Here is a 57,671-nt window from a genome sequence, read left to right as displayed (position 1 = left end):
TGATGAGCACGGTGAGCGGAACGCCGATGCCTTCTGCACTGTCTCTGGCCGGAGAAACCATATAAATAACAACGCGCAACGGCACGTGCACCTGGGGCGCGGCCAGCCCTGTGCCGTTTGCGTCATGCATGGTTTCAATCATATCGGCCACGAACGCCGCAATTTTGGGGTCCGCCGGGTCTTCGACCTCTTGGGCGACGGTTTGCAAAATCGGGTGGCCCATGCGGGCAATCTTCAAAATCGTCATGCTTTTTTGGTCCTCAAACGCCGCTCAAGCGCCTCTGCCTTGCACACAAGATCATTTTAACACGCTCACCTTCAGCTTCACATACCGCCCAACGTGTGCTAGAACACGCCCGTTCCGCCCACTGTGGTGCGGAAACAGATGGCAAGCAAGGCATCATGCCCCAATTTTCGTCTGAACCCAAACTTGAAAGGAAGTGATTAACGTGCAAGTTGTCGTTCGTGATAACAACGTTGATCAGGCGCTGAAAGTTTTGAAGAAGAAGATGCAGCGGGAAGGTATTTTCCGCGAGTTGAAACTTCGCAAAAACTTTGAAAAGCCCTCTGAAAAACGCGCACGCGAAAAGGCCGAGGCCGTTTCCCGTGCTCGTAAAATGGAGCGCAAGCGCCTGGAACGTGAAGGCTTCTAACCCGTAAGGGCTTAGGTCCCATGTTCCAAACGGAAGACCCGCCAGATGGCGGGTTTTTTGTTGCCTGAATGCACCACCCTTGCATCTTCAGCCTCAATGGGGGAGAAAGGCACACGCTTTTAAAATTTATCGGAGACAAACCCCATGACCGCGCTGCCCAAATGCCCGAAATGTGGCGAAGAATACACCTATGAAGACGGTGCGATGCTGGTTTGCCCCATGTGTGCACACGAATGGCCCAAGGATGGCCCGGCTGCGGACACCGGCGAGATGGTCATCAAGGACTCTGTGGGCAACCAGCTCAACGACGGCGACACCGTGGTGGTCATCAAGGACTTGAAGGTCAAAGGCTCGTCATCGGTGGTGAAGGTCGGCACCAAGGTGAAAAACATCCGCTTGGTGGGCGGCGACCATGACATAGATTGCAAAATCCCCGGCATCGGCCAGATGGGGCTCAAGTCCGAGTTCGTCAAGAAGGCTTAGCTTTAGACCGAGGTCTTCCCCTCAGCCACATCCAAAATCCGCTCAACATCGTCCAAGCTGACTTCGTTGAACACAGCGCCGCCGTGGATTTTGGCGTTGGGGCCGTGGCTGCACTCGCCCATACAGGTGAGACGCTCAACCACAACGTCCCCGCCCCGTTCCCGCGCCCGCGTGTGCAGGGCGCGAAAGATTGCGCGCGACTGCGGCCCGATGCACGCCGGCCCGCCTTTTTTGTTGATGCACACGTAAATGGTTTTTGGCTGCGTCATAAGGGCCTCTCATGTGGTGCTCACGGACTTTTAAAAGCCCTGAAACACCATATCCACAGCGTTGATGATTTCCATATCGCGGACCGCCAGCGACGCCATAGGCTGGGCCAGCAGCATGCTTGGCACGGCGGCCAGGAACTGCGTGACCATGACCACCTGTTGCCCTTCTACCTCAAACACGGGGTTTAACCTTGCCGCTGGCAAAGGCGCATCACGGGGCACCATCAACGGCACCACCACGCGGGTGTTCAGCTGAGCCAATACATCGGCCTGCACATCAAGCAAGTAACCCGCACCTTCGGGGTGGCGATAAACGTCAAATCGCGCCATCAAAATTGCCGATATTTGGACAACGGCAGACCGCGTTGGTCCACGTAAGCGTTTGAGCTTTCCAAGGCGGCTTTGTTGTCCAGGGCCCACTGCTCGGCTTGTTTTTTCTTCACCGCCTGAGCAATACCGGATTCAGCCGCGCGTGAGAGGTTAACTTTAAGCGCCTTGGCCGTCGTCAGCAAATCGCTGCTCACCGTGATATTGGTCGCCCGCCTTTGGGCGACATGATCATGCTGGATCGCCATAGCTTCACACCTCCAAAAACATGCATTACTTTATGCGCATAATTATGCGCACGTCAACATACTGGCAAAACAGCCCCCCCATTTCCGCGTCCACATACGCAAGACGCAAAAAACCGGTCGCGACTACGCCACAAGCTTTAAGTGAATACGCGCATTGTGTGGACCATATGCCGTCAGGCGGTGCGCCAGCTGGGCAAGGATACGGTGAAAATGCTGCCTTCTCCGAGTGTGCTGTCCACGGTCAACTGACCTTCGTGACGGAGTACAATATCCTTGCAAATTGCCAGCCCAAGACCTGTGCCTTCCTGCACCTCTTGGTCTTCGTCGAGAACGCGATAAAACGGCTTAAAAATTTCCGCCACTCGCTCCGTGGAAATTCCGTAACCGGTGTCAATCATACGAATTTCGATCCCGTTGGCACCATTCAAGACACCTTCAACCCGAACGAGTCCACCTTTGCGATTGAATTTGATTGCATTGCCGATGAGGTTGGAAAACACCTGCCACATTCCCATTTCGTGACCGATCATGTTCAAGTCCTGAGGAACCTGAAGCTGCACGTCAACTCCGGCATGTTGCGCCAAGGCGGACGTCTCATTGATGATGGAGCGTAAGAATGGCTCAAGTGCAATGTTTTGCTCTGCAAGTGGTTCCGCCTTCGCTTCGCCACGTGCCGTTTCTAAAATACCGTTGACCAATTCCAACAGGCGCAGACCTGAGCTGTGAATGTGACTGAAATACGTGTGTAGAACGTCGAGTTTATCTGCTTTTAAAGTCTGACCGAGTTCGGCAAAACCCAAAATCGCCGTCAGGGGCGTGCGCAAATCATGAATGGTTTGCACCCGATTCAACATCATAGATAAGCTGTTGTACTCTTCATACTGATCGGTGATGTCCACATGCATGACCAAAACGTTGGGACCTTTTTGAGAAGCAATCCCTTTAAACCATCGTTGGCAGTCTGGTGCATGACAAGGTTAAACCTGTTCGAACTTGTTCGTGAGACCCGCTAAAACCTCTTTAAGCCCCACTGCGAAGCTTTTGGCTTGATCTTTTTCGACGCCTTCAACGTTCAGGCACAATTCAGCGTAATTGGTTCCCTTGAACATCCCCCCCTGATAGCCGTTTTCGATGGCAAATGCATGCCAAGCACTGTTCGTATATTCGATCAGACCTTGACGATCCAATATCGCTATTTGCATGGGCAAGTTGTCATATATCTCATAAGAATAAAGGGGATCTGACATATGGAAAACATCCTCTGCGACGTTATTGCTCACCTTATCATATGGTGATTGGCACGGTGAGTTTATCTATTTTTAGGACAATCCGCGCCAGAGTCTATATCACACAAAATCACAACAAAAACGGCGGCTCAGATGAGCCGCCGTTTTTTGTTTGTAAGGCTAGATGGGGGAGTTTAGTTCCCCAGTGCCTGGACGATTTCTTCGGTCATCTTCTTGGCGTCGCCGAACAACATCATGGTGTTGTCGGCGAAGAACAAGGAGTTGTCCACGCCCGCGTAGCCGGAGCTCATGGAGCGTTTGAGGAACAACACCGAGCCCGCTTTTTCCACGTCCAAAATCGGCATGCCGTAAATGGGGCTGGCCGGATCGGTCTTGGCGGCGGGGTTGGTGACGTCGTTGGCGCCGATGACAAAAGCCACGTCGGCTGATGCAAACTCGTTGTTGATTTCTTCAAGCTCGAACACTTCGTCATACGGCACGTTGGCTTCGGCCAGCAACACGTTCATGTGACCGGGCATACGACCCGCGACCGGGTGAATGGCGTATTTGACTTCCACGCCTTGGGCTTTCAAAAGATCGCCCATTTCGCGCAACGCATGCTGCGCCTGGGCCACCGCCATACCGTAACCCGGCACGATGATGACTTTGGACGCATTGCCCATGATGAACGCCGCATCGTCGGCCGAGCCTGACTTGACCGAGCCGCCATGCGCCGCAGCGGCAGATGCCACCCCGGTGTCGGAGCCGAAGCCGCCCAGCAACACGTTCCAGATGGAGCGGTTCATGCCTTTGCACATGATGTAGCTCAGAATGGCACCCGAAGAGCCGACCAGCGCGCCGGTGACGATCAACAGCGGGTTGCCCAGCGTGAAGCCGATACCAGCCGCCGCCCAGCCCGAGTACGAGTTGAGCATTGACACCACCACCGGCATATCCGCACCGCCGATGGGGATGATGATCAAAAAGCCCAGCACAAACGCCAAACCCGCCAACGCCCAGAACATGGTGTAGTATTCAGTGGTGGCAAACCCGTAAAACAGCGCGACCAAGGCGAGGCCCAAGAGCGCGTTCAAGGGGTGCTGCATTTTAAATGTGATCGGCGCGCCCGACATGATGCCTTGCAACTTGGCAAAAGCGATGATCGAACCGGAGAACGTGATCGCACCGATGGCGGTGCCCAAGCCCATTTCGACCAGGCTGGACGGGGCAATGGAGCCCGGTGCGCCCAAGCCGTATGCCAAGGGGTTGAACAGCGCCGCCGCCGCGACCAGCACGGCAGCCAGACCGACCAGCGAATGGAAGGCCGCGACCAATTGGGGCAACGCCGTCATTTGAATGCGCAACGCCACAACGGAACCGATAGAACCGCCAATCACCAACCCGGCCAAAATAATCGGGTAGCTGACCACGTCGGGATCGACCAAGGTCGTGATGATGGCGATCACCATACCGACCATGCCGAGAATGTTTCCGCGACGTGACGATTCGGGGTGAGACAATCCGCGCAGCGCCAAAATGAAGCACACGGAAGCGATGAGGTACGCAAAAGCGCTCATATTTTCAGACATATCCCAGCGCCCCTATTTCTTTTTCTTTTTGAACATCTGCAGCATTCGTTGGGTGACGATAAAGCCGCCGAAAATATTCACGGAGGCCAAAGTCACGGCCAAAAAGCCCATGATCTTCGAAAAATTCATATCCGCCGGACCTGCGGCGATCAGTGCGCCGACGATGATCACCGACGAAATGGCGTTGGTGACACCCATCAGGGGCGAGTGCAAAGCGGGTGTAACACTCCACACCACAAAATAACCGACGAAACACGCCAGCACAAAAACCGTGAACAGGGCGATGAAGGAAAAACCTTCGGCGTGCGCACCTGAGGCCGCGGCCGCTTGGGCCATTTGGGCTGCACTGCCCGCCAAGTCGCTGGCTTGTCCTGCCAGACCGGCGGCACCTTCAGCCAATTTGCGGGCTTGTTCTGCGATCGAAGCTGCGTCCATGACTTAGCTCCCCTCTTTCAGCATAGGATGAACCACCGCGCCGTCTTTGCACACCAAGGTGCCGGACACGGTTTCGTCATCGAAATCAAAGGTGATGGTTTTGCCTTCCTTGTCCACATGCGGGCTGAGGAAGTTAAACAGATTTTTAGCAAAAAGCTGGCTGGCGTCTTTGGGCAAACGTCCCGGCACGTTGGCGTGGCCAACAATGTGCACGCCGTTTTTCGACGTCACAACTTTGCCCAGCGTCGAGCCTTCGACGTTGCCGCCCGCTTCCACCGCCAAATCGACGATCACCGCACCCGCATGCATCGAAGCCACCATATCCTTGGTGACCAAAATCGGTGCGGTGCGCCCGGGGATCAGGGCCGTGGTGATGACGATGTCTTGCTTTTTGATGTGCTCAGAAACCACCTGTTTTTGCTTTTCAAAGTATTCAGGCGGCATCTGCTTGGCGTAGCCGCCAGCGGTCTCGGCGTCTTTTTCCATATCGGCATCAACCGTCAGGAACTTTCCGCCCAAGCTTTCGACCTGTTCGCGGGTGGCTGGGCGCACGTCGGTGGCGGTCACCACCGCCCCCATGCGCTTGGCCGTGGCGATGGCTTGCAGCCCCGCCACACCGACACCCATGATAAAGACCTTGGCCGGCGCAATGGTTCCCGCCGCCGTCATCATCATCGGCATGGCGCTGCCGTATTCTTGGCAGGCATCCAACACCGACTTATAACCGGCCAGGTTCGATTGCGACGACAAAATGTCCATGCTCTGGGCCCGCGAAATACGCGGCATCAGCTCCATGGCGAACGCGGTGATGCCCGCTTTAGCCATGGCGGCAACCTCGGCCTTTTCGCTCAACGCCGACATATGAGCGCACACAACGGCACCCTTTTTGATCAGCTTGAGCTCTTCAGCGCTGGGACGGAGAATTTTCAGAACCACGTCGGCGTCTTTCAACGTTGCCGCCGCCGTAGCCCCAATGGTGGCGCCCGCGTCTTTAAAAGCCGTATCTGTGATGGAAGCAGCCGCACCCGCGCCTTTTTCCACCGTCAGTTCAAAACCGAAGCCGACCAGCTTCTTCACCACCTCAGCCGACGCCGCAACGCGCGTTTCGCCTGGGTGGGTTTCTTTAGGAATTGCGATTTTCATGATGAACCGTTTTTGCTTGGGAGATCCCTGTTTAAATGCGTCAATTTTTATGCCCGCTTGTGCTCCGATACACAAGTGTTGCGTTGCAAAAAATCAAATTATTGTTGGATTAGTCACAACTTGACATCAACGCTCGCTGCACAGAGGTGGGCACCCTTCCCCACACATTCAAGCTCGGACCCACATTTTCAAGGACTTATACGGTTGTCGCTTGGCTGAAACCTCCGCCTTCAGTATGATCTGATCCATGAAACCCGCATTCACCCGATTCTTCATTCTTGCTCTCGCTTTTATCGTCAGTCTGCTGAGTTGGCCGCTGAGCATAGTAAGCACGGCCCATGCGGACGGCGACACGCGGCAAGAACTCTATTTGCGCTATGAGGCCAATTGGGGCGGCGTGCACGTGGCCGACTTTGCCTTGTCGTTTCTGTCGACCCCTAAAACCTTCGAAAACCGCTTTCACCTGGAAACCCGTGGGGTCACACGTTATTTCACCAACATGAGCGTCACCGCCATCAGCCGCGGGCGGATCGTTTCACAGCCATTTCAAAACAAGGACGAATTGGGCAAAACCTATTTGGCCGGCCACTACCACACGGAATACACCAACACGAAGCATTTCCGCTGGGTTGACATCACCTTCCCCGAAGCGCCGGCCCCCGCCCAGGCGACGACCGGAACATCCCCCATTGCGGGCCGTGAAGAAAACTGGAACCCCGCCGAAAAAGGCCCCGAAGTTCTCGATAAAGTCGAAGCGGAGCATCTTATAAACGTCAACGACCCCATCACGTTGATTCCGCAAATGATGGACATCGTGCGCAGCCACCTATCGGGCGGACCAAAATCTGGAATCGCCAGAGGTTTCGACGGACGGCGACGCTTCGACATGCGCATCACTTACTTTGGCCCGGCCACCCGAACCATCAACAAGATCCGCCAAGAGACCTATCGCGTGCGCATCGATCCACAACCCGTTGCCGGCTTCAAGGAACGCCACAAAATATTGTGGAACAACGCTGCGTATGATTTTTACTTAAGCCGCGACGGCAAGTTCATGCCGCTACAAATCGTCCCCGTGGACCACGGCCCAGTGTTGACTCTGGTCGGCGAATGCCCAACGGAGTGTGAGATTAAGGCTGAGGAAGACTAATCAACCGACAGCAACTTGTGCCCGGGCGCGCTCGGCAATGGATTCTTTATAGAGCTTGAAGGTGTCGCGAATGCCGTCCAAACGGTCCGCCGTGCCATCGCCGAACATGAAATCCAGCTTGATGCTTTCTTCGTCGTCCCACAAAGCGCGGAACAGGTCGGAAAACAGGGCCGTAAACAGCAGTTGGAAATGCTTGTCTTCAAACAAGAACCCAGAGCGACGCTCGGTCACATTGTTGAGGATGGAGATGAAATTGCGCTTGGCCCAATCAAAATCTTCGAATTTCAGCAAAATGCGAATGAGGATGTTATAGGCAAAGCGTTTGTGGCGATCATTTTTGCCGATCATTTTCCAAATTTCGCCATCATCGTCGGTCTGAAACTGGCTCAGCAATTCTTGCGATTCAACGTTCAATTCGCTGTACAGAACTTCGCCCAGCAATTTGTCCAGATAGTTGTCAAAGCCCATCACCACTTCACGCGGGAAAATCGGGTTATCCGAACCTGAAAACAGGTGCGAAAAACGTCCCGCGATGAGGCGCAGCAGGAATTTGGAGCGATTGCCCGATTCTTGTTTTTTCGGAATGGCGACCGGCTGGGACGGATTGGCGGCAGCCGCGATCAGCATATCGTTGCGGATTTTTTCCGCCACCTCATTGCCGTAATTGAGCAAATTGGTGCGGATCACCACTTCGATTTCGCGCACCAATTCCTTGATGTCTTCATCCAGCTTGGGGGTTTTTTTGTCGCGAGTCAGCAACTCGTTGTTCATCATCAGTTCCAAAGCGGAGCGAATGATGGTCTTTGTAGCCGCAGTTGAGCGTTGCGCCACCTGAATGGTGCCGCCGCTGGCGTAGGTCTTTTCTTCGGGTTCGATCATGCACGAAATCCGTCGGACTCAGTTATTCTCAACCAAAACACAGGCACTCATCATACAGCACGCAAGAATCGTTGCACAACCGTACGCATTATTCATAGCACATTTAACACTAACAGATCACTAAGGGCCTGCATGGGCATGCTTTTTGTGCAATAGAGTTAGCTTACAGCTTCCAGTTCATCAATAAAGCCCGATACCACACCGAGGCCGCGCTTCCAAAACTCCGGATCGCTGGCATCCAGACCGAACGGAGCCAGAAGCTCTTTATGACGCTTGGTGCCGCCTGCGGCCAGCATATCCAGATAGCGCTGCTGAAACCCTTTTTCAGCACCATTGGCGAACACATCGTAAAGTGAATTCACCAAACAATCGCCAAAGGCATAAGCGTAGACATAAAACGGCGTGTGCACAAAATGCGGAATGTAGGCCCAGTAATTGCGGTATGCATCGTCAAAGCGAATGGCCGGCCCTAAGCTTTCGCTCTGCACCTCGATCCAGATGTCGCCCAAACGCTCGACCGAAATTTCTCCGGATTTCCGCTCATCGTGAACACGGCGCTCAAATTCGTGAAAGGCGATTTGCCGCACCACGGTGTTGAGCATGTCTTCGACCTTGCCCGCCAGCAATATGCGCCGCTTAGCCGGGTCGGTTTCGTTGTCGACCATTTTGCGAAACGTCAGCATTTCGCCAAACACCGACGCGGTTTCCGCCGTGGTCAAGGGGGTGTCAGCCATCAACCCGCCCTGATCGGCGGCCAGGACTTGATGCACACCGTGGCCCAATTCATGCGCCAAGGTCATGACGTCGCGCGGCTTGCCGTGAAAGTTCAGCAAAATATAAGGGTGCGCGCTGGGCACGACGGGATGGGCAAAGGCACCGGAATCTTTGCCTTCGCGGGGCTGGGCATCAATCCAGTTTTCCGCGAAAAAGCGCTCGGCCACATCTGCCATACGCGGCTCAAAGCCATTGTAGGCGTCCAACACCAATGCTTTGGCATCGTCCCATTCAAACGCGGCGGAGGCATCGTCGGGCAGCGGCGCATTGCGGTCCCAATAGTCCAAAACCTCTTTGCCGAACCACTTGGCTTTCAAGGCGTAATAGCGATGCGACAGGTTCTTGAATTCACCCCGCACCGAGGAAACCAAGGCATCTACCACGTCGTCTTCGACTTGGTTGGACATATTGCGTTCCGACACCGGGCGGGCATACCCCCGCCAGCGGTCTTCGATGTCTTTGTCTTTGGCCAAGGTGTTGGTGATCAACGCCAGCAGACGCACATTGTCGCCCAGCACCTTGCCAAAGCTCATGGCTGCGGCCTTGCGCTTGGCGCCATCCTTGTCGCTGAGCAGGTTCATGACTTGCGACTGGGTCAAGCCCTCGCCCACGCCGTCCACGTCAAAGCGCATGTCGGCAAAGGTTTCTTCAAACAAGCGCACCCATGCGGCATGGCCGGTTACGGATTTTTCCAGCAACAATTTTTCCATGTCGTCGGACAATTGGTGGTCTCGGTACTGACGGATTTTGTCCAGCCACGGCTGATAGCGCAGAGCCTGCGGGCAAGACATTTTTGCGGCCAAAGCTTCATCATCCAGACGATTGATTTCCAGCGTGAAAAACAAGGTGTCTGCGGAAATGTCGGTTACACGTTCTTGCAGGGTTTGATAAAAACGTCCGATCTCCGCATCGCTGGTGGAAACCGAAAACAGCAGTTGGCCGTAGCTCATGGCTTTATACAGCCCGTCCAAGATGCTTTCGTATTCGCCAATGGTCTTGGCGAACGCCAAGCCGTCCATGTCGGCAAGCTTGCCCGCATAGGCGTTGGAAAACGCTTTGGCGCGGCTGGCGGCCGCGTCCAAGTCAGCGCCAAGCTGTTTATCTTCGGGACTGTCATAAAGATGAGACAAATCCCAATTAGGAAGCTGTGCGGTTTCGGCCATTTTTCGTCTCCATATCAGGTCATCTTGACCGGATACCAGATATAGGGTTGGAATGTAGCTTAACACAATACTCAATGTGGGGAGTTTTCCATCATGAGCGCACAAAACTGGCCCAATTTGGTCGAGATGTTTTTCGATCAGGCCGAAACATGCGGTGAGCGCCCCTTTTTGTGGGCCAAAGTTGATGGGAAGTACCAAGCCCTCAGCTGGCGTGAAGTGGCCGCCCAGGTCACCCAACTGGCGCGCGGTCTGCAAGCGCTGGGCGTCAAAGCGGGCGACCGCGTCGTGCTGGTGTCTGAAAACCGGCCCCAATGGTTGATTGCCGACATGGCCATCATGGCGGCCGGAGGCGTGACGGTTCCCGCTTACATCACCAACACGGTGAACGATCACCGCCACATCGTCGAGCATTCCCAAGCCGTGGGCATGATCATCTCCACCCCCAAACTGGCTGAACGCGCTTTGCAAGCCGCACACCTGTCCGAGCTCACCCACTTTGCCGTGATGATGGACGACTTGGATCTTCAGCAAAGCCTGAACGTCGATGTGATCAACTGGCAGGCTGCCTTGAACCGCGCCACCAAGTCAGAGGCCAACATTCGCCAAGACGCCAAGCGCTTCAAAAAAACCGACACCGCATGCATCATATACACATCCGGCACCGGCGGCACTCCCAAAGGGGTGATGCAAAGCCACGCGGCGGTCTTGCACAACCTGTTTGGCGCAACCCAGGTTTTGAAACAGCTGGGTCTCAGCGAAGAAGTGTTTTTGTCGTTTTTGCCGCTGTCACACAGCTATGAGCACACGGCGGGACAATTTTGGCCGATCTCCTTGGGCGCGCAGATTTATTATGCCGAGGGCGCCGATCAGTTGTTGGCCAATATGGCCGAAGTCAAACCGACCCTGATGATGGCGGTGCCACGTCTGTACGAAATGATGCTGTCGCGTATTTCACGGGGCGTGGTGAAACAAGGTGGCAACAAGCAAAAACTGTTCGACAAAACCGTGGCGCTGGGTTCCAAAGCTTACCATAGCCCCGCTGATATGACGCTGATGGACAAACTGCAAAACGTTGTTTTGGAACGTCTTGTGCGGAAAAAGGTGCGCGAACGCTTTGGCGGTCGGTTGAAAGCCTTTGTGTCCGGTGGCGCGCCGCTCAACCCCGACGTCGGGCTGTTTTTCACCGCACTCGGCGTGTGCATTTTACAAGGGTACGGACAGACGGAATCCGGTCCGGTGGTGTGCGTCAACGTGCCGGAAAACATTAAAATGAATGCGGTTGGACCAATTTTTCCGCACACCGAAGTGCGCATTGCCGACGATGGAGAAATTTTGGTCAAGGGCGACTTGGTGATGAACGGCTATTGGCGCGATGAAGACACCACCCACGCCACCATCATCGACGGCTGGCTGCACACCGGCGACATCGGCGTGTTCGACGCAGACGGCCACTTGCGCATCACGGATCGAAAAAAAGATATCATCGTCAATTCCGGTGGCGACAACATCGCCCCACAGCGCGTCGAAGGCATTTTGACGCTGGCCCCGGAAATTGCCCAGGCCATGGTCTATGGCGACAAGCGTTCTCATCTGGTGGGATTACTGGTGCCCGATGCCGACTGGCTGAAAGATTGGGCCAGGGCCAACGCCAAAGCACAAACCTTGGCAGAACTCAGCGACGACAACGATTTACACCGGGCTTTGGGCGACGCCGTGTCTCAGGTGAACAGTCACCTGTCCAATATCGAAAAAGTGCGCAAGTTCATCATCGCCAGCGAACCGTTCTCCATCGACAACGCGCAAATGACCCCCACCTTAAAAGTTCGCCGTCATGTCCTGAAGACCGTATACGGCGAGGCTTTGGAAGCCCTGTATGGCTAAGAAGAAGCGCCTTGTCGAACACTCGGCCCGCCCCCGGCCACCGCGATGCCGCAAAAGATCAGCACCAACGCGGCGATGACTTGGGGGGTAACGACCTCACCCAAAAACAACGCTCCCCACAACACTCCCAACAAGGGGATCAGATAATTGTTCAGGGACAAAAACGTCACCCCCCGCGAAGCGATCACCACAACCAACAACAACATCGCCAGGGCCGTCGGGAAAACGCCTAAGTAGATAACGGCGGCAACGGACTGGGACGTAAAGTCGATGGTCCACGGCTGCTCAAGCAGCAAGGATGCGGGGAGCAAGATCAACGCCGACGCCATCAACGCGCCGGTGCCATATTGAAGCGGTTTGGACCCCGGAAGCTTGCGGATCAAGATCGCCGAGATGGCGTACAGCACCGCCGCAAGGGCCACCGCCAGTTGGCGCAAAACTTCATCGCCCAACGTCAACAGCGCTTCGGGGCCGATCAACACGACAACCCCGGAAAACCCCACCAGCACCCCCAGCAAGCGGCGCGTGGAAAAAACTTCATCAGAGAAAAGCCGTCCCAACACCAACGCCGCCAGCGGCATCGTCGCCACCAAGATGGCGGCAAGGCCGGACGCAATGTGCTGTTCCCCCCAATTGATCAAAGAAAACGGCAAGGCACTGCCGGACAGCCCAATCAGAAAAAACATCCCCCACACCCAAGGTTCACGGGGCAAGCTTTGACCTTTGAGTTTCAACCACACATACAAAACAAGCGCGCCCAGCGCGACGCGCAGCATCGCCAAGGTCACAGGGGGAATGACCTCCAAGCCGATTTTAATGGCGGAAAACGACAAGCTCCAGGTCGTCGCCAAAATGAGCAACAAACCCAAGTCGCGCTTGAGAGACCCGTTCACAACACAAACCACATCAAAAACGGCAAGGTCGCAAACGACATGAGAGTCGACAGCACCACCGTTCCGGCAACCGCTTCGGGGTCGGTGTTGTAGCGTGCCGCAAACAGGTAATTGAACACGGCAACGGGCAGCGACGACTGCACAATCAAAACGCCTTTCATGGCACCTTCAAAGCCCAGCATATCGGCCAGCGCCAGACTGACGGCAAACCCCATCAACAGACGGATCATGGCCATGATGAGGCTCTTGCCCAGGGCGGAAATTTTCAACTGTTGCAACGAAATGCCCAAGGTGATCAGCATCAACGGAATGGTGAAACCACTGAGCAGCTCGATGGTGTTTCCCGCCCACAATGGCACTTCGGTCGCGGTCGCCTTAAACAGCAAGGCCAAAATCACCGCATAGATGGCGGGCACCCGCATCAAAGCCATCGGCGAAGTCACCCCCGACGACACCGCGACTCCAACGGTGAATTGTAAAATAATGCACACCGTAAAGTACGCCACGGCCAGCGCCATGCCTTCTTCGCCAAATGCCAACAGCGCCAGCGGCAAGCCCATATTGCCGGTATTGGGAAACACCAAGGCCGGTAAAAAAGCCCGCACCGACTGGCCCCAAAACCGGAGGATGGCATACCCGATAACACCCATGACAGAAATCGCCGCAAACGTCGCCCCCGCCATCCGCGCCAAGGCATCCAAATCAATGGCGGCATGGACCAAGGTGGTAAACACCAAGCACGGCACCCCGATGGCGGTCACCAAATGGGTCACCATTTCTGTGTTGTAGGGTCTGCCCATGTAGGCCCAACCATAACCGATTGCGGCACTGATCAACACCGGAGCAACAATTGAGAAGAGCGTTTCAAACACGGCAAAATTCCAGGGGAGTTCAAGGCAAGACACGCTAGCGGGTTCTGAGGAGAAAAGAAAGTCGCACATCAGGACTGTCTTTATCGTAGGGTCTAAAAGTGAGATAATGAACAGATCTCAAGTGCGACTCGCTTCCTCCCAATACGGACCGCTGTGGAGAGCCTTCATGGCCAAAAAACACGTCTCAACCCGCCCCTCGGCTGGCGTTCCCCCCCCCCTCTGGCACACGCAGAACGTCACCGATATCTACAAAGCACTCAACACCTCAAAGCAAGGACTGAGCGCTGCTGAGGCCGCCCACCGCCTGACCACTTACGGCCCCAACAAGCTGGCTGAAGGCAAGCCAACCGGCCCCGTCGTGCGATTCTTGAGACAATTTCACAACGTGCTGATTTACGTTTTGCTGGGTGCCGCTGCAATCACGGCGTTTTTGGAGCACTGGATCGATGCCTCGGTTATTCTTGGTGTGGTCGTCATCAACGCCCTCATCGGCTTTCTTCAAGAAGGTAAAGCCGAAGACGCCTTGCGGGCGATCCGCAACATGCTGTCCCCCCAAGCCATGGTGTTGCGCGGTGGACGCCGCGCCACAGTCGATGCGGCCAACCTTGTGCCGGGCGACGTGGTGATGTTGCAATCAGGCGACCGTGTCCCTGCCGATATACGTCTGTTCTGGGTCAAAGGTCTGCACATACAAGAAGCCGCGCTGACCGGTGAATCGGTGGCGGTGGACAAGATCATCGAGTCGCTCCCAGTCGAAACGGTTTTGGCGGACCGCCTGTGCATGGCCCATTCCGGGACGCTGGTGAGTTCAGGCCAGGGAACCGGGGTGGTGGTGGCCACAGGTGGCGCGACCGAACTTGGACACATCAGCACCTTGGTCGCAACGGTGGAACAGCTTACCACACCGCTGATGAGCAAGATGACACGGTTCGGACGATGGCTGACCGGCGCCATCTTGGTGATCGCAGGGATGACAGCCGTTTTTGGCGTATTGATCCGCGATTACTCAGTGCCCCAAATGTTTCTCGCTGCGGTGGGCCTTGCCGTCGCCGCCATCCCCGAGGGCCTGCCCGCTATCATCACCATTACCTTGGCCATCGGCGTGCAGCGCATGGCGATGCGTAACGCCATTGTGCGCCGCTTGCCCGCAGCCGAAGCCTTGGGCGAAGTGAACGTGATCTGTTCGGACAAGACCGGCACGCTCACGCGCAACGAAATGACCGTGCGCACCATCCTCACCGCAAATACCCAATATGAAGTTTCCGGCACCGGCTACGATCCGCACGGCGGTTTTCAAATCGACGGCAACGACGTTTTGCCCCAAGACCATCCGCTGCTGCGCGAAGTGGTGCGAGCGGCGGCGTTGTGCAACGACGCCCAGCTGGAACAACGCGAGGGTGAATGGCTTGTCAACGGCGACCCCATGGAAGGCGCCTTGCTGATTGCCAACATCAAGGCCGGACAGGAACCGGAAAGCCTAGCCCAGCAGTACCCGCGCACCGATCTGATCCCGTTTGAATCGGAACATAAGTTCATGGCAACCCTCCACCACAGCCATACCGGAGAAGCCTTTATCTTCCTCAAGGGCGCCCCCGAGCAGATATTGGAGATGTGCGCATCGGAGCGCACACCAACGGGTGACCGCCCCCTGGACGCGGCGTTATGGCACGCCCGCACCGAAAAACTGGCCGAACGCGGTCAACGCGTGCTGGCTGTCGCCTGCAAACCGGGCAAAGGCCATGAGATGGAGCTGGATTTCAAGGACGTCAAAAGCGACATGGTGCTGCTGGGGCTGTTCGGCTTGATCGATCCGCCGCGCGCGGAAGCTATTGCCGCAGTTGAGCGCTGTCAAAGCGCTGGTATCGCCGTCAAGATGATCACCGGCGACCACCGCACAACGGCGTGTGCCATTTCACGCCAACTGGGACTGGTCAACCCCAACATTGCGTTGACCGGTCAAGAACTGGAACACATGAGCGATGCCGAACTGCGTGATCTGGCGATGGATGTGAATGTCTTTGCCCGTGTCAGCCCTGAACATAAACTCCGCCTTGTGAGCCTGCTGCAAGGCTTCGGCTTGACCGTCGCCATGACCGGAGACGGGGTCAACGACGCCCCCGCCCTCAAGCGCGCGGACATCGGCATTTCCATGGGCAACAAAGGCACTGAGGCCGCCAAGGAAGCGTCCGAAATGGTGCTGGCCGACGACAATTTCGCCTCCATCGTGCACGCCATTGAAGAGGGCCGAACGGCCTATGACAACATCCGCAAATCGATTTTGTTCATTCTGCCCACCAATGGCGGCGAGGCGCTCACCATCATTGCCGCCGTGTTGATGGGGTTTTCAGAGCTCCCCTTAACCCCCTTGCAAATTCTCTGGGTCAACATGATTACGGCGGTCACGTTGGCGCTGTCATTGGCCTTTGAGCCGACAGAGAACAACGTCATGCACCGCCCGCCCCGACACCGCGACGAAGCCGTTCTAACGCCCGCACTGTTGTGGCGGACCGCGTTCGTCTCGGTGATCTTACTGGTCGGCACCTTTGGCCTGTTCATGTGGGAAATGGAACAAGGTGCCAGCATCGAGCGAGCACGAACCGTTGCCGTCAACACGCTGATCTTTTTTGAAATATTTTATCTTTTCAACTCCCGCTACATCACCGCATCGGTGCTCAATGCGCAGGGTCTGTTTGGCAACACATACGCCTTGATCGCGATTGGGGTGCTGATTGTGTTCCAGCTTGGGTTCACCTATTTGGACACGCTACAGGTTCTGTTCGGCACCACCGCTATCGGTCTGATGGACTGGGTTCTCATCATCTTGGTGGCGTCTAGCGTGCTGTTCATCGTGGAGCTTGAAAAAGCCGTGCTGCGTCGCCGCCCACGAGCACATCAATGATTTTATCGTATTCATGTACTTAAATTTTTCAGACAAACCTGAGCACAAAAAAGCGGCATCTCCAAACTTGGGGATGCCGCTCATTTTACGTCTGCCTGTATTGTTTGCCTGCGAACCTAATCGACCTTCGCAATGTGCAAGATATTGGTTCCACCCGGCAAGCCAAAGGGAATGCCCGCAACAATGATGATGGCGTCACCTTCAAGGGCAAAACCCTGGCGCTTGGCGATGCGCACCGACTTGCCCATCATTTCCCCAAAGTTTTTCACGTCGCGGGTGCGGATGGAATGCACCCCCCACGCCAACACCAAACGCCGAGCGATGTTAATGTTGGGGGTCAGCCCCAAGATCGGCACCGATGGACGTTCGCGGGCGACACGCATGGTCGTCGAACCGGTGGACGAAAACGACACGATCACTTGCGCAGATATGGTTTCCGCGGTCTGGCGAGCCGAAGCCGAAATGGCGTCCGCCGCCGTGGCTTCGGGGATAGAACGCGCCGCATCCGTCATCTTGCGATACAATCGATCGCGTTCAACACGGTTGATGATGCGATCCATAATGGCCACCGATTCAATCGGATAATCGCCAACCGCCGTTTCCGCGGAAAGCATCACCGCGTCGGCACCGTCATAAATGGCGGTGGCCACGTCGGAAGCTTCGGCGCGGGTCGGCGTCGGCGCATGGACCATGCTGTCGAGCATTTGCGTCGCAACCACCACCGGCTTACCAGCAATGCGGCACGCGTTGATGATGCGCTTTTGCTGCACGGGCACGTCTTCGGGCGGCAATTCGACGCCCAAATCGCCACGTGCGACCATAATCGCATCGGACAGTTCAACGATGCCATGCAGATGTTCGATGGCTGACGGCTTTTCCAATTTGGCCATCACACCGGCGCGACCGGCAACGATTTTTTTGATTTCTTCAACGTCCGACGGAAGCTGCACAAACGACAGCGCAATCCAGTCGACGCCCAATTCCAAGCCGTATTTAAGATCGGCATGATCTTTTGCCGTCAGCGCGGATAATTTTAAAATCGCACTGGGCACGTTCACGCCCTTGTGGTTCGACAGTTCACCACCAAACACGACTTCGGTTTCGGCGAAGTCTTTGCCCGCCTTGTCAACGCGCAAACGAATCTTACCATCGTCGAGCAGCAAGTCCATGCCGGGGCGCAACGCCGCAAAAATTTCAGGGTGCGGCAACGGGGCAATCGTTTCATTGCCCAAAGCATCGGTCAGTTCCAAGCGAAAGGGCTGGCCTTTGACCAATTGAATTCGGTCATTTTCAAATTTCCCCACCCGCAACTTCGGACCTTGCAGGTCCATCAAGATGCCTATGGGGCGTTGAAAGCGTTCTTCCAGGCCTCGAATGACGTTGTAGCGTCGTTTGTGGTCTTCGTGGGCACCGTGAGAGAAGTTCAATCGAAAGACGTCGGCACCAGCCTCAATCAATTTCGCAATGTCTTCTTCTGAGGATCGGCCAGGCCCGAGCGTGGCGATAATTTTAGCGTTTCTTGTCCGTTTCATCATGGCCTGCAACATAATGCGCTTCACATAAAAGCGCTATAGAATTCCGATGAAGCATTTGTGAAAACTGAGGACACCCAATTTCCCTAAACACCGCGAATAACCACCCTCCCGCATTTGGGAGAGCGCGTAGATTGAAGTGCAATTGGGGAGGAGCCGGAACCTGGGCACATCCTACTGTTGGCGCACGCGAAAGCAATCCCCAAATGCAATGTGAGTATGTCATTTGCTCAAACGCGCCAAATCGCGTTAGATTTAGGCCTTATTCATGAAAGGCTGAAGTCATGTCCAAAATAGGCAGAGCTTTTATGTCCTTAATTTTGGACAAAAAAGCTCGTGAAAGGCTCAACGCCCCTGCCCCCACCACTGGCCCCACCACTGGCCCCGCCCGGGGCCCCGGCGGAGCCAATTCCCCCTCCGGCAGAGCCAATTCCCCTACGCCTACCGCTTCTGCGCCGCTCTCGCCGCCCCGCAGAGAACCCAGTCAGGCTGAAATCAAAGCCCGCCTGGATGCAAAACTGGATCAAGTGCAAAACCGCCCTCAACGCACCGCTTCGCCCACCCGCCAGCAGCTGATTCAAGACGCTTTGCGCACCCGCTCAGCCAAACAAGACGTTTTCGAAAACCTCAGCGCGGAACAGCGCCTAAAACTCCAAGTGCTGGCGATGAAGGCAATGATGCCTCCAAAAAATGGTTGATTTTCACATTAAGTTACTCAAAAGTATTATATTTTATACCTTTATCTCAGAAACCTATTGCGATATGTTAAGAACACAAGGTGCACAATCGTTGCACCATATCTATTATAACAAGTCTAGGGACACGGTTATCCATGAACGCTCCGATTCAAGATGTAGATTCTGACGTCCTTCGGGGAGAACTCCATGGCCTTCTAAAATACATCAACCGCGTTCGGGAAGAGATCGCCAGCATTTCCCGACCAACCGACGATTCGCATGAATTCTCCACCATGTCCGATCAATTGGACGCGGTGATCAAAGCCACCGATGAAGCCTCCAACACCATTATGGGATGCGCGGAAGGCAACGAAGACGCGGTCACGAAATTGCGCGCTCTGCTGAAAGACCCGAAGCAAGTCGCCTTGCTCGATCAAATTTCCGAAAACGACATGAACATCATCCAAGCCTGCAGTTTCCAGGATATCACGGGCCAGCGCGTCACCAAAGTGGCTCGTTCGCTGACGTACGTGGAGGCCCGCGTAGGCGCTTTGACCGAGCTGTGGGGCAAAGAGGAAATCGAAAAAGTGGAGCTTAAAAGCGAAGAAAAAACCGCTGATGAAAAGCTGCTCAACGGTCCGGCACTTGATCCGGCACGCTCGATCAACCAGGCCGAAATCGACGCGTTATTCGATTAATCTTGCGTTTTATGTCCCCTCCTCAAAATCCTGCCTCAGTGGTGGGGTTTTTGTTTTGTAAACTTCATGCTAATTTGCTTCGCGTTAACGTTTTTGACAACTCGAGGGACACGATGACCCGTCTATTTACAGCTTTTGCAGCCCTATTATTTGGAGTCTTGATCATGACCGAACAGGCCTTGGCCCTGGACCTAGAAAACACCCTTTACATGGACCTTAAGGATGGCCGGGTGGTGATCGAGATGCGCGAAGACTTGGCGCCCAAGCACGTCGCCCGCATTAAACAACTGGTTCGTGAAGGCTTTTACGACGGCCTGACGTTTCACCGCGTGATTGAAGGTTTCATGGCCCAGGGCGGTGACCCCGACGGCAACGGCACCGGTGGCTCCGGCGTCAACCTGCCTGCCGAATTTTCCCGCGAAAAATACGTCCGTGGTACCGTCGGCATGGCGCGCAGCTCAGACATCAACAGCGGCGACAGCCAGTTCTATATCATGTTTGCCCGCTACCCCTCATTGGATGGCCAATACACCGTTTGGGGCCAAGTGGTCAAAGGTATGGAATTCGTCGACAACATCAAAAAAGGCGAAGGTCCCAATGGCTCTATGATTGGCGAGCCGGATAAAATCATCCGCATGCAAGTCGCCGCAGACGCCAAAGACTAAAACCGAACACCAGGGTCCTGTCCCTAAATTTTCGATCCATCCCTCCGGTCATCATCATCGCATGAAGGCCGGGGGGATTTTTTATAAAAAGGGCTTTCGCGTTATTCGTCGACCAACACCCGCGTCACACAATCGCTGAGATCGTTGATCGAAAATGGCTTGGTGAGTGCGCAATCCGCGCCGATTTTGTAGGTGGTCTCCATAATATCAAGATTACGACCGCCCCCGGATATGGCGATGATTTTAAGCCTCGGGTCGATGAGCTTCAGTTCCAAGATCGTTTCCACACCATCTTTCTTTGGCATCACCAAATCGGTGATGACCAAATCAAAAGTGCCTGCCAGACACTTTTCCACCCCGTCAACTCCATCAGCGGCCGTTTGCACCGCATGGCCCATGGCCTGAAGCGCCGCCTGCAGTGAAAACCGCACGGCGGCATCGTCTTCTATCACCAGAACATTTGCCATTTTCACCGTCTCACTGGTTTTGTTTCAGAAAAATCTTCCGCCGCCTGTATGCCCCCTTCAACAATCGGCAGAAAAACATCGAACGTCGTACCTTGCCCCAGCACACTGGAGACATTGATTCCACCACCGTGCATGGTCACGATGCCGCTGGCCATGGACAACCCCAGCCCCGTACCCTTGCCCAGACCTTTGGTGGTGAAAAAAGGATCAAAAATCCGCTCCATGACCTGAGGGGCAATGCCACACCCGTTATCGGATACCGAAATTTTCGCATAGACCTCATGAACCATTTCACCATCATGATTATATTCGACGCGTTCACGCGGTTCTCTTGATAGTCGAATTTTGATTTCGCCAGCCTTCTCACCAATGGCATCAACCGCGTTGGAGGCTAAGTTCAGCAACAACACTTCCAGTTGGGCCGAATCGCCAAAGACATCTCCGACTTGGGCGTCCAGGTCTTCATCCAAACGAACGGATGTGGGCGCGCTTGAGCGAAACAAATCCAAGGTTCCCTTCACCAAACTGTGCGCATTGACAGCACACCGCTCAGGTTCATCTTGACGAGAATACAACAAAATACGGTCCCCCAAGGCTTTGCCCCGCCGGCACGCATCAATGGCAATCTGCAAGCGCTCGCACGCTGGAGAATCTGCGGCCACTTCGTTCAGGGAGAGCTCGCTCAAAATCAAAATGGGTTGAAAAATGTTGTTGAAAGAATGCGCCACGCCCCCAGCAAGATTACCCAGGGCTTGCATTTTTTGCGCGTGACGCAACTCTAACTCCGTTTGTTTCTCTTCCGTCACATCGGTGAGTGCCCCTTGGAAACCGGAAAAATTACCCTTTTCATCAAACACAGGAATACCCGACGATTGAAGGTATCGGACCGGCCCGTCGGGGGTGCGAATGGAAAATTCAAAACGGCCAAAGGGACGATGTTCACGGAGATTCAAAAAATGCTGCTGGAGTTCATCTGCCGCGCACATCACATCATCAGCCATCAGGCGGTCAAAGATGGTGTGATTAAAAACATCGGGCGGGTTGCCAAACACTTCAAAAAATTGTGGGGACATGTAAGTGATTTTGAAATCCGCGTTCAGTTCCCAAAACCAATCGGACGCCACTTCGAATAAGTTTCGCAAACGACGATCCGTGATTTCAAGGTCGACATTGGCGCTGGCCAGCGCGCTGCTGCGCTCTTGAACCAAGTCCTGCAATCGCTCTTCGCGTTCTGCCAATTTTTCGACAAACGTGCCCAAAGCATCTGCCATGTCGGCGATTTCGTCATCACCACCGCGGGGTATCTTTTGTCTGGTCCCGCCGCTGGCGACACTGCGCATCGCCCGTTGAAGCCCCACCACCCGGCTCATAACCCGGTTGTCCAAATAAACAATGACAACAATCGCCAGGACAATCGCGCCCAAGGTGTACGCATTCAGCAGCCGACGATCCCATTCAAGCCGCTTCATGATGCCTTTGACAGACTGTTCAATTTCACCCGTGCGCGCATTGGCAAGCCCCGCCACGGCATCCGTCATTCGATCCGCATGATATCTATGCCCCAACAGCAAGCGATCGACTTCGCTCGCCAACTCTGGATGCTGAGCCTCAATACCCAACTTGACCGCTTCATCGAGTTTTTCCACGGCTTTGGTCAAACTGAAAAAGCTTTCTAAAAGAGCCTTTTTATTGAACTGAATGTTTGTAAGACGCTCAGCTTCAATGTCTTTATCGGCCAAAATCGCCAATTGAGTGTCGAGCCCTTTAAACTGATCATTGATGCGCGCCACAAACGCCTCGCGGGCTCCCTTATCATGCGTCAACACAACGCCTGATGTGCCCTTGGAAATGGCTTCGCCTTGGCGCGCAGCTTCATAAGCAGCAACCAAAACGGGGATGCTTTCCCCGGACAAGTGCACCAAACGTTGTTCAAATTGCGCCATCAAGGCGATATTCCACAGGCTGGAAACCACGCCGAAACCCGCAAGCAAGAAAAGAGCCGTTAAGAGGCGATGGCGAATGCTGGGAAAAACTTTACGCAACAGTGTCCGCCTCATGACATGCAATTAAACTCTATGCTTGTTTAGAGCTCTTATAACGATCAGAAGATTGTATGATGAAGGCACGCCTCATAAGAGTAAAGCAAATTGCTTATCTTGAGTTTTAACAATTATAATTTATTCAATTTTTGTGTGTATTTCTCACCTCAAGCACGCACATAATCAAGGTCTGGAAATCACAGGAGCTATCAAGCTCGCCACGTCCTCATGCCATTGGCCCGAATCAGTGCCACTGCGCGGACCCTTTTTCATCCTGTCTTCTTTCGCAGATTACTCTGCTTCGGCAGGATAAACCGTAGACGCCGTCAAAGCCCGCGGTGTGCTCAATGCCCCCCGGCAAGCCACCTCAACACGGCGCGTGAATACGCAGAAATTTTTGACCACGACTTATGGTCAGGGCGATGCGTTCAAGCTGGACCGAGGCCTAAACGCTCTGTGGACTCACCAAGGTTTGATGTACGCCCCACCGATTCACAAACGGCAAGAAGACGTTCACTCCCCGACGCTTGCCTCGGCCGCAACAGCGGCGAGCGGCGGCGCATTTAAGATGGTTTCACGCCCACGGGTGGGATTGTGCGGAATCAAAAACGCCAACCCCAATGAACCTGCCGCCATGCCTGCACCCGCCAAAAACACCAAGGAATGATCACTCACCCACAAATGCCCGAACACCACCGGGATCACCACGGCCGCGATGTGGTTGATGGTAAAACTGACCCCCGACGTCGAAGCGATGTCTTGCGGGTCGGCAATTTTTTGGAAGTAGGTTTTCGACGCAAACGACATGGCGAAAAACAAATGGTCTAACAGATACAAGCCCACCGCCAGCGCTGCGTTGTCGACAAAAGCATAGGCCAAGAACACCAAGATGAGGCCAGCATACTCAATGATCAACACCCGGCGTTCGCCCAACCGCCCAATCATCCGTCCGACTTTGGGGGAAAACCAAATGGTCATCGCGCTGGTGGCGAGGAACATCAAGCTCATGGCACCGGCATTAAAGCCGAATTTTTCCACCATCAAAAAACCCGCAAACACGACAAAAATTTGCCGCCTGGCCCCCCACAAAAACGTGAGCGCGTAATAAAGCCAGTAGCGTTTGCGCAACACCAAATGCTTGTGCTGTTCGGCGTGACCCTTAAAGCGCGGAAAAGCCACCCAGCACCAAACCGTCACGGCCACGGTCAAGCCGCCGCCCGCCACATAGACCCACACCATGTCGAAAGCAAAGACATCCAACGAAAGCCAGATCAGGGCGAAGGCCATCATGCCCGCAAAGGAACCAGCGGAAACCATCCGTCCAAGGACCACCGGGGCTTTGTCCACATCCAACCACTGTAACGCCAAGGATTGACGCAGGGTTTCAAAGTAATGAAAGCCGATGGACATCACAACGGTGGTGACATAAAGCCCCATTTCGGACGGAAAAAAGCCCGTTGCCGCCGTGCCTGCTCCCAACACCACCAACGCCATCAACGCCAAGGGCTGTTCGCGCACAAACAAAAGCAATAAAATCACACTGAACGCCAAGAACCCCGGCACTTCGCGCAAACTCTGCAAGATGCCAATCTCCGCCCCGGTAAACTGAGCGCGCTCGATGGCGAAGTTGTTGAGCAACGCCTGCCAGGTGCTGAAGCTCAGCGGCATGGCGATGGACAACAAAATCAACAACACTTCGGGACGCTGCCAGAGAGAGACTTTTGGGGTGTTCATGGGTGTGTTCATGGGGGGGAGGCCCTTGCCCAAATTTGGTTGCGGTTCACGTGTCACGCGGACGGGTAATTTGGAATGACTTGCAAATATATCCAGACTTCAGTTAGGCTGATATAGGCAATAATGACACATGGTATCGAAAATATGCCAAATCAGCCTCCAAGTGCGTCCAATCTGACACTGCCGAGATACCCGTTATTCGGCGTTAATCTAGATCGCCAAGACATCCCCCGTCCCATCGTCATCTCTCGCCACGCCATGAATCGCGGCGAGGCCACGGGCATTCACACCCACCAGCGCGAACAGATTGTTTATGCCCATAGCGGGCTGGTTTTGGTGAACACCCAGCACGGCACCTGGGTGGTGCCGCCCAGCCGCGCGGTGTGGGTGCCGTCAAAACTGGAACATGGTGTCCAAGCGATGAAAGACTCCATCATGTCGAATTTGTTTCTGGCCCCCGGAACCGTGCCCAACCTACCCAAAACCTGCGCCGTGCTGGCGGTGCCAACGGTGCTGCGCGAACTGATCGATTACGCCACACGCATCGAATTTTTGTACGACGAAACGGGAAGCGACGGACGGGTGATGCGGGTCATCCTCGACATGCTCAACACCCTTCACGAAGTTCCCTTACACCTGCCCATGCCCAAAGACACACGGCTGCGCCGCGTGGCCGAAGCCTTGGTGGAAAATCCGTCCGATCCCCGCACCCAGGCTCAATGGGCCAAAAGCTGTGGAGCCAGCGTGCGCACCTTGGCAAGACTGTTTCCGGAACAAACCGGCATGACGTTTAACCAATGGCGTCAACAGGCGCGCTTGATGGCGGCGTTGGGACGGTTGGCGGATGGCGAAGCCGTCATCTCGGTCGCGCTGGATTTGGGCTACGCCAGCCAAAGCGCGTTCATCGCCATGTTCAAAAAGGCGCTGGGCACCACACCGGGGAAATATTTTTCGCCTCAGTTGACTTAGGACGCCAACGCCGCTTCGATGGCATCCAAGGCCGCCTGGGCTTTGTCACCATCCGGGCCGCCGGCTTGGGCCATGTCGGGACGTCCGCCACCGCCTTTTCCGCCCACGACTGCTGCCCCCACACGCACCAAATCAACCGCGTTGATTTTGTCCGTCAGATCAGCGGTAACACCGATCACCAAGGAAGCTTTACCGTCCGCGACCGCGACCAAGGCCACCACGCCGGATTTGATCTGCGACTTCAGATCGTCGGCCAAGCCTTTTAGGTCTTTGCCCGAAATCTCTTCCAGAACCTTCGCCATGAAGGTGATGCCGCCCACGTCTTTGGTCTCAGCTGCCCCGCCCGCGCCGCCGCCGGACGCCAGTTTTTTGCGCAAGTCGGAAATTTCGCGTTCCATCTTTTTGCGCTCGTCCACCAATTGCTGAACCCGGCCCGGCACATCGCCAGGGGCCGCTTTCAAGGTGGCGGCTGCAGCCAAAAGTGCTGCTTCTTGAGCTTCCATATAGGCCACCGCAGCAGCCCCCGTCAGCGCCTCGATCCGGCGCACACCCGACGACACGGCCCCTTCGGAAACGACCTTCAACAAACCAATATCGCCGGTGCGGTTCACATGGGTGCCACCACAAAGTTCGACGGAGAATTCGCGCGTGGAGCCCGGCACCACCGTGCCCATGGACAAAACCCGCACTTCATCGCCATATTTTTCGCCAAACAGCGCCATCGCGCCCGCTTCAACCGCTTCTTCCGGCGCCATCAGACGGGTCGTGACTTCGGTGTTAGCACGCACCTGGTCGTTCACCAAAAGCTCAACTTCGCTGAGTTCCGCAGGCGTGACGGCGATGGGCTGACTGATGTCAAAGCGCAGACGCTCTGACGACACCATGGAGCCTTTCTGCGTGACATGCTCGCCCAGTTTCATGCGCAACGCCGCATGCAGCAAATGGGTCGCTGAATGGTTGGCGCGGATGGCGGCGCGGTTGGCGTGGTTAACGTTCAACGTCACCTCATCACCGACTTTAAGCGTTCCCTTGGTGATTTTGCCCACATGCACATGCAAAACACCCAGTTTCTTTTGCGTATCGGTCACCTCAACAACCAAACCGTCCGCAAACAGCGTCCCGATGTCGCCCATTTGGCCGCCGGATTCCCCATAAAACGGGGTCTGGTTGGTGACCACCATAACCTCGTCGCCCACTTTGGCTTCGCTCACACGGGCACCACCGACGGCAATGGCGGTGACTTGACCTTGGGCCTGTTCGGTTTTGTAGCCCAAGAAATCCGTCGCGCCGACGTCGTCTTTGATGTCGAACCACAACGCGTCCGTGGCCGCGTCGCCAGAACCCGACCAGCTGGCGCGGGCGGCGGCTTTTTGCTGTTCCATGGCGGATTTAAAGCCCGCTTCGTCCACACGGATGCCTTTGGCGCGGAGCGCGTCTTGGGTCAAATCCAGGGGGAAACCATAAGTGTCGTAGAGCTTAAACGCGGTTTCGCCATCCAGCTCACCCCCATCACGCATATCAACGGTGGCTTCGTCCAGCAATTTGAGACCGCGATCCAAGGTTTTGATAAAGCGGGTTTCTTCAAGTTTCAGCGTTTCCGTGATCAGCGCTTCGGCGCGATTCAGCTCCGGGAACGCCGCCGACATTTTGGCCTGCAAGGCGGGGAACAGTTTGTAGATGACAGGTTCCGTCGCGCCGATCATGTGCGCATGGCGCATGGCGCGGCGCATGATCCGGCGCAGCACATAGCCGCGTCCTTCGTTGCTGGGCAACACGCCGTCGGCAATCAAAAAGGCGGTGGCGCGCAGGTGATCGGCAATGACGCGGTGCGACACCCGGTGCACCCCGTCCGGGTCGGTGTTGGTGGCATGCGCAGACGCCATAATCAGGGCGCGCATCAAATCGATGTCGTAGTTGTCGTGGGTGCCTTGCATCACCGCTGTGATGCGCTCCAGGCCCATGCCGGTGTCGATGGACGGTTTGGGCAGTTCGATGCGCGAACCGTCCGCGTGCTGTTCATATTGCATGAACACCAGGTTCCAGATCTCAACAAAACGATCCCCGTCTTCGTCGGGAGAACCCGGAGGCCCCCCGGCGATGTGATCGCCGTGGTCATAAAAGATTTCCGAACACGGTCCACACGGCCCCGTATCGCCCATGGACCAGAAATTGTCCGATGTGGGAATGCGAATGATGCGCTCGTCCGGCAAGCCCGCGACTTTTTTCCAGATATCAAAGGCTTGATCGTCGGTGTGATAGACCGTCACCAGCAAGCGGTTGGGGTCCAGACCGTAGTCTTTGGTGATCAGCTTCCACGCCAGATCGATGGCGTCGTCTTTGAAATAGTCGCCGAAGGAGAAGTTGCCCAGCATCTCAAAAAAGGTGTGATGACGCGCCGTGTGCCCGACATTTTCCAAGTCATTGTGCTTGCCGCCCGCGCGCACGCACTTCTGGGACGTAACGGCGCGGGTGTAGTCGCGCGTTTCCATGCCGGTGAAGACGTTTTTGAACTGCACCATACCCGCGTTGACAAACATCAAGGTCGGATCGTTGTGCGGCACCAAAGGGCTCGACGCAACGTGTTGATGGCCGTTCGTGGCAAAAAAATCGAGAAAGGCCTTACGGATGTCATTTGCAGTTTGCATGGGGGGTCTCGGTCCGGCTGTGTTGGGCTTCTTCAGATATACGCTCACACCTCAAAAGGCGAAGAATTGCTTTTACAGGGGTTCTCGGGGCGTGTCCACTGTGCCTGCATGCCTCCCATCTTGGGGCGGCACACGCCGACGGCTCATATATCAAGGGACGGCAACAGCCATCATTCCGCAGTAGGTCTGTAAGCGGACCTGTTGACCGTTAAGCGACAATGACGGCTTTTGGCGCGCAAAGGACACTTGGTTAAGCTGCTTTGGGGCCATGTGTTCCATTATCCCGGCTTGAGCCGATTTGTTTCAATACATGGCTGCGGTCGGAAGGAAACATGACTTTGGCGGTGCGCTTGACATGATAATAGATACGCGAGAACTGCTCGTAGATATCCATCTCCAGGGCGAACGAGGACGCCGTGCCAACGCCATGCGCTAACTGGCGGACCTGTTGTCGGCTAGCCGTGGCCAAAAGGTCTTTGATCTTGGGTTTGGAATCGACGACCTCTTGTGCCGATGCGAAGTCCGACGTAATCATGGCCTCTAGGCAGGTGCCCAATGCGTCACCAACCTCGGCATGGAAGCTGACAATGTGATCCTGCGCGAAGGGGCTGAACTGGATACCACGCGCAATATTCTCCTCACCTAAATGAACGAGGTTGGTCTTGATGATGTCGCCAATGTTTTCAAGTTGCCGCGCGGCCTCAAGCAACATGGTAACCCGTTTACCGAGGTCAGGTGACAAGCGGCGATTCAAGCTCAGGCTAGTTAAGTAATCAACCACGCCACGGTAAGTTGTATTCACCTCATGGTCCATTTCAACCACGATCGCAAGTGCATTGCGGTCGCCATTCAGCAGGGCGGACAGGATTTCTTCGTACATGCGCAAGACCCGCTGACCCATGGTATCGACAATCGTCATACGTGCTGTTTCTAAAGCCTTGCGAGGGTCTCCCAACCATTTAGGATCCAAAAGCCAAGGAATATCAGCACGCGGGCCTGCTGCGTCTGGCGTATTCGGGGGTGACGCCTGGACAAAAACAGGGGGCACGATTCGCCGGGCCATCCAGGCAAACTGAGCCACGAACGGGATGAAGATCAATGTATTGATGACATTAAACAGAGTATGCGCATTGGCCAGTTGACGGGGAGCGTCAGCCGCCAACAAGGCGGTTCCCTGCAACCCTTCGCTGACTGGGGATACCCAAGTGGTCAAAGACACCATGGTGTCAACGCCGATCAAAATGGTCCAGATCATGACGCCCATAAAATTGAAAAGAATATGAACAATTGCCGCTTGAACAGCCTCCCGGCTCCGTCCGATTGAGGCGAGTAGGGCGGTAATGCAAGTGCCTATATTGGCCCCGAACAACAAGGCGATGCCCGCAGGCAAGGTGATCAGGCCCTGGCTCGCCATGATGATGACAATGCCAGTTGTTGCCGATGAGGATTGGACCAGAGCGGTAAATCCCGCTGCCAGCAAGATGCCGATTAGGGGGTGCTCCACCTGCATCATCATATCGATAAACGGGGGATAGCTGCGCAACGGCGCCATGCCTTGGCTCATAAGACCCATACCGAAAAAAATCAAGCCGAGGCCCAACAGCCCTCTACCACAGTGTTGTGTTTGAGCACTCAAAGGTAAGAGCGCCAGAGCTAACCCCGCCGCGATCATCGGCAGGGCGTAGTGGGTGATCTTGAAAGCAAGGATCTGGGCCGTGATGGTGGTACCGATTTCAGCACCAAAAATCACCCCAATAGATTGCTGCAGGGACAGCAATCCTGCGCTGACAAAACCAACGACCAAGACCGTCGTTACCGAGGAGGATTGGATCAGTGCCGTGGTCGCAGTGCCCGTCGCCACGCCGGTAAAACGGTTTGTCGTCAGCCGTGCAAGTACCGACTGCAACCGTTCTCCCGCCAGATTGCGCAGCGCCATGGACATGGTTTCCATGCCTAAAAGGAACAGGGCCAAGCCACCAATGAACGTGAACGTCATGGCCATGACATCCAAAGTGACGATATCCGGTGCGGCCCAAGCACTCCCTGTGGTAGTAAGGAAGCTAAAGGAAGTTGCGAAAAGGCTGAATAGAACGTAGCGCATGTTCAATCCTATCTGTCTCATGATACGGAAAGACATTGGGCATTATACCACGTAAATCACAGTTCTTAACTGTGTTTATGCCTGACGCAGGTCTCTTAGACGTGCAAAAATGGCTGGCGCCTTTGGCTATGAACAGAAATCCTAGACACCCCTCAAAAACGTCGGCTTTTGTACGCGAAGCCTTATGCTGAACGATCAGCACCTTTCCATTTGACCGGGGTCATGTACACGATGCTGTCATCACAACTGGCCATGACATCGCCGCCCTGAATATTCACTTGTATCTTCATTAAGCGACGGGCCTGGCTTCCGAGTTCGCTGGTGTCCTGCTTTGAAAAATTGATAACCTGAAGGTTGTCAAATCGGGTGGTGCTGTTTTGGATTTTTCCCCACCACACCTCAGCCGTTCTGCCGCCATAACAATAGACAATCACTTGGTTGGCCTTGCCACACGATTGTCGAATAAGCTTTTCATCCGGCAGTCCCAACATCACCCACAACTCATGCTCGCCGCCTAAGCTTTTCTGCCAAATGTCTGGCTCGTCATCCGTTGAAAGCCCCCGGGTAAATTCCAGGTGCTCATGGGCATTCAGAGCAAAAGCGAGAATACGCACCATTAACCGCTCATCCGTCTCCGAAGGATGTTTGGCAACGGTCAGGTTATGGGTCTCGTAATAGTGACGATCCATGTCGGCAACGGAAAGTTCAACTTTATAGATAGTGGCTTTCTGCGCCATGATTTGCCCCTGAACAGTGAAGATAGGGATGTTTAATGTGTCTGGCGGCTTTGTGACAGCAACCATTTGCGAAGGTCGCGTTATCAGACACGCCATAAACAGAACGCGGCCCCCAAGGTCTGCCCCGTGCGCGAACACTGGAAAGATTTGGGAGCCGCGTTCAGCGCATGGGGATCATGCGGAGAGGTTTGCCCGTTGGTCAAAGACCTGTTGGCAAAAAAGTTTGGCGCTAAAGGCCGAAAACGGATCAGTCGTCGTTAACGGCACTGTCGTCTGCGCCGTCATCGTCGCCCATGGAGTCCGGACCACCGACGAGCATTTCCTGGGCAATCAAACCGGCGTTGGCGCGGATTTGGCGTTCCAGTTCGATGGCCATTTCCGGGTTGTCGCGCAGGTATTGCTTTGCGTTTTCCCGACCCTGGCCGATGCGCGTTGAATTGCACGAGAACCAAGAGCCTGACTTTTCAACCAATTCCGCCTTCAAGCCGAGATCGAGCAGTTCGCCCATCTTGGACACACCTTCGCCATACATGATGTCGAATTCGACCATTTTGAACGGCGGGGCCATTTTGTTTTTCACGACTTTGACGCGGGTCTGGTTGCCGACCACTTCTTCGCGGTCCTTGATGGCGCCGATGCGGCGGATTTCCAAACGTACAGAGGCGTAGAATTTCAGCGCATTGCCGCCGGTGGTGGTTTCGGGGTTGCCGAACATCACGCCGATTTTCATGCGGATTTGGTTGATGAAGATCACCAACGTGTTCGACCGCGCCACCGAGCCGGTCAGTTTGCGCAACGCCTGGCTCATCAAACGGGCCTGCAAGCCGACGTGATGGTCGCCCATTTCGCCTTCCAATTCCGCACGCGGCACCAGAGCGGCGACCGAGTCCACCACCAACACATCAATCGCGCCGGAGCGCACCAGAGTGTCGGTAATTTCCAAAGCCTGCTCGCCGCCATCGGGCTGTGAAATCAGCAATTCATCAATGTTGACGCCCAGTTTGCGGGCATAGACCGGGTCCAGGGCATGTTCTGCATCGACAAACGCGCAGGTGCCGCCTTTTTTCTGCGCTTCCGCAATCACATGCAGCGCCAAGGTGGTTTTACCGGAACTTTCCGGCCCATAAATTTCCACGACCCGACCTTTCGGCAAACCGCCGATACCCAAACCGATGTCGAGTCCAATGGACCCGGTTGAAATCGTATCCGCCTCGACCGTTTCGCGCTGGCCAAGTTTCATCACCGAACCCTTGCCAAAGGCGCGTTCAATTTGCGACACGGCGGCTTCGAGAGCCTTATTTTTATCCACGGAGTTTTTCTCCACCAAACGTAAACTCGATTGTGACATGATCCCCACTCCAATCTTTCATAGAGGTTGTTGTTGTTCAATGAAGACAGGATGTACTCATTTTGTTCTCATTGTCCAGAAAAATTTTACTCCCTTGTAAAATAATAAAAATTTACCATATGTTCTCATAGTGTTCCGATGTTTTTAAGCGATACCCCAGTAAACGGATTTGCACAACTCATGCGCAAATACGGGCCGGGAATCGCACCCTGGATCGTAGCGGGGATCGCACCGGGAATGCCGTTGATATATTACCGGAGACCGCAAGGCCTTCGCCGGGGGCGCGAATCCGTTTAAAATATATATCTGAAACTAACCCCACTATTCACGCTATTCACAGGCTGTGAACAACGTAAAACGGACGTACTGTGCGGACCATGACCGACAGAGATAACATCATCCCCCTGCCCGACATCCCGGATGGCCCCCATCCGGACGATATGGGTTCGTTTGAGCCGCTTCATCACGACGATCCCGGCTATCAGCTTCGCCCCCCGGGCGACCTTCCCGCAAAAAACGCGCCCGCCAAAGACATGCCCGCCTTTCGCACCCTGCCGCACAACTTAACGGCGGAAAAAGCCTTGCTGGGGGCGATTTTCACCGACAACCGCGCCTATGAGCGGGTGTCGGAGTTTTTGCGCGCCGAGCACTTCGCCATTCCAGAACACGGCAAAATCTTTCAAGCCGCACAAAAGCTGATGGAAAACGGCCAAATCGCCGACCCCATCACCCTCGCGGGCTTTTTTGAAGGCAACGACGAACTCATCGCCATGGGCGGAGCCGTGTATCTGGCCGAATTGGCGGCGAGCGCGGTCACCATCATCAACGCCGGCGAATACGGGCGGATCATTTACGATTTGCACATGAAGCGCGAATTGATCGCCCTGGGCACGCAAATGGTCAACGGGGCCTACGACCAGGGGGTTCAAGAATCCGCCACCAACCAGATCGAAAGGTCTGAACAACAACTATATGACCTGGCGACCCAAGGCGACTTTGAGGGCGGCTTTCAAGATTTTCGCACCTCCATCATGGAAGCCATCCACATGGCCGAAGCCGCGCACAAACGCGACGGCGCGCTGGCGGGGGTCACGACGGGGCTGAAAGATCTTGACCAAATGTTGGGCGGCCTGCACAACTCCGATCTGTTGATTTTGGCCGGTCGCCCATCCATGGGCAAGACCGCGCTGGTCACCAACATCGCCTACAACGCGGCCTATTCGTACCATAAGTCCGGTGGCGAAGAGGGCGCGGTGGTGGGCTTCTTCTCGCTGGAAATGTCGTCCGAACAGCTCGCCGCACGTATTTTGTCCGAACAGGTCGAAGTGTCGTCCAACAAAATGCGCAAAGGCGAACTGGCCAACGAAGAGTTCACCCGTCTGGTGGTGGTGTCCCAGGAACTGCACCGCATTCCGCTGTTCATCGACGACACGCCGGCGCTCACCGTGTCGGCGCTGCGCACCCGCGCCCGACGCTTGAAGCGCCAGCATAACCTGGGCCTCATCGTGGTCGATTATTTGCAGCTGATTTCCCCGCCGCCGGGATCATCGGACGGGCGCGTCAACGAAGTTTCGGAAATCACCCGTGGCCTGAAAACCCTGGCCAAGGAACTGAACATCCCGGTGATCGCCCTGTCGCAGCTGTCGCGTGCGGTGGAAAGTCGCGACCCGCCCCGCCCGCAATTGTCCGATTTGCGTGAATCGGGCTCCATCGAGCAAGACGCCGACGTGGTGATGTTTATCTATCGGCCTGAGTATTATCACGAGCGCAAACGCCCCGATCCGGACAATCTCGACAAAATTCATGAGTGGGAAGAAAAGCTCGAGAAGATCAAGAACATCGGCGATGTGATCATCGGCAAGCAGCGTCACGGCCCCATCGGCGACGTGCGGCTGTCGTTCCAAGGCGAGTTCACCCGCTTTGCTGATCTCGATCCCCATCATCCCGCTTATGAGGGGCCATGACGGTGACGGTTCCCACGCTTCTCAACACCCCCGAAGCGCGGCGCGCCGGGGCGATTTTGACCATCGATTTGGAGGCGCTCAAATCCAATTGGCGCACCTTGGCGGCCCAAGCCCCTACGGCAGACTGCGCCGCCGTGGTCAAAGCCAGTGCTTACGGGATAGACGATGGACACGCCGCACGGGCGCTCAGCGATGCGGGCTGCAAAACCTTTTTTGTCGCCTCCATCGACGAAGGCATCCGCCTGCGCTCGGTGTTGGGTGGCGACCGTGCCGTCCACATCCTCAACGGGTTGATGGATGGTGCAGAGCGTGATTTTTCTGAACACAACCTCATCCCGGTGCTCAATTCCTTGGACGAAATCGATGCCTGGTATGCCTTTTGTACGGCGGCGGGCAAGACCTTGGCGTGCGATGTGCACATCGACACCGGCATGTCGCGCTTAGGCCTGCCGCACGATGAATTGCGCAGGCTGGTGGAAGATGAAAACCGCCTGTCGCACTTGAACCTCGACATCTTGATCAGCCATTTGGCCATCGCCGAAGAGCCCGACGAGCCGATGAATATGGCCCAAGTGGCGATTTTTGAGCTGACCCGTGAACTGTTGAACCCACCCCGCGCCTCGTTGGCAAATTCATCGGGCATTTTTTTGGGCGCAGAATTTCACTACGACGTGGTCCGTCCGGGCGTCGCCCTTTACGGCGTCAACCCGACCCCACATGAGCCCAACCCCATGGCTCAAGTGGTTCGTTTGCAAGGCAAAATCCTTCAAGTGCGAACAATTGACACCCCCCAGACCGTGGGCTACGGTGCCACCTACACAGCCCAAGGTGCGACGCGCGTTGCGACCCTATCCGTGGGCTATGCGGACGGCTATCATCGCAGCGCGTCCAACCGGGGGATGGCTTATATTGGTGAACATCCAGCGCCCTTGGTGGGACGGGTCTCTATGGACTTGATCACGATTGACGTGTCCAATGTGCCCGAAGCGTTATGCCGACCGGGCATGCTGGCCGATTTGATTGGCCCGCACAATCCGGTCGACGATGTGGCTGAACGGGCAGGCACGATCGGCTATGAAGTTCTCACCAACCTGGGCGCACGCTATCACCGCGTCTATGTTGGCTAAGTGTTAAGTTGGGCAAACGTTCAGTTGGATAAGAGTTAAGTAAACCTATGAATCCATTGCAAGCCATCGGCCGCGTTTTTCTAAAATTCCTGGGCACCACCGGGCGGTTGATCTCGTTCATGGCCTTAGGCCTGTCGCACATCGTGCGTCCGCCCTATTACCCGCGCATCATTTTGCGCCAGATGATCGACATCGGTTATTATTCATTGCCCGTGGTGGGCCTGACGGCGGTGTTTGCGGGCATGGTTTTGGCGCTGCAAAGCTACACCGGATTTTCCCGTTTTTCAGCCGAGGGCGCCATCGCCAACGTGGTGGTTTTGTCCATCACCCGCGAACTGGGTCCGGTGCTGGCGGGCTTGATGGTGGCGGGACGCATCGGGGCGTCGCTGGCGGCCGAAATCGGCACCATGCGGGTGACCGAACAAATTGACGCGCTGACCACCTTGTCCACCAATCCGATGAAGTATCTGGTCACGCCGCGCTTGATTGCGGGCATCACCATGTTTCCGCTGTTGGTGTTGGTGGCCGACGTCATCGGCGTGTTCGGCGGCTATTTGGTGGCGGTCTACAAGCTCGGCTTCAACCCGGCCAACTACTTGCAAAACACCTGGGATTTTTTGACCGCCGAAGACGTCAATTCGGGCCTCGTCAAAGCCGCCGTGTTTGGCTTTATCGTTTCCTTGATGGGGTGCTATCACGGCTACAATTCCAAGGGCGGCGCGCAGGGCGTGGGCACGGCGACCACCAACGCGGTGGTGTCGGCGAGCATTTTGATTTTGTGCTCCGACTATATCCTCACCGAAATATTTTTTGCCAAATGAGGTACCGCACGTAATGGCCGACACACCCAAAATTCAACTGCGCGACGTGGCCAAATCCTTTGGCCGCAAAGTGGTCTTGAACGGCATCGACCTGGACGTCGGCGTTGGCGAAAGCGTGGTCATCATCGGCGGGTCGGGCACCGGCAAATCGGTGATGCTGAAATCCATCTTAGGGTTGATGACGCCGGAGCGGGGCTCCATCAAAGTCGATGGCGAAGAGGTCATCGGCATGAGCACGTCGGAGCGCGAACGGGTCAACCACAAATTCGGCATGCTGTTCCAGGGCGCGGCGCTGTTCGACAGCTTGCCGGTGTGGGAAAACGTGTCGTTTGGACTGTTGGCGGAAAAACGTTGCGACCGCAAACAGGCTCATGAAATCGCGGTGCAGAAACTCGCCCAGGTGGGCATGAACGCCGACGTCGCCGACTTGATGCCGGCGGAACTTTCGGGCGGCATGCAAAAGCGCGTCGGCTTGGCGCGCGCCATTGCGGCGGACCCGGAAATCATCTTTTTCGACGAACCCACCACGGGGCTCGACCCCATCATGGCCGACGTGATTAATGATTTGATCGTCAAGGTCACCCGCGAAGTGGGCGCCACGGCGCTGTCCATCACCCACGACATGGCGTCGGCACGCAAAATCGCCAACCGCGTCGCCATGCTGTTTGAAGGCAAAATCATCTGGCAAGGCCCGGTCGAAGACATCGACCATTCCGGCAACGCCCACGTCGACCAATTCATCCACGGCAAAGCCGACGGACCCATTCAGATGGCGGTTCGGGCTTAAGCGTCACCGCCCGCCTTTTTCGCCACCTGAACTTCATCCCATATGCGATTAACCAACGCGACAAAGGCATCGTCTTGGGGCAGGGGATGGATTTTGGCGTCGTCCAATTCGTTCTTGCGAGCTTCTTCCCCCCCCAATTCCAAGGCACGACGCAACGGCGCCTCCGCCTCGGCGTTCCGCCCAAGCAAGAACAGGGCATAGGCTTTGTTGCCAAGCTGGATGGGGTCATCGGGCTGCACGCCGAGCGCAGCTTCAACATCTGCCAGCGCGGTCATCAACAGCCCCTGAGCCTGCTCCACCCCCTGCGCCGTTTGCCCCGCTTTTTTCGCCAAGGTCAAATGCGTAAAGCCCCGATTTCCCTGGGCCTTTGCCACCTGTTCGCGCAACACCAACTCTGCGGCCCCGCCAAAGCGCGCCTCCACCGCATCATAGGTGGCCAGCGCCTCCTCCGGGCACCCCGCCAAGCTCAGTGCAAGGCCTTTAGCAACGAGTGATTCGGCAGCTTGTTTCTGGGTGGCATCGGAAGACTGTGCCGCTCGATTACTTGCTTCAGCTACTTCAATAAAATCACCCTTAAAATATGCCTGTGTGGCGGCAATTAACCAGTCCGTGTATGTCCACTGTTCCCTTGGCTTTACCTTTGTTGCCTTGGCCGCCTCGTCCAAAGCATCTTTGTCGGAATTGGAGATTTGTGCCCCATCGCCTTTTTGGATGGCGTCTTGAGCATGTTCCAGAATTTGACTGATTCTATCGTGCTTATCGGTAACGCTTTCCACCATGGAGTTGATTTTTTGCTCGGCCTCAGCAAGTCGGGCTTCAATCGGTTCGATGTAGGTTTTTTCCAGTTTATCGGCTACGTCAGGTGCATGGTCTTGCATCCATTGCCGGGCTGATTCCTCGGCTTGGTTTTTGGCCTTGCTGCGAGAGGTAAAGAAAGTTGCGATACTGGCTACCGCAATCACTATGCCCAAGACACCTACAATCATTCCGAAAAACGTTTGAACGTCCGAAATGCGTTGATCTTGAAACGCCATACGGTCTGATTGCTCAGTCTTATCCCGGTCCGTTTCACTTTGCAGTCGCTCAAAGTCTTTAGTCAGCAGTTCAAACTGGTGTTGTAGGGTAAGAAGGTCGCGTTCACTAGGTGAGATTTGGGGAACTGGGGCTGGAGCCGGAGCCGCCTCCTCAGTCGCTGCGGGCATCGCCAGAACAAGCGTCAAACCGAGTGCTGTTAGGATTGCTTTGAGGACAGTGGAAAATGATTTCATGGCGGGTTCTCGGTCTGGGTGCTTGTGGCGCGTCTTTGCACGCTATAGCACATCTTCGAAAAGACCAAGGGTTGAGGTGAGATTGGGCGGGGCAAAAACTTCAATTGTTCCTGCTCGGCCAAAGCCTATAGATTGCCACGCGCCAAGGGCGCTCGCAATGACACGCGGACGGTGGCCCAACACTCGACCGACATTGCGAGCGCAGCGACGCAATCCAGGGCTATTTGGGCGGGCTTTGCCGCCTTCGTTACGGATGAACGATTGGGGATGCAAACCATCTCTCGCCTTGCATCTTGGTGCCATCCGGGCCACCTTCAGGGGATGGTTTGATTGGGAGTTTGCCGATGTTTCCGCCGGATGAAACGGAAGTTTTGTTTGCCAATGATGCTTTTTACGCGGCTTTTGGACGCGGTGATTTTGCCGCCATGGACGATTTGTGGGCGCGCACCTTGCCGGTGTCGTGCATTCATCCGGGCGGGCCGTTGATGCTCAGCCGCACCGTTGTCTTGGAAAGTTGGCGGGCGATTTTGGACAGTGGCGAGACGGCCGCAGTGACCCACTTGGACGCGACGCCGATGATTGTCGGTCCCGTCGCCTGGGTGACGTGCTTGGAGCGCATCGGCGACAACGTCTTGGCCGCGACCAACATTTTTGCCCGCGAAAACGACGCCTGGAAAATGACCCATCACCAAGCCGGGCCGACCCAAGCCGTGCCCAAAACCAAAACCCCTCGTCCTGCGCTGGCCAATTGAGGAGAGCAACCATGCTGTGCCTGTTTTTTGGCGTTTTGGTGGCGAGTTTGTTTTGGCCGTGGCTGGACGTATGGGCCGGGGCCGTGGGCGCATTCAGCGCGACGGGCTTGTTTTTGGGCTTGCGCTATTGGCCGTCAAAACCTCACCAAAAATAGCGCAGATATATATATCCGTTCGCAATCACGATGCTGAGCACCATCAACGGCAAGCCGAATTTGAGAAACTGTAAAAAGCTGATGGGATAGCCCGCGCGTTCGCCCATGCCCGACACCACCACGTTGGCCGCCGCCCCCACCAACGAGCCATTGCCGCCCAAGCACGCACCCAATGCCAGCGACCACCACACCGGTTCCAAAGCCGCCGCCCCGCCCAACGCGTCTTGCATGCTGTGGACCAAGGGTATCATGGTGGCGACAAACGGAATGTTGTCCACCGCCGCCGAAACGATGGCCGATAGCCACAGGGTCGAAATGGCGGTGCGCGCGGGATCACCGCCCGTGAACACAATCAAGTCGTGGCCCAAGATTTCGAGCAACCCGGCGTGTTCCACCCCCGCGACAATGACAAACAAGCCGATGAAAAACAGCAGCGCGGCCCATTCCACTTCAAGAAGGGCGTGGTGCAGCCTTTCGGTTTGCTCTTCGCCTTCCAGACCGATGCTGGTGATCAACAACAACACCGCCGCACCGAACATGGCGATGGTGCCAGGGGGAATGTGATAATTCTCGCCGATGATAAAGCCCAAAATCACCAACACCAACACGCCCAAAGACATCACCAGCAAGCGCATGTCGGTGATGCTGTCCGCTTCGCGAAAGCGCATGATGCTGTCGCGATTCTTTTGCGTGGCAACCAAATCCTTGCCCCATAAAATTTTAAAAATCGGCACCATCACGATCAAAATCAGGAGCGAAACCGGGGCCAAGTTTTCCAAAAACTGCATGAAGTCCAGCCCCGTGGCCGAACCGATCAAGATGTTGGGCGGATCGCCGATGAGCGTCGCCGTGCCGCCGATGTTGGCCGCCAAAATCTGCGAAATCAAATACGGGTACGGCGAGACTTTGAGCTTTTCCGCAATCAACAAAGCCACCGGAACCACCAGCAGAACCGTCGTTAAGTTATCCAAAAATGCAGAAAACAACGCCGTCACAAGCGACAGCGCAATCAAGATACCGACCGGGTCGGCTTTAACCAGTTTTGCCGCCCAAATGGCAACAAACTCAAACACGCCGGACGTCCGGGTCACCGCCACGATGATCATCATGCCGGTCAACAGGGCGATGGTGTTGAAATCGATCGACGCGATGGCTTGCGCTTGCGACAGCACTCCGGTGATGATCACCAAGCCCCCACCCAACAACGCCACCACCGTGCGATTGAACTTCTCGCTCAACAAAACCACGTAAGACGCAATCAACAACCCGGTGCTGAGCCACAAAGGGTCCAGACCAAACATCACCGCATGAGACGCCGCTTCCCCTGCTCCTTGCAGACTCATAACTCATCCCTCTTGGCGTCTTGTTGTTGACGGCTTGCGCGTTCTTCGGCTTTGAGCCGTTCCACGGTTTCGCGGTCGTACTCTTTATTCAAACCGTACATGACCGAGAAAAAAGAAATGGCCCCCACCAGCTTGCGCTCGGCATCAACGACGGGAACCACGTATTGTTTTTCTCTGATCATCATCAACACATCGATCAACGGCGTTTCGGGGGTGGCGGTCTTGACGTTGCGGGCGATGATTTCGCCGATGGGACGATCGCGCAAAGCATCCAAACGCTCTTTCATATCTTCGGCGGTTTCGTGGAGGAAGCTGGCTTTTTTCATCGCCCCGTGGCGAAACAAGGTGCCCAGCGCGCTCAAAGATTTGGGCATTAAATATGGGATCAGGGACTCACCGCCGATCAGCCCCGCAAAGGTGCCGTCACGTTCGATAACCGGCACCAAGCCCATGTGCTTTTCCACCATGAAATCAATCACATGACCGATGGTCTCGTCGGTGTACAAGCTGGTTTTGATCGGTGCCATCACGGTTTTGCAATCCATGGCTCACACCTCCCCTTGGATAGACCCCTGCACGGACGGAGGGGCGAAGATCTATCATATCAAACCCACCAACTCTTACCAAGCCACATCCTCAGGGAAAGCCCCACAGCACGACGCTGTGGTCTCCTTGGCAAAGTGGCCTGCTACCACCTTGAGGTGACACCCCGAATCACGCTAAGACTTGAACGTCGAAGGAGGTGTACTGCGCGCGCGTACCGCCGCCTCATGTCTTTCGCTTTAAGGATACCCATTGGCCAAGTCAAAAACCCTTTACGTCTGTGCCGAATGCGGTGCCAGCTTCCCCAAATGGAACGGCAAATGCGACGCGTGCGGGGCATGGAATACGCTCAGCGAAGAAGCCGCAAGCGACGACACGCCCAAGGGTCTTGGCGCGCAAAAGGGCCGCAAAATCAGCTTTGTCGGCTTAGAGGGCAAAGAAAAACAGGCCCCCCGGCGCAAAACCAACATCGAAGAATTTGACCGCGTATTGGGCGGCGGCATGGTCGCAGGCTCCGCCATCTTGGTGGGCGGTGAGCCCGGCATCGGCAAATCAACCATCTTGCTGCAAGCCGCAGCCGAACTGTCCAAGGGCGGACGGGTGGCCTACATCAGCGGTGAAGAAGCGGTCGATCAGCTGCGTCTGCGCGCCAGCCGCCTAAACCTGGAAAAAAACCCGGTGCAACTTGCCGCCGCCACCAATGTGCGCGACATCGTCACCACCTTGGACAACGACCCGCCCGACGTGGCGATCATCGATTCCATCCAAACCATGTTCGTCGATAGCTTGGAAAGCGCGCCCGGCACCGTGGCGCAGGTCCGCACGTCGGCTCAAGAACTGATCCGGCTGGCCAAACGCAAGGGCTTTCCCATCATTTTGGTCGGCCACGTCACCAAAGAAGGGCAAATTGCGGGGCCTCGGGTGTTGGAGCATATGGTCGACACGGTGCTTTATTTTGAAGGCGACCGCAGCCACCAGTTCAGAATTTTGCGTGCGGTCAAAAACCGCTTTGGCGCCACCGACGAAATCGGCGTGTTTGAAATGTCCGACGCGGGGCTCACCCAAGTCAGCAATCCATCCGCTTTGTTTTTGTCCGATCGCGACCAAGATGTCAGCGGTTCTGCGGTGTTTGCGGGCATGGAAGGCACACGCCCCATGCTTTTGGAGGTTCAAGCCCTGGTCTCACCATCCACCCTGGCCACCCCGCGCCGCGCGGTTGTGGGGTGGGACAGTTCCCGCTTGGCCATGGTGATGGCGGTGATCGAAAATCGATGTGGGGTTGCCATTGGAGCCAACGACGTGTACTTGAACGTCGCAGGTGGACTCCGGGTGACGGAGCCTGCCGCCGACTTGGCCGTCGCCGCCGCGCTGTTGTCGTCTTTAAGCGACATCGCCGTACCCAGAGGCAGCCTCTTTTTCGGCGAAATCGGCTTGTCGGGCGAAGTTCGCGCCGTGAGCCACGCCGAGGGACGGCTTAAAGAAGCGGCTAAATTGGGTTTTACGCGGGCCTTAGTCCCCAAGAACCGGGGCAAAAACAAGGCGGTTGTCAAAGGCATAACATCGAACGAATTGAGCCATATCCAAGAACTGGCGCAGATGTTCGAAAACGAAGGCGGGTTTTGAGCGCACATGCACTGGATTGATATCCTTGTCATTGGCCTACTTTTGATCTCGGGCGCTTTCGCTTATGCGCGCGGGTTCGTGCATGAGGTCTTGTCCATCGGGGGATGGATCGGCGCGGTTTTCGCCACCATGTACGCCACCCCCGCGGTCGAGCAGTTCACCCTGCAATTCATCCAAGACCCCTTCATCGCCACCCTGGTCACGGGCATTGTGATTTTTATTGGCGCGCTGGTGATCTTATCTATTATCACGCGGCGCATTTCCAATGGCGTCAAGGAAAGTGCGCTGGGGCCTTTGGACCGGGCGTTGGGTTTTTTGTTTGGTATACTCCGCGGTGGGGTTATCGTGGCGCTGGTGTGGATCGGCTACGAATGGATGACCCCGCCCGACGAACAGCCCAAATGGATTTATGAAGCCCGCACCATTCCGATGATTGTCCAAGGTGCAACCCTGTTAAAAAACTTGGCCCCGCCCAGTGACAAAGATGCCAAAAAAGCACCGGGCGACCCGTCAGCGAAAAACCCCCAAAAGGGTCCGTCGCTGAAAGAGCAAAGCAAAACCCTGCTCGACAAAGCCATCAATGCCGTACCTCAATCACCGGATGGCTCAAAAACGGATGGATATGGTAAAAAAGAACGCACAGAAATGGACAGGCTCTTTGAAACCAGCCAGTGACCCGCAACCCGTGCCCCCGCAACGCACTCCTAGCCCAATATCGGCCTGGCCCAAATACGGATCGTGAAGACCATGGATACCCCCCGCATTACCGCTTCGTTTCCACATGACGACCATTTTCACGACGAATGCGGCGTTTTTGGCGTTTACAACCACCCCGACGCCTCAGCGCTGACCGCATTGGGCTTGCATGCGCTGCAACACCGCGGCCAAGAAGCGGCGGGTGTGGTGTCTTTCGGCGGCAAGCATTTTCACAGCCACCGCGCACTGGGCAGTGTGGGCGACAACTTCAATTCAGAAGACGTCATCAGTCGCCTTGAAGGCCCCATGGCCATCGGTCATGTGCGTTATTCAACGGCCGGTGGCACCGTAATGCGCAACGTTCAACCGCTGTTCGCCGATTTGGTGTTCGGCGGTTTTGCCATTGCCCACAACGGCAATCTCACCAACGCCCGCACGTGTCGCACGGAACTGGTCGAACGGGGTTGCATCTTTCAATCCACCTCTGACACCGAAACCATCTTGCACCGGGTGGCCACCAGTTCGTATCGCAAGGTCCTCGACCGCCTGATCGACGCGCTCGGCGGCGTCACCGGAGCCTATTCCCTTGTTGCCCTGACCCGCCAAAAGCTGATCGGCGTGCGCGACCCGTCCGGCGTGCGGCCCTTGGTCATTGGCCGCATCGGCGACGGCCACGTGCTGGCATCGGAAACCTGCGCGCTGGACATCATCGGAGCCGACTATGTGCGCGATGTGGAACCCGGCGAAATTGTTGTGTTCAGCGAAACCGGCATGCAAAGCCTCAAACCGTTCCCCCCCAAGCCGTCGCGCTTTTGCATTTTCGAATACATTTACTTCGCCCGCCCCGACAGTGTGATCGAAGGCCAGGGTGTGTATTCGGTGCGCAAAGCCATCGGCCGCGAACTGGCCCGGGAAAGCCATGTGGAAGCCGACATGATTGTGCCGGTGCCCGACAGCGGCGTGCCCGCCGCCATCGGCTACGCCGAACAAAGCGGCGTGCCGTTTGATCTGGGCATCATTCGCAGCCACTATATGGGCCGCACATTTATCCAACCATCCGACACCATTCGCCACTTGGGCGTGAAGCTCAAACACAACGCCAACCGGGCATGGATCAAAGGCAAGCGCTTGATTTTGGTGGATGATTCCATCGTGCGCGGCACCACATCGATGAAAATCGTCGAAATGATGCGTAACGCCGGTGCCAAAGAAGTGCACATGCGCATTTCCAGTCCGCCCACCACGCACCCCTGCTTTTACGGCATCGACACCCCCAATCAAGAACAACTGATGGCCCACAACATGACGGTTGAGGAAATGGCCAAGCACATCGGTGTCGACACCTTGGCGTTCATTTCCAATGACGGCCTGTACAGAGCCGTTGGCGAAGAAGCCCGCAATCAAGCCAGCCCGCAGTATTGCGATGCCTGTTTCACCGGCGAATATCCCTTGCCCCTGGTGGACAAAGATGGGCATTCGGGCTCCGAACAATTGACACTCTTGTCTGAAGACTAAAGTTAGAGAACTCATATGGCTGACAAAATTCTTGAGGGCCGTGTTGCCCTGATCACCGGCGCTTCTCGCGGCATTGGTCGCGCACTGGCCCAGTGTTTTGCCGAACAAGGCGCACACCTGATTCTCACCGCCCGCACCCAAGGCGCGCTGGAAGAACTGGACGACGAGCTGCGCGGTCAAGGTTTCCAAGCGCCCACGCTGGTGCCATGCGATCTGACGGATTTTGACACTATCGATAAAATCGGCGGGGCGATTTATGAACGCTTTAAAAAGCTCGACGTGCTGATCGGCAACGCTGGCACCTTGGGCACCTTGGCCCCCATCACCCACATCGATCCGAAAGAATGGCAACGGGTGTTGGACATCAACCTAACCGCCAACTGGCGTTTGTTGCGCTCGATGGACCCGCTGCTCAAAGCCTCAGATGCAGGTCGGGTGGTTTTTGCCACCTCATCCGTTGGCCATCAGCCGCGCGCGTACTGGGGCACCTACGCGGTATCCAAAGCGGCGCTGGAAATGGTCGCGGGTATTTACGCCCAGGAATGCGCCAAGACCAACGTCAAAGTCAACCTGATCAACCCCGGCGCCACCCGTACCGATATGCGCGCCATTGCGATGCCGGGCGAAGTCCCCGAAACCGTTAAAGCACCCGAAACGATCAATCATCTGTTTTTGGAACTGGCGTCGCCCGCCTGTACGGTTAGCGGCACCTTGGTCGAAGCGGAACAAGAACTTCAAGCCGGGCACACCACATATTCACTTTAAGGGCTAGATATTATGTTCGCACAGCTTTCGACGATTTTTGGTTACGTGGCGGGTGCCGTCATTTTTATTGCCACCATATTCATGTTGCGGGCCATTTTCAGCGGCCCCAAAAATGATAACAACGACACCCCCAAAGACTAAACTCAGAACCAACCTTATAGACCGCTCGGCCTAAAGACCGCCCAGAGCTGTGCGTAATCGCGACCAGCCATCATCGGTGCCGGGCAAACCAAACCGCAACCAGTTGGGCTGATAATCGAAGGTCCGCACACTGATGCCCGCAAAGCCAAGGGTTTCATAGACGGCTTGGGCATTTGGGCTGTCGACCAAACGATAAAGGTCGGTCCCGCCAACGACGTTCAAACCCGCTCCTTGCAAAATCTCATCCATCTGCAAAGCATCCGTTTTGAGACGCTGACGGGTCGCTTCAATCCAGTCTTGATCGTTCAGGGCTTGCGTGCCCGCCCACAACGCCGGACCGGACACCGCCCACGGCCCCTGCTTTTCAGACAATCGCTCCGCGATGTCCCAAGTCGTGACGGCAAAGCCCAGGCGCACCCCTGCCAAGCCAAAAAACTTACCGAAAGAGCGCAACACCACCAGACCGTCACAGCCCGCATGGGGGGTGACGCTGAGCGACGGCATAACATCGGCAAACGCCTCATCCACCACCAAAAGCCCGCCGCGGTCATGCAGTTCGCCCGCAAAAGCCAGCAGACCCTCGACCGACTGAGTGCGGCCATTGGGATTGTTGGGGTGCACCACCACACCAAAGGGGGCGGTGTGCGCCGCTTGGGCGCAAATGGAATTGACCGCTTCAACGGCGTGCCCCGCAGCAGCCCACGCCGGGGCGTGCTCCCCATATGTAGGGCTTAAAACGGTGACATCCGACGGCGCAAAGAGGGTCGGAACGGATTGGATCAACGCCTGGGTGCCGGGACTGGCGATGATGGCGGCGTGATCCGCAACGCCGTAAGCACGCCGGGCCGCCGCCAAAAGTGCGTCCAAGTCCGCTTGCAAAGGCAGCCGCGCCATCATTTGACTTGGCACATCACCCAAGGGATACGGAACCGGGTTGATGCCGGTGGACAAATCCACCCAGCCGTCTTTGGGCACCCCAAATCGCGCCTCGCCCCCCTTCGGGTCGCCGCCGTGTTGAACAGGAGCTTTGAGGCTCGATCTGATCGCATGTGAATCCATGCCCCCTGACTTACCAGATCAGGGCAGAGTGTGCGAGCAAAGATCATGAGCCGCCGAGAAACACGACCTAAAGGCTCGTAAAGTGCCAATGCTGTGCTAAAGTCTGCTCATGGACAATGCGCATATGATTGAAATCGCCTTGGTCGCCTTTACGACCTTTTTCGCCACCATCGGCCCTGTCGGTGTGGCGGCGGTGTTTGCCGCGTTAACCCACAGAAACACTCCACCTCAACGCCGCACCTTGGCCTTGAAGGGGGTGCTGATCGCCACCGCCATTTTATTGTTGTTTGCCGTGTTTGGCGAAGCCGCCTTAGCACGTCTCGGCATCAGCTTGGCGGCCATGCGTATGGCGGGTGGGATTTTGCTGTTGCTGATCGCCATCGACATGGTGTTCGCCCGTCAATCCGGTGGCAACTCCACCACCGAAGGCGAAACCGCTGAGGCTAAAAACAAGCAAGATATCTCCGTCTTTCCCCTGGCAACCCCGCTGATTGCCGGGCCCGGTTCCATGGGGGCCGTGGTGTTGCTGAGCGCAGAAAGCAGCGGGGATTTCCTCCACTGGGCGATCACCGTCGGTGCGATGTTGAGCGTGTTGCTCATCACCTTAGGTCTGCTGTTGATGGCCGGGCAAGTGCAGAAGGTTTTGGGCCTCACCGGATTGAATGTCATTTCCCGTGTTGTTGGTGTTTTGCTGGCGGCGCTGTCCGTGCAGTTTATGTTTGACGGCTTGGCTTCCAGCGCACTTTTTTCGTAAAAAGCTCGATTTTTATGCCGTTCCAGATATTACTTAATTAGCAAAAACTTCAACACATTGATCTGCCACATGCCTTAGACGTTTTACGTCCGACAAATAACCGCTAAAATATATCCATCAATAATCTCAAAGGGACACCTCGACCCCTGTCGGTGATATCGTCACCACTATGGGCGTAACGAGTGTGGGGGAGTGTTTATGCTGTCATTCGAAGACCTGCACATGCAGAACCATCAAATCGCAGAATTGGCGAAAACGTTGTCCTATTTATTTCAGGATCGCGAGATGTGTGATTCCGGCATCACCTGTGAACTGTTTGAGCGCTATCGCGATAAGTTCGACACGCACATGAGCCACAACAAGCAGATTTATTCGGAACTGTTGAACAACAACGATGGCACGACTCGCGCCATCGTTGGACGTTTCATAGAAGGCGAAAAAGAAATCAAGCGTCTGTTCAAAAAATATGCTGAAAAGTGGTGTAAAAAGGGTGGCTTACGCATTGCGGATCATGCTGAATTCGTGAAAGAAACGGATAAAATGTTCGACCTTGTGTGGAACCGTATTCAAGCGGAAAGCGAGCAGCTTTATCCGCTGGCCCGCAAGCAAGACACCGCTGCCTAACGCCATAGGCGCAACATGAGTTCAGTGCTCCAGGTGCCAAAGACATCTAGGCTTTACCGAAGAGGACCATAATCCTCCGTATACTGAATGCTGTTTTGGTGACAACCATCAAAACACGACCCCCCACCTGAAATGGAGCCCCACATGACACATATCGTCGTTCTTGGTGCCGGCATCGGCGGCATTCCGATGGCTTACGAAATGAAGGAAAATCTGAAAAATGGTGAAAAGATCACAGTGATCTCCAACACCGATACATTTCACTTTGTGCCTTCCAACCCTTGGGTTGCCGTCAATTGGCGCTCGCGCAAAGACATCTGTATCGAAATGCCGAAGGTTTTCAAGAAAAAGGGCATCGATTTCATCTCATCTGGGGCCAAAAAAGTTCATCCCGACAAGAACCAAGTGGAACTGAACGACGGCACCAGCGTTGATTATGACTTCCTCATCATCGCCACCGGACCGGAACTGGCCTTTGACGAAGTTCCGGGTCTGGGGCCGGATGGTCACACCCATTCTGTTTGCCATGTGGACCATGCGGTCGCTGCGGGGCAGGCGTATGAAAAGTTCCTCGAAAATCCAGGCCCCATCGTTATCGGTGCGGCCGCAGGTGCATCGTGCTTTGGCCCCGCCCTGGAAATGGCGCTGATCATCGAAACGGACATGCGCAAGCGCAAAATCCGCGACAAAGTCAAAATGACCTATGTCTCGCCCGAACCGTATGTCGGTCACTTGGGTCTTGGCGGTGTTGGCGACACCAAGGGCATGGTGGAATCCATCATGCGCGAACGTCACATCAATTGGATTTGCAACGCCAAGGTCACCAAAGCCGAAGACGGCATGATTTACGCCACCGAGCACGACAGCAACGGCGCGCCGATCAAAGAACACGAACTGCCCAACGCGTGGTCCATGATCCTTCCGGCGTTTCGCGGCATCGACGCGGTCAAGGGCATCGCAGGCCTTGGCAATCCGCGTGACTTTATCATCGTCGATAAAAACCAGCGCAACCCAACCTTCAAGAACATCTTCTCGGTCGGCGTTTGCATCGCCATCCCGCCCGTAGAGGTCACGCCGGTTCCCACGGGGTGTCCCAAAACAGGCTTCATGATCGAAAGTATGGTCACGGCCACCGCGCACAACATCCGCGACATCATTGACGGCAAAGAGCCTTCCCATGTCGGCACCTGGAGCGCCGCTTGTTTGGCCGACTTCGGCGATGGCGGCGCCGCATTTGTGGCCGTGCCGCAAATTCCCCCGCGCAACATCAACTGGTCGTCCGAAGGCAAATGGGTGCACTTGGCGAAAATTGCGTTTGAAAAATATTTCTTGCGCAAAATCCGCAAAGGCATCAGCGAACCGGGCTACGAAAAACACATGCTGAAGCTGGCTGGATTAAGCCGCCTCAAAAAAGGCTAAGTCCGCTTTGCCTCCACAGCCTTTAAATGCCGGGCACGTATCGACGTGCCCGGCATTTCTACGTGTTTGGCATTTTTCTTTTCTTCTGGCTGAATTCCATGCTACACCCCGCTCATGACTGACATGGAAACACCTGAGGGCAAATCGCCCGCTAAAGACGACCCCGTCGCCGTCGCCATTCTTGGCGCGCTGGCGAACGTGTCTTCGTTGAGCTTCAAAGACATTGCCGTGCATATCGCGGAACATCGCAGACGCCCCAAAGACGGGCCTGAGTTGTGGAAGCGCTATTTGAACGCCGTGAAGCAACAGGCTGTGTTTTTGGCGCGCCAAGGCCGCGTTGAAATCATCCGCAAAGGCGAAGTTGCCGATCCCAATGATTTCAAGGGCATCGTCCGTTTGCGCCTCGCGCAGAAAAAACCCAAATAAGACCTGATTGCGCGCCCGTTACAGCCGCGCTGCTCAACGAATTTTCATGCTGAGAAGTTGTTTTTCGGCTTGTTCGACTTGAAAATTGTTCATTTTCTCGCGCAAATTAACCATTTTCCGTTGCGGGTCGAATTTTTTATTGATGGCTTTGGCCTCATCGCTCTTACGCTCGGCCAACTTCAACCACACGTAAGACATCACCAAATCACGCTTAATCCCCCAGCCTTCTTCATACATGGAACTGAGAATGTACTGGGCAGCCGGATGGCCTTGTTTGGCGGCACGCTGATAATATTCGATCGCCTTGCCATAATCATTTTCAACCCCGCGACCGTTGAAATGCAATTCGCCCATGCGGTACTGGGCCTCAGGATCGTTGTTAAAGGTTGCGGCCAAACGATAATATTTTGCGGCTAAAAAATAATCTTGGCGCACGGTGATGCCGTTGGCATACATCCAGCCCAATGTGTAACGCGCCTTTGCATGGCCCTGATCCGCCGCTTTTATCAACCAATTTAGGGTTTGCTGGGGATCTTTTTTGACGCCATCGCCGCTTTCATACATCTTCGCGATTTGAAATTGCGCCTCTGCATTGCCGGCCTCGGCTTTGGGTAGCAGCTCTTTAAACCGCGACACCTTCTTGATTTTATTGATCATTTCCGGAGTGATTTCAGGTTTTTGCCCCAAAATCCAATAGGTCGTTCCAGCCAAAAAAATCAAAGCAATGGTGGCAAACAACAATCGCTTCATGGCGCAGAAAACTTCAATTTATGTGAGGTGACGTCGGAATGTTTAGGGTCAAGCCCCCTAGTAAACGCCAACCGCCGGGTAAGGTCAATACGAAGAACCGACACGTTCATCTAAGCTGCGCGTCGCTTCGGGCACAGCATAACACGTCACGTCGCCAATGGTTGGGTAACAATGCACCGTGGGTGCCGGGTTGGGCTCGTCTTCTCGGCAATACGTGCGCCCCTGTTCGGTGCGCACGGTTGAACAATCCTTGTTGGCATAAAGAGAAACGGCGTGATCGGTCAGAGTTTTACCCGTTCCCATGGTGAGCGCCGTACTGACAACGGTCAATGTGCCGATTTTGTTGACCTGAGGACGCGACACATAGCCATAAATATTGCTGCAGGCCGAAACCAGCATCGTCACAGCTACAATCAAAATGACATTTTGCGTCCGCATGAAAACTCTAACTCCTACTCCAAGCCATACCCGCCTCATTGAAAAGCGCATAACCCAGCCTCACATTTTCCCCCAACCCAAGTTAATTTGGCGTTAATCTCAAGACTGTTCACTGTGGATATATGGCGCGCGCCCCATCCACGGCGCACAAAAACGAAAGGACAAACCATGGCCGTCCAACCACCCCTTTGCGATTTTGGCTGGAAAGCCATCGGTTTCGACCTGCCTGGCGTTGACGGCAAAACCCACACCCTGGCCGACATCCAAGGCCCAAACGGCACCTTGATCATTTTTATGTGCAACCACTGCCCCTATGTTTTGGCCGTGTTGCAAAGATTGATCCGCGACGTCAAGGATTTGCAGGCTTTGGGCATTGGCGTTGCGGCCATCAATGCCAACGACCCGGCGCAGTATCCGGAAGACTCATTTGACAACATGGTCCGCATGGCCTCTGACAATGGCTTTTCTTTTCCCTATCTGTTTGATGAAAGCCAAGAGGTCGCACGCGCCTACGGGGCCGTGTGCACCCCTGATTTTTTTGGCTTTAACGCCGATTTGGGACTGCAATATCGTGGTCGCCTGGATGCTTCGCGCCGTGAAACCGGGCCGGAAGATGCGAAGCGAGAACTCTTTGAGGCCATGCAAATGGTCGCGAAAACCGGACAGGGACCCAGCGATCAAATCGCTTCCATGGGCTGTTCGATCAAGTGGCGGAACGAAGATTAAGCCTCATTCTCACCTTAACCATTGAAATCATTTGATTTTTGTTGCATTTTTGAGCGTTTGCCATCGCCCGCGTGCTTGTTTATGTTTGCGGGGCTTGCCCAAGACGTTTGCGTGAGCGCGATAAACACTTTTTTATGCTGGAGAAACCCGTGGCCGACCACACTGAAGACGCCCTGATCCGCGAAGTTAACGACGAACTGCGCGAAGAACAAATGATGAAGCTGTGGCAGCGCTACGGCGGGGTTTTGGTGGTCGTCGCCATTGTAATCGTGGTCATCGTCGCGGGCTACCAGGGTTGGAAAGCTTATGATATTTCCACCCGCACCAGCGAAGGCGGCCGCTTCCAAAACGCCCTGCAACTGGCCCAGTCCGGTGACACGGCGGCAGCGCTGAGCGCCATGAGCGCCCTGTCGAACGACGCCGCAAGCGGCTACGGCATGTTGGCGCAATTTCAAGAAGCGGCGCTGCTGAACAAACAAGGGGACGCTGTGAATGCGGCGTTGCTCTACCAAAAAATCGCCCGCGAAAACATTGGCAACGTGGCCTTTTCCGGCCTGGCCAACATTTTGGGGATTATGGTTGAGATCAACGCCGGGGGCTATGACCCAAAAGCATTGGAATTCCGCCTGACGTCCATCGCCGATGACGTCCACCCTTACCGCTATAGCGCCCGTGAACTTCTGGGGATCATTGCTCTTGAGGCTGGAGACAGCGAAAAAGCCAAGGCGGCGTTCACAAACTTGTCCAATGACGACACCGCCCCCAAAGGTCTGCGCGAGCGGGCCAAAAACCTTCTGCAACGCCTTGGTGCATAACAGGGGCGCATAACGCGGCTGACATAACGAACTTTGGCGCGACATCATATATTTAAAGGGAAGACCGTTTCCGTGAACAGCATCCGCATCCTTACCCGAGTATCCACCGTGGCGATTTTGGTCATGGGACTAAGCGCCTGCGAATCATGGATGGGCGGCAGCGAAGCCCCGCCTCTTCCAGGTGAGCGCATTTCCGTGCTCAAACACGAAAGCGCCTTGCAGCCTGAAACGACTTTGGAAACGGTGGAAATTCGTCTGCCCGCCCCCTCGCCCACACCCGACTGGCCGCAAAGCGGTGGTTACGCCAATCACGCCATGCACCACATCTCGGCCGCACCGCAGTTGTCGGAACGGTGGAGCACCGATATCGGCGCAGGCGCCAGCGCTGGCGAACGCCTAACCGCAACCCCCATCATCGCCGATGGTCGCATTTTCACCATGGATACCGACAGCGACGTCAGCGCCTTTGATGCCGCCAACGGCAAGCTGTTGTGGCGCACCGAGCTGACCCCTGACGAAGAAGACGATGGGCACATTCCCGGTGGTTTGGCCTATGAGAACGGTCGGGTCTTCGCCGGTACCGGGTTTGCCCAGGTGATCGCTCTGGACGCCGCCAGCGGCCAAATCGTGTGGCGCAAAGCCGTGAGCGGTCCGGTACGATCCGCCCCCACCGCGCGCGGTGGCCGTGTTTTCGCCGTCGCCTTGGACAACAAACTGCACGCCTTATCCGCCTTGGACGGTAGCTTGCTGTGGACCCATTCTGGATCGGCCGAATTGGCGATGCTTTTGGGCGCAGCCAGCCCCGCCGTCGATCAAGGCGTGGTTGTGGTGCCTTATACGTCCGGTGAATTGGCTGCCGTGAAAGTCGATAACGGTCGCCAATTGTGGTTGGACAGCCTGACGACCCGTCGCCAAACCGACGCCACAGCAGCCCTGGCGCACATTCGCGCCAACCCGGTGATCGACCGCGGCATTGTCTTCGCCATCAGCCACAGTGGTTTGATGGTTGCCATTGATCTGCGCAGCGGCACCCGTCTGTGGGAAAAGAACATTGGCGGCCAGGAATCGTTTTGGGTTGCGGGTGATTATCTGTTCACCCTGACCGGCGATGAAGAACTGTTGGCGATGGAACGCAACACCGGCCGCATATTGTGGGTGCGCTCATTGCCGCGCTGGGACGATATCGACGCCCGTGAAGGCGCCATTGTTTGGACCGGCCCCTTGTTGGTCAGCGACCGTTTGATCGTTGCCAGCTCCAGGGGCGTCGCCATCGCTATTTCTCCGTACACGGGGGATATTCTCGGGTCTGTGGAAATGCCCGACGGCGTCTCCGTCCCGCCGGTCGTTGCCGGTGAGACGGTCTATTTCCTCAGCGATGACGCCACCCTAACGGCCTATCGCTAAGCCCGTAACGCTCTTTAAACCAGACGCGCATCAATCCTATATTTGGAAAAGCGCGTAGGAACAAAAAAACAAATGACCTTAACCGTCGCCATCATTGGCCGCCCCAACGTGGGCAAATCGACGCTGTTCAACCGACTGGTGGGCAAACGCGTGGCGATCGTTGACGACATGCCGGGCGTTACCCGTGATCGCCGCGAAGGCGACGCCACGCTCAGCGATTTATCCTTTCGCATCATCGACACGGCGGGTCTGGAGAACGTCCACGATTCCAGTTTGGAATCGCGCATGCGCGAACAAACCGAAGCGGCTTTTTTGGAAGCCGACGTCGCCTTGATGATGATCGATGCGCGCACCGGCCCCACCCCGGTGGACGAACATTTTGTCCAATGGCTGCGCCGTCACAAAACCCCCGTCATCTTGGTCGCCAACAAATGCGAAGGCGCTGCCGGGCAATCGGGATTGCTGGAATCTTATGCCTTAGGGCTGGGCGAGCCGGTACCATTGTCGGCGGAACACGGTCAAGGTTTGGTCGATCTTTACAACGCCCTGCGCCCGTATGCGGATTTGGCCAAAGAACAAGCCAGCTGGAAGCGCAAGCAGCAACAAAGAACCGAGATTCTGCCCAACGTCGACAGCGGCGAAGAAGGCGATGACGACCGCATCTTGAACCGCCCCATCCAGTTGGCCGTGGTTGGCCGCCCCAACGTGGGCAAGTCAACGCTGATCAACAAATTGTTAGGATCGGAACGCCTGCTCACCGGGCCGGAAGCGGGCATTACCCGCGACGCCATCATGGTGCCATGGACCTACAAAGAGCGCGAATTCAACCTCGTCGACACCGCCGGCTTGCGGCGACGCGCCAATGTATCGGGAAAAATCGAAGCCCTATCGGGTGCGGAAACGCGGCGCACCATCGACTTTTCCCAAGTGGTGGCCTTGGTGCTGGACGCCAACGACATGTTGGAAAAGCAAGACCTGACCATCGCGCGCAACATCATTGAAGAAGGCCGCGCGTTGATCATTGTGGTCAACAAGTGGGACCTGATCACCAACTCAAAGGAAGCGCTCAACAAACTGCACGACCGCATGCAGACGTCCCTGCCTCAGGTGCGCGGCATTCCCGTGGTTACGGTCTCGGCCAAGACGGGCAAGAATCTCGATAAGATCCTCGACGCCGTGCTCGACGTGTTTGAAGTGTGGAACCGTCGCGTTCCAACCGCCAAACTGAACCGCTGGCTGGAACACATCTTGGAACACCATCAGCCGCCACTAATCTCAGGACGGCGCATCAAAATCAAATACATCACCCAGCCCAAGACCCGGCCGCCAACCTTCGCGCTGTTCGTCAGCCACGCCAAAGGCCTACCGGAATCCTATGTGCGCTACATGTCCAACGCGTTGCGTGAAGACTTTGAACTGTGGGGCGTGCCGCTGCGCGTGGTCGTGCGCAAAGGTAAAAATCCGTTTGCTCAGGACTAAGCCAAGGACGCATAACGGATTGGTTTAAGATCGCCTGCGTTTGATCCAAGCAGACAGCACTTGCATGCCTTTTCATATAATTGCATGACATTAAATACGCTCATAATGTAAGAATTGGCTCGACATCAATGCAAGTCTTGGAACAAATTCAGATCGATGAATAGTTTACTGAAAACGATAGAACGACCTATTGCCATCCATATGATGGTGTTGGCTCTGATCGTTGTGTATTGGTCTATCCGCATGTGGGGATTCAGCGCTCTCGGTGCAGATGAAGCGGAACAAGTGCTGTTTGCGCAATCCTTTCAGTGGGGTTATGACGTCGCCAACCCACCGCTCTACACCTGGATTCTTTTGGCACTGTTTTCCATATTTGGAAAAAGCATAGGCCTCACCCTCGCCTTTAAATTAATTATTTTAGGCGCAATCTATATAGCTCTTTATCAGGCCGCTAGAATTAGCCTCGGCCCGGAACGGCGTTTGGATGCTGCCCTCGCCGGGCTCTCCCCCCTATTGATATTTTTTGTGTCGTGGAATTCCATTTTTGTCTACAGCCACGCCCTCCTCAACGCGCTGTTCGTTATCTTTACGTACATTGCCGTTTTAAAGGTATCTAAGGAAGGCAAGTGGCGTTGGTATTTAGCCCTTGGCTTATTAATAGGGCTAGGGCTGCTCACCAAGTATTCGTATGCGATGTTTGTTTTTGGTCTTCTGGGGGCAAGTCTGACGATTTCCGATCTGCGCCGTTTAATCGTGTCACGTCGCATGTTGATGACACTGGCCGTCGCGAGCCTGGTGCTATTTCCTCACGTCTTATGGCTTTTCGATTCGTTGGAACAGATTAAGTTGACCACAGCTTTCAAGCTGCAAATCACAAATGACGTGCCCTATCTAGAAGGTGTGGGAAAGGGGCTTTGGAACATCATTCGCGCCCTGTTTGCCTTCATGTCGCCGTTGTGGGTTTTGCTGTTACTGATCTTTCCTGTATTCATCAAACCACCCAAAAATCCACAAGGCCCGTCTCTTGAATCGGTCCTGCTAGGACGTACATTAATTTTGATCTTAGGCCTCATGGCCGGGATGGTTGTGTTTGGTGGCGTCACCCAGTTTCGTCCGAATTATCTATTTTTGATGATTTTATTTCCCCTATGGGTGTTCACACGCATACCTGCAGAATCCATCGCCAGCCCTCGGCGTAAAGTTTATGCGGCCCTGCTGGTTTCAGCCGCAATTCTGTCCGTCGCGGGACTTTCTGGCAAAGCCTTCTATGACCCTCTGCGCTGTAGAAAGTGCCAATACCTTGTGCCTTTTAAAGAGATTGCACGGGAACTTGAAAACCGTGGATTTACCGGAGGCACCTTATTTGGCTCCATCTACCCGGTTCCATTGGCGGGAAATTTGGCGCTGTACATGGACAATGCTCGTGCCGTTAGCCTCAAATTAGATCGTGTCCATCGCACTGCAAGACCTCCTCTGCAATCCACGCCCGGTCAATGCCTTGTCGTGTGGATGGCCCCGGAAATGCACGGACCCATCACCAAAAATATGATTTCAGAACTGGTTCACAACTTCGACGCAGATATAGACCCCGCATCCGTACCGACGCGCCTGAGTTTCCCATTTCACCGGGCCCCCAACAAAAATGTATTGATTGATTACATCCTCCTTGATCCCGGTTCCGGCCGTTGCAAATAGAAAACAACGTCCATCGCCTCTGGCTATAAAGATAAGTTTCAGGCCTTTTCCATTTCAGCCTGAAACAAACCTGATTCCTGAGACGC

56 protein-coding genes (1 of these 56 running past the window's edge) are annotated in these 57,671 nt (G+C 55.4%); 29 read left to right on the top strand and 27 right to left on the bottom strand.

The features are described 5' to 3' along the window. Positions 1–247, bottom strand: partial view of a peptide deformylase gene (gene def, locus BEN30_RS04605; protein WP_069957166.1) — the beginning only. Its footprint begins 308 nt before the window's first position; only the first 247 of its 555 coding nucleotides appear in the window; it begins with the start codon at positions 245–247; its stop codon lies beyond the left edge, outside the window. A gap of 202 nt (positions 248–449) precedes the next feature. Here def and rpsU point away from each other — a divergent pair, with 202 nt between their 5' ends. Beyond that, entirely contained in the window at positions 450–653 is a 204-nt protein-coding gene (gene rpsU, locus BEN30_RS04600; RefSeq protein WP_069957210.1) for a 30S ribosomal protein S21, read from the top strand. Between the two features lie 144 nt (positions 654–797). Beyond that, positions 798–1,136 (top strand): zinc ribbon domain-containing protein YjdM, encoded by a 339-nt coding sequence (locus BEN30_RS04595; protein ID WP_069957165.1) that lies wholly within the window; start codon positions 798–800, stop codon positions 1,134–1,136. Positions 1,137–1,138: 2 nt separating this feature from the next. Here BEN30_RS04595 and BEN30_RS04590 read toward each other — a convergent pair whose 3' ends face one another. The 8 genes from BEN30_RS04590 to BEN30_RS04555 all read right to left on the bottom strand — a co-directional run bounded on the left by BEN30_RS04590 (position 1,139) and on the right by BEN30_RS04555 (position 6,373). Next, positions 1,139–1,405, bottom strand: a complete 267-nt coding sequence (locus BEN30_RS04590) for a (2Fe-2S) ferredoxin domain-containing protein (RefSeq protein WP_069957164.1) — start codon at positions 1,403–1,405, stop codon at positions 1,139–1,141. A 30-nt stretch (positions 1,406–1,435) separates the two neighbouring features. Beyond that, positions 1,436–1,735 carry a CcdB family protein gene (locus BEN30_RS04585; protein WP_069957163.1) on the bottom strand — a complete coding sequence of 100 codons (300 nt, stop codon included), beginning with the start codon at positions 1,733–1,735 and terminating at the stop codon, positions 1,436–1,438. After that, complete coding sequence (locus BEN30_RS04580) at positions 1,735–1,980, bottom strand: type II toxin-antitoxin system CcdA family antitoxin (RefSeq protein WP_069957162.1); 246 nt, start codon at positions 1,978–1,980, stop codon at positions 1,735–1,737. Before BEN30_RS04580 ends, BEN30_RS04585 begins: the two co-directional genes overlap by 1 nt. A 173-nt stretch (positions 1,981–2,153) precedes the next feature. Continuing rightward, a complete protein-coding gene (locus BEN30_RS04575) occupies positions 2,154–2,885 on the bottom strand; it encodes a sensor histidine kinase (RefSeq protein ID WP_069957161.1) in 732 nt (243 codons plus the stop codon). Positions 2,886–2,957: 72 nt separating this feature from the next. Further along, positions 2,958–3,182, bottom strand: a complete 225-nt coding sequence (locus BEN30_RS04570; RefSeq protein WP_139134850.1) for a hypothetical protein — start codon at positions 3,180–3,182, stop codon at positions 2,958–2,960. A gap of 218 nt (positions 3,183–3,400) precedes the next feature. Continuing rightward, a complete protein-coding gene (locus BEN30_RS04565) occupies positions 3,401–4,795 on the bottom strand; it encodes an NAD(P)(+) transhydrogenase (Re/Si-specific) subunit beta (protein WP_069957159.1) in 1,395 nt (464 codons plus the stop codon). Positions 4,796–4,807: 12 nt separating this feature from the next. Further along, the gene (locus BEN30_RS04560; protein ID WP_069957158.1) at positions 4,808–5,230 is read right to left on the bottom strand and encodes an NAD(P) transhydrogenase subunit alpha; all 423 of its coding nucleotides are present in this window, start codon (positions 5,228–5,230) and stop codon (positions 4,808–4,810) included. Positions 5,231–5,233: 3 nt separating this feature from the next. After that, positions 5,234–6,373: a Re/Si-specific NAD(P)(+) transhydrogenase subunit alpha gene (locus BEN30_RS04555; RefSeq protein ID WP_069957209.1), complete on the bottom strand. Its 1,140-nt coding sequence runs from the start codon at positions 6,371–6,373 to the stop codon at positions 5,234–5,236. Between the two features lie 247 nt (positions 6,374–6,620). Between BEN30_RS04555 and BEN30_RS04550 the strand changes: the two genes are divergently transcribed. Beyond that, the gene (locus BEN30_RS04550; protein ID WP_069957157.1) at positions 6,621–7,523 is read left to right on the top strand and encodes a DUF3108 domain-containing protein; all 903 of its coding nucleotides are present in this window, start codon (positions 6,621–6,623) and stop codon (positions 7,521–7,523) included. Here BEN30_RS04550 and BEN30_RS04545 read toward each other — a convergent pair whose 3' ends face one another. Next, positions 7,524–8,402, bottom strand: coding sequence for a hypothetical protein (locus BEN30_RS04545; RefSeq protein WP_069957156.1), 879 nt, complete (start codon positions 8,400–8,402; stop codon positions 7,524–7,526). Between the two features lie 158 nt (positions 8,403–8,560). Then, complete coding sequence (locus BEN30_RS04540) at positions 8,561–10,339, bottom strand: M3 family oligoendopeptidase (protein ID WP_069957155.1); 1,779 nt, start codon at positions 10,337–10,339, stop codon at positions 8,561–8,563. A gap of 93 nt (positions 10,340–10,432) precedes the next feature. On the opposite strand from BEN30_RS04540, the gene BEN30_RS04535 reads away from it, so the two are divergent. After that, a complete protein-coding gene (locus tag BEN30_RS04535; protein ID WP_211563283.1) occupies positions 10,433–12,220 on the top strand; it encodes an AMP-dependent synthetase/ligase in 1,788 nt (595 codons plus the stop codon). Here the strand turns inward: BEN30_RS04535 and BEN30_RS04530 are convergent. Together BEN30_RS04530 and BEN30_RS04525 are read right to left on the bottom strand one after the other, a co-directional pair. Continuing rightward, positions 12,217–13,113 (bottom strand): DMT family transporter, encoded by an 897-nt coding sequence (locus BEN30_RS04530; RefSeq protein WP_069957153.1) that lies wholly within the window; start codon positions 13,111–13,113, stop codon positions 12,217–12,219. The two genes, BEN30_RS04535 and BEN30_RS04530, sit on opposite strands and share 4 nt — an antisense overlap. Further along, positions 13,110–13,985: an AEC family transporter gene (locus BEN30_RS04525; protein ID WP_069957152.1), complete on the bottom strand. Its 876-nt coding sequence runs from the start codon at positions 13,983–13,985 to the stop codon at positions 13,110–13,112. The genes BEN30_RS04530 and BEN30_RS04525 overlap by 4 nt, the downstream gene beginning before the upstream one ends. Positions 13,986–14,151: 166 nt before the next feature. Here BEN30_RS04525 and BEN30_RS04520 point away from each other — a divergent pair, with 166 nt between their 5' ends. After that, entirely contained in the window at positions 14,152–16,884 is a 2,733-nt protein-coding gene (locus BEN30_RS04520) for a cation-transporting P-type ATPase (RefSeq protein WP_069957151.1), read from the top strand. A gap of 116 nt (positions 16,885–17,000) precedes the next feature. On the opposite strand, the gene pyk is transcribed toward BEN30_RS04520, so the two are convergent. Further along, positions 17,001–18,416, bottom strand: coding sequence for a pyruvate kinase (gene pyk, locus BEN30_RS04515; protein WP_069957208.1), 1,416 nt, complete (start codon positions 18,414–18,416; stop codon positions 17,001–17,003). A gap of 308 nt (positions 18,417–18,724) precedes the next feature. Between pyk and BEN30_RS04510 the strand changes: the two genes are divergently transcribed. The 3 genes from BEN30_RS04510 to BEN30_RS04500 all read left to right on the top strand — a co-directional run bounded on the left by BEN30_RS04510 (position 18,725) and on the right by BEN30_RS04500 (position 20,456). Further along, on the top strand, positions 18,725–19,114 hold the full coding sequence (locus tag BEN30_RS04510; RefSeq protein WP_139134849.1) for a hypothetical protein: 390 nt from the start codon (positions 18,725–18,727) through the stop codon (positions 19,112–19,114). A 134-nt stretch (positions 19,115–19,248) separates the two neighbouring features. Continuing rightward, positions 19,249–19,791: a protein phosphatase CheZ gene (locus BEN30_RS04505; protein ID WP_069957149.1), complete on the top strand. Its 543-nt coding sequence runs from the start codon at positions 19,249–19,251 to the stop codon at positions 19,789–19,791. Positions 19,792–19,955: 164 nt separating this feature from the next. Next, positions 19,956–20,456, top strand: coding sequence for a peptidylprolyl isomerase (locus BEN30_RS04500; protein WP_069957148.1), 501 nt, complete (start codon positions 19,956–19,958; stop codon positions 20,454–20,456). A gap of 101 nt (positions 20,457–20,557) precedes the next feature. Here the strand turns inward: BEN30_RS04500 and BEN30_RS04495 are convergent, their stop codons facing one another. The 3 genes from BEN30_RS04495 to BEN30_RS04485 form a co-directional block, all read right to left on the bottom strand. Next, positions 20,558–20,923, bottom strand: coding sequence for a response regulator (locus BEN30_RS04495; protein WP_069957147.1), 366 nt, complete (start codon positions 20,921–20,923; stop codon positions 20,558–20,560). A 2-nt stretch (positions 20,924–20,925) separates the two neighbouring features. Further along, positions 20,926–22,965, bottom strand: a complete 2,040-nt coding sequence (locus tag BEN30_RS04490; RefSeq protein ID WP_170826953.1) for an ATP-binding protein — start codon at positions 22,963–22,965, stop codon at positions 20,926–20,928. 510 nt (positions 22,966–23,475) lie between these two features. Continuing rightward, positions 23,476–24,708, bottom strand: a complete 1,233-nt coding sequence (locus BEN30_RS04485; protein WP_211563282.1) for an MFS transporter — start codon at positions 24,706–24,708, stop codon at positions 23,476–23,478. 132 nt (positions 24,709–24,840) lie between these two features. Between BEN30_RS04485 and BEN30_RS04480 the strand changes: the two genes are divergently transcribed. Next, positions 24,841–25,665 carry an AraC family transcriptional regulator gene (locus tag BEN30_RS04480; RefSeq protein WP_069957206.1) on the top strand — a complete coding sequence of 275 codons (825 nt, stop codon included), beginning with the start codon at positions 24,841–24,843 and terminating at the stop codon, positions 25,663–25,665. On the opposite strand, the gene alaS is transcribed toward BEN30_RS04480, so the two are convergent. From alaS to recA, 4 genes are all read right to left on the bottom strand, one after another. After that, on the bottom strand, positions 25,662–28,310 hold the full coding sequence (gene alaS, locus BEN30_RS04475; protein WP_069957145.1) for an alanine--tRNA ligase: 2,649 nt from the start codon (positions 28,308–28,310) through the stop codon (positions 25,662–25,664). The genes BEN30_RS04480 and alaS overlap by 4 nt on opposite strands. 250 nt (positions 28,311–28,560) lie before the next feature. Further along, a complete protein-coding gene (locus BEN30_RS04470; protein ID WP_170826952.1) occupies positions 28,561–30,411 on the bottom strand; it encodes a Na/Pi cotransporter family protein in 1,851 nt (616 codons plus the stop codon). Between the two features lie 182 nt (positions 30,412–30,593). Continuing rightward, a complete protein-coding gene (locus BEN30_RS04465; protein WP_069957143.1) occupies positions 30,594–31,148 on the bottom strand; it encodes a YaeQ family protein in 555 nt (184 codons plus the stop codon). Between the two features lie 247 nt (positions 31,149–31,395). Continuing rightward, entirely contained in the window at positions 31,396–32,496 is a 1,101-nt protein-coding gene (gene recA, locus BEN30_RS04460) for a recombinase RecA (RefSeq protein ID WP_069957142.1), read from the bottom strand. A gap of 377 nt (positions 32,497–32,873) precedes the next feature. Here recA and BEN30_RS04455 point away from each other — a divergent pair, with 377 nt between their 5' ends. Genes BEN30_RS04455 through BEN30_RS04440 form a run of 4 tightly spaced genes read left to right on the top strand, consistent with a single transcriptional unit; the run spans position 32,874 to position 37,195 of the window. Further along, a complete protein-coding gene (locus tag BEN30_RS04455) occupies positions 32,874–34,460 on the top strand; it encodes a replicative DNA helicase (RefSeq protein ID WP_281201823.1) in 1,587 nt (528 codons plus the stop codon). Continuing rightward, positions 34,457–35,587: an alanine racemase gene (gene alr / locus BEN30_RS04450; protein ID WP_069957141.1), complete on the top strand. Its 1,131-nt coding sequence runs from the start codon at positions 34,457–34,459 to the stop codon at positions 35,585–35,587. Before BEN30_RS04455 ends, alr begins: the two co-directional genes overlap by 4 nt. 47 nt (positions 35,588–35,634) lie before the next feature. Next, positions 35,635–36,408, top strand: a complete 774-nt coding sequence (locus tag BEN30_RS04445; protein ID WP_069957140.1) for an MlaE family ABC transporter permease — start codon at positions 35,635–35,637, stop codon at positions 36,406–36,408. A 13-nt stretch (positions 36,409–36,421) separates the two neighbouring features. After that, the gene (locus BEN30_RS04440; RefSeq protein ID WP_069957139.1) at positions 36,422–37,195 is read left to right on the top strand and encodes an ABC transporter ATP-binding protein; all 774 of its coding nucleotides are present in this window, start codon (positions 36,422–36,424) and stop codon (positions 37,193–37,195) included. Here the strand turns inward: BEN30_RS04440 and BEN30_RS04435 are convergent. Next, positions 37,192–38,463 (bottom strand): tetratricopeptide repeat protein, encoded by a 1,272-nt coding sequence (locus BEN30_RS04435; RefSeq protein ID WP_139134848.1) that lies wholly within the window; start codon positions 38,461–38,463, stop codon positions 37,192–37,194. The genes BEN30_RS04440 and BEN30_RS04435 overlap by 4 nt on opposite strands. A 344-nt stretch (positions 38,464–38,807) precedes the next feature. On the opposite strand from BEN30_RS04435, the gene BEN30_RS04430 reads away from it, so the two are divergent. Next, positions 38,808–39,215, top strand: coding sequence for a nuclear transport factor 2 family protein (locus BEN30_RS04430; RefSeq protein WP_069957137.1), 408 nt, complete (start codon positions 38,808–38,810; stop codon positions 39,213–39,215). A gap of 11 nt (positions 39,216–39,226) precedes the next feature. Then, the gene (locus BEN30_RS18555) at positions 39,227–39,370 is read left to right on the top strand and encodes a hypothetical protein (RefSeq protein ID WP_170826951.1); all 144 of its coding nucleotides are present in this window, start codon (positions 39,227–39,229) and stop codon (positions 39,368–39,370) included. On the opposite strand, the gene BEN30_RS04425 is transcribed toward BEN30_RS18555, so the two are convergent. After that, positions 39,358–40,713, bottom strand: coding sequence for an ArsB/NhaD family transporter (locus BEN30_RS04425; protein WP_139134847.1), 1,356 nt, complete (start codon positions 40,711–40,713; stop codon positions 39,358–39,360). The genes BEN30_RS18555 and BEN30_RS04425 overlap by 13 nt on opposite strands. After that, positions 40,710–41,258 carry a CBS domain-containing protein gene (locus BEN30_RS04420; RefSeq protein ID WP_069957136.1) on the bottom strand — a complete coding sequence of 183 codons (549 nt, stop codon included), beginning with the start codon at positions 41,256–41,258 and terminating at the stop codon, positions 40,710–40,712. The genes BEN30_RS04425 and BEN30_RS04420 overlap by 4 nt, the downstream gene beginning before the upstream one ends. A gap of 250 nt (positions 41,259–41,508) precedes the next feature. On the opposite strand from BEN30_RS04420, the gene radA reads away from it, so the two are divergent. The 5 genes from radA to BEN30_RS19085 all read left to right on the top strand — a co-directional run bounded on the left by radA (position 41,509) and on the right by BEN30_RS19085 (position 45,996). Continuing rightward, the gene (gene radA, locus BEN30_RS04415; protein ID WP_069957135.1) at positions 41,509–42,879 is read left to right on the top strand and encodes a DNA repair protein RadA; all 1,371 of its coding nucleotides are present in this window, start codon (positions 41,509–41,511) and stop codon (positions 42,877–42,879) included. 6 nt (positions 42,880–42,885) lie between these two features. Beyond that, complete coding sequence (locus BEN30_RS04410) at positions 42,886–43,554, top strand: CvpA family protein (RefSeq protein ID WP_069957134.1); 669 nt, start codon at positions 42,886–42,888, stop codon at positions 43,552–43,554. A 72-nt stretch (positions 43,555–43,626) separates the two neighbouring features. Continuing rightward, positions 43,627–45,090, top strand: a complete 1,464-nt coding sequence (gene purF, locus BEN30_RS04405) for an amidophosphoribosyltransferase (protein WP_069957133.1) — start codon at positions 43,627–43,629, stop codon at positions 45,088–45,090. Positions 45,091–45,105: 15 nt separating this feature from the next. Next, complete coding sequence (locus tag BEN30_RS04400) at positions 45,106–45,855, top strand: SDR family NAD(P)-dependent oxidoreductase (protein ID WP_069957132.1); 750 nt, start codon at positions 45,106–45,108, stop codon at positions 45,853–45,855. 12 nt (positions 45,856–45,867) lie between these two features. Beyond that, complete coding sequence (locus BEN30_RS19085; protein ID WP_281201822.1) at positions 45,868–45,996, top strand: hypothetical protein; 129 nt, start codon at positions 45,868–45,870, stop codon at positions 45,994–45,996. 30 nt (positions 45,997–46,026) lie between these two features. On the opposite strand, the gene cobD is transcribed toward BEN30_RS19085, so the two are convergent. Further along, positions 46,027–47,055 (bottom strand): threonine-phosphate decarboxylase CobD, encoded by a 1,029-nt coding sequence (gene cobD, locus BEN30_RS04395; protein WP_069957131.1) that lies wholly within the window; start codon positions 47,053–47,055, stop codon positions 46,027–46,029. A 124-nt stretch (positions 47,056–47,179) separates the two neighbouring features. On the opposite strand from cobD, the gene BEN30_RS04390 reads away from it, so the two are divergent. The 4 genes from BEN30_RS04390 to BEN30_RS04375 all read left to right on the top strand — a co-directional run bounded on the left by BEN30_RS04390 (position 47,180) and on the right by BEN30_RS04375 (position 50,278). Then, positions 47,180–47,809 (top strand): MarC family protein, encoded by a 630-nt coding sequence (locus BEN30_RS04390; RefSeq protein WP_069957203.1) that lies wholly within the window; start codon positions 47,180–47,182, stop codon positions 47,807–47,809. Between the two features lie 198 nt (positions 47,810–48,007). Next, entirely contained in the window at positions 48,008–48,433 is a 426-nt protein-coding gene (locus BEN30_RS04385) for a hypothetical protein (protein ID WP_069957130.1), read from the top strand. Between the two features lie 144 nt (positions 48,434–48,577). Beyond that, positions 48,578–49,852, top strand: a complete 1,275-nt coding sequence (locus tag BEN30_RS04380; RefSeq protein WP_069957202.1) for an NAD(P)/FAD-dependent oxidoreductase — start codon at positions 48,578–48,580, stop codon at positions 49,850–49,852. A gap of 123 nt (positions 49,853–49,975) precedes the next feature. Next, a complete protein-coding gene (locus BEN30_RS04375; protein WP_245648986.1) occupies positions 49,976–50,278 on the top strand; it encodes a DUF3253 domain-containing protein in 303 nt (100 codons plus the stop codon). A 33-nt stretch (positions 50,279–50,311) separates the two neighbouring features. On the opposite strand, the gene BEN30_RS04370 is transcribed toward BEN30_RS04375, so the two are convergent. Together BEN30_RS04370 and BEN30_RS04365 are read right to left on the bottom strand one after the other, a co-directional pair. Then, on the bottom strand, positions 50,312–51,028 hold the full coding sequence (locus BEN30_RS04370; protein ID WP_069957128.1) for a tetratricopeptide repeat protein: 717 nt from the start codon (positions 51,026–51,028) through the stop codon (positions 50,312–50,314). An 84-nt stretch (positions 51,029–51,112) separates the two neighbouring features. Beyond that, a complete protein-coding gene (locus BEN30_RS04365) occupies positions 51,113–51,466 on the bottom strand; it encodes a hypothetical protein (protein ID WP_139134846.1) in 354 nt (117 codons plus the stop codon). Between the two features lie 168 nt (positions 51,467–51,634). Between BEN30_RS04365 and BEN30_RS04360 the strand changes: the two genes are divergently transcribed. From BEN30_RS04360 to BEN30_RS04340, 5 genes are all read left to right on the top strand, one after another. After that, positions 51,635–52,192 carry a thioredoxin family protein gene (locus BEN30_RS04360; RefSeq protein ID WP_069957201.1) on the top strand — a complete coding sequence of 186 codons (558 nt, stop codon included), beginning with the start codon at positions 51,635–51,637 and terminating at the stop codon, positions 52,190–52,192. Between the two features lie 149 nt (positions 52,193–52,341). Further along, entirely contained in the window at positions 52,342–53,007 is a 666-nt protein-coding gene (locus BEN30_RS04355) for a tetratricopeptide repeat protein (RefSeq protein ID WP_170826950.1), read from the top strand. A gap of 72 nt (positions 53,008–53,079) precedes the next feature. After that, positions 53,080–54,411 carry an outer membrane protein assembly factor BamB family protein gene (locus BEN30_RS04350; protein ID WP_245648985.1) on the top strand — a complete coding sequence of 444 codons (1,332 nt, stop codon included), beginning with the start codon at positions 53,080–53,082 and terminating at the stop codon, positions 54,409–54,411. 72 nt (positions 54,412–54,483) lie between these two features. Beyond that, on the top strand, positions 54,484–55,890 hold the full coding sequence (gene der / locus BEN30_RS04345) for a ribosome biogenesis GTPase Der (RefSeq protein ID WP_069957124.1): 1,407 nt from the start codon (positions 54,484–54,486) through the stop codon (positions 55,888–55,890). Positions 55,891–56,046: 156 nt separating this feature from the next. Then, complete coding sequence (locus tag BEN30_RS04340; RefSeq protein ID WP_069957123.1) at positions 56,047–57,585, top strand: glycosyltransferase family 39 protein; 1,539 nt, start codon at positions 56,047–56,049, stop codon at positions 57,583–57,585. Positions 57,586–57,671 lie beyond the last annotated feature (86 nt).

The organism is Magnetovibrio blakemorei (assembly GCF_001746755.1).
GTDB classification, from domain to species: domain Bacteria; phylum Pseudomonadota; class Alphaproteobacteria; order Rhodospirillales; family Magnetovibrionaceae; genus Magnetovibrio; species Magnetovibrio blakemorei.
This window is presented reverse-complemented; position numbering and strand designations above follow the sequence as displayed.

Excerpts from the sequence above, each read along its gene's own strand:
- BEN30_RS04595 (WP_069957165.1), top strand. The coding sequence starts at position 798 with ATGACCGCGCTGCCCAAATGCCCGAAATGTGGCGAAGAATACACCTAT.
- BEN30_RS04590 (WP_069957164.1), bottom strand. The coding sequence starts at position 1,405 with ATGACGCAGCCAAAAACCATTTACGTGTGCATCAACAAAAAAGGCGGG.
- BEN30_RS04585 (WP_069957163.1), bottom strand. The coding sequence starts at position 1,735 with ATGGCGCGATTTGACGTTTATCGCCACCCCGAAGGTGCGGGTTACTTG.
- BEN30_RS04580 (WP_069957162.1), bottom strand. The coding sequence starts at position 1,980 with ATGGCGATCCAGCATGATCATGTCGCCCAAAGGCGGGCGACCAATATC.
- BEN30_RS04575 (WP_069957161.1), bottom strand. The coding sequence starts at position 2,885 with ATGCATGTGGACATCACCGATCAGTATGAAGAGTACAACAGCTTATCT.
- BEN30_RS04570 (WP_139134850.1), bottom strand. The coding sequence starts at position 3,182 with ATGCAAATAGCGATATTGGATCGTCAAGGTCTGATCGAATATACGAAC.
- BEN30_RS04565 (WP_069957159.1), bottom strand. The coding sequence starts at position 4,795 with ATGTCTGAAAATATGAGCGCTTTTGCGTACCTCATCGCTTCCGTGTGC.
- BEN30_RS04560 (WP_069957158.1), bottom strand. The coding sequence starts at position 5,230 with ATGGACGCAGCTTCGATCGCAGAACAAGCCCGCAAATTGGCTGAAGGT.
- BEN30_RS04555 (WP_069957209.1), bottom strand. The coding sequence starts at position 6,373 with ATGAAAATCGCAATTCCTAAAGAAACCCACCCAGGCGAAACGCGCGTT.
- BEN30_RS04550 (WP_069957157.1), top strand. The coding sequence starts at position 6,621 with ATGAAACCCGCATTCACCCGATTCTTCATTCTTGCTCTCGCTTTTATC.
- BEN30_RS04545 (WP_069957156.1), bottom strand. The coding sequence starts at position 8,402 with ATGATCGAACCCGAAGAAAAGACCTACGCCAGCGGCGGCACCATTCAG.
- BEN30_RS04540 (WP_069957155.1), bottom strand. The coding sequence starts at position 10,339 with ATGGCCGAAACCGCACAGCTTCCTAATTGGGATTTGTCTCATCTTTAT.
- BEN30_RS04535 (WP_211563283.1), top strand. The coding sequence starts at position 10,433 with ATGAGCGCACAAAACTGGCCCAATTTGGTCGAGATGTTTTTCGATCAG.
- BEN30_RS04520 (WP_069957151.1), top strand. The coding sequence starts at position 14,152 with ATGGCCAAAAAACACGTCTCAACCCGCCCCTCGGCTGGCGTTCCCCCC.
- pyk (WP_069957208.1), bottom strand. The coding sequence starts at position 18,416 with ATGAAACGGACAAGAAACGCTAAAATTATCGCCACGCTCGGGCCTGGC.
- BEN30_RS04510 (WP_139134849.1), top strand. The coding sequence starts at position 18,725 with ATGTCCTTAATTTTGGACAAAAAAGCTCGTGAAAGGCTCAACGCCCCT.
- BEN30_RS04505 (WP_069957149.1), top strand. The coding sequence starts at position 19,249 with ATGAACGCTCCGATTCAAGATGTAGATTCTGACGTCCTTCGGGGAGAA.
- BEN30_RS04500 (WP_069957148.1), top strand. The coding sequence starts at position 19,956 with ATGACCGAACAGGCCTTGGCCCTGGACCTAGAAAACACCCTTTACATG.
- BEN30_RS04495 (WP_069957147.1), bottom strand. The coding sequence starts at position 20,923 with ATGGCAAATGTTCTGGTGATAGAAGACGATGCCGCCGTGCGGTTTTCA.
- BEN30_RS04485 (WP_211563282.1), bottom strand. The coding sequence starts at position 24,708 with ATGAACACACCCATGAACACCCCAAAAGTCTCTCTCTGGCAGCGTCCC.
- BEN30_RS04480 (WP_069957206.1), top strand. The coding sequence starts at position 24,841 with ATGCCAAATCAGCCTCCAAGTGCGTCCAATCTGACACTGCCGAGATAC.
- alaS (WP_069957145.1), bottom strand. The coding sequence starts at position 28,310 with ATGCAAACTGCAAATGACATCCGTAAGGCCTTTCTCGATTTTTTTGCC.
- BEN30_RS04470 (WP_170826952.1), bottom strand. The coding sequence starts at position 30,411 with ATGCGCTACGTTCTATTCAGCCTTTTCGCAACTTCCTTTAGCTTCCTT.
- BEN30_RS04465 (WP_069957143.1), bottom strand. The coding sequence starts at position 31,148 with ATGGCGCAGAAAGCCACTATCTATAAAGTTGAACTTTCCGTTGCCGAC.
- recA (WP_069957142.1), bottom strand. The coding sequence starts at position 32,496 with ATGTCACAATCGAGTTTACGTTTGGTGGAGAAAAACTCCGTGGATAAA.
- BEN30_RS04455 (WP_281201823.1), top strand. The coding sequence starts at position 32,874 with ATGACCGACAGAGATAACATCATCCCCCTGCCCGACATCCCGGATGGC.
- alr (WP_069957141.1), top strand. The coding sequence starts at position 34,457 with ATGACGGTGACGGTTCCCACGCTTCTCAACACCCCCGAAGCGCGGCGC.
- BEN30_RS04445 (WP_069957140.1), top strand. The coding sequence starts at position 35,635 with ATGAATCCATTGCAAGCCATCGGCCGCGTTTTTCTAAAATTCCTGGGC.
- BEN30_RS04440 (WP_069957139.1), top strand. The coding sequence starts at position 36,422 with ATGGCCGACACACCCAAAATTCAACTGCGCGACGTGGCCAAATCCTTT.
- BEN30_RS04435 (WP_139134848.1), bottom strand. The coding sequence starts at position 38,463 with ATGAAATCATTTTCCACTGTCCTCAAAGCAATCCTAACAGCACTCGGT.
- BEN30_RS04430 (WP_069957137.1), top strand. The coding sequence starts at position 38,808 with ATGTTTCCGCCGGATGAAACGGAAGTTTTGTTTGCCAATGATGCTTTT.
- BEN30_RS18555 (WP_170826951.1), top strand. The coding sequence starts at position 39,227 with ATGCTGTGCCTGTTTTTTGGCGTTTTGGTGGCGAGTTTGTTTTGGCCG.
- BEN30_RS04425 (WP_139134847.1), bottom strand. The coding sequence starts at position 40,713 with ATGAGTCTGCAAGGAGCAGGGGAAGCGGCGTCTCATGCGGTGATGTTT.
- BEN30_RS04420 (WP_069957136.1), bottom strand. The coding sequence starts at position 41,258 with ATGGATTGCAAAACCGTGATGGCACCGATCAAAACCAGCTTGTACACC.
- BEN30_RS04410 (WP_069957134.1), top strand. The coding sequence starts at position 42,886 with ATGCACTGGATTGATATCCTTGTCATTGGCCTACTTTTGATCTCGGGC.
- purF (WP_069957133.1), top strand. The coding sequence starts at position 43,627 with ATGGATACCCCCCGCATTACCGCTTCGTTTCCACATGACGACCATTTT.
- BEN30_RS04400 (WP_069957132.1), top strand. The coding sequence starts at position 45,106 with ATGGCTGACAAAATTCTTGAGGGCCGTGTTGCCCTGATCACCGGCGCT.
- BEN30_RS19085 (WP_281201822.1), top strand. The coding sequence starts at position 45,868 with ATGTTCGCACAGCTTTCGACGATTTTTGGTTACGTGGCGGGTGCCGTC.
- cobD (WP_069957131.1), bottom strand. The coding sequence starts at position 47,055 with ATGGATTCACATGCGATCAGATCGAGCCTCAAAGCTCCTGTTCAACAC.
- BEN30_RS04390 (WP_069957203.1), top strand. The coding sequence starts at position 47,180 with ATGATTGAAATCGCCTTGGTCGCCTTTACGACCTTTTTCGCCACCATC.
- BEN30_RS04385 (WP_069957130.1), top strand. The coding sequence starts at position 48,008 with ATGCTGTCATTCGAAGACCTGCACATGCAGAACCATCAAATCGCAGAA.
- BEN30_RS04380 (WP_069957202.1), top strand. The coding sequence starts at position 48,578 with ATGACACATATCGTCGTTCTTGGTGCCGGCATCGGCGGCATTCCGATG.
- BEN30_RS04375 (WP_245648986.1), top strand. The coding sequence starts at position 49,976 with ATGGAAACACCTGAGGGCAAATCGCCCGCTAAAGACGACCCCGTCGCC.
- BEN30_RS04370 (WP_069957128.1), bottom strand. The coding sequence starts at position 51,028 with ATGAAGCGATTGTTGTTTGCCACCATTGCTTTGATTTTTTTGGCTGGA.
- BEN30_RS04365 (WP_139134846.1), bottom strand. The coding sequence starts at position 51,466 with ATGCGGACGCAAAATGTCATTTTGATTGTAGCTGTGACGATGCTGGTT.
- BEN30_RS04360 (WP_069957201.1), top strand. The coding sequence starts at position 51,635 with ATGGCCGTCCAACCACCCCTTTGCGATTTTGGCTGGAAAGCCATCGGT.
- der (WP_069957124.1), top strand. The coding sequence starts at position 54,484 with ATGACCTTAACCGTCGCCATCATTGGCCGCCCCAACGTGGGCAAATCG.
- BEN30_RS04340 (WP_069957123.1), top strand. The coding sequence starts at position 56,047 with ATGAATAGTTTACTGAAAACGATAGAACGACCTATTGCCATCCATATG.